We start from the raw sequence: 57,671 nt of genomic DNA on the forward strand, positions 1-57,671 counted from the left end.
ATTTAAGTTTCCTTGAACAGTTTCCGAATTTGATCCATCTGGATATAAGGGGCTGTGTGTGGATGAATGAAATTACGGTACCTAATCATTTTTATTTGATGTATCTGGATATGGGTCCTTGAGCGTTGCCCGCATTTGACTCATTTGAATCTGTCGGTGTGCGAGAATGTTACCAGTTCAAGTCTGCTTGCGGGTTGTCCGAATTTAAGTCATATGAAACTAACGAGGTGTATAAAGATTGTCGATTTAAGTTTCCTTGAACAGTTTCCGAATTTGATCCATCTGGATATAAGGGGTTGTGTGTGGATGAATGAAATTACGGTACCTAATCATTTTTATTTGATGTATCTGGATATGGGTGTTGACTACGATCAGTTCTATGAAATAGAACCACAATATGTGAAACGCCGTGTAAGGAATGGTCATTATGTGGGGGTGAGAATTCAATAACATTGGCTAATAAGCTCTCATAAAGCTGTTCGCGAACTCAAATCCATCGATTGCAGTTTGTGGGCGGTCTCCACAGAGGGCGTTTGTTTTCCGAGCCTCTTCAAGGCTTGGACAAGCGGACGCTCTTATTGTTCTTCCAACGTCTCTTCTGAGTGTTTACGAAAGTGTTTTAAATTGGGTGCTTCGCAGAAACAGGTTGGCTCACGCAGGTTTCATTTACACTCCACACTTCCTGCAAGAATTTACGCTGTAAAGCCCAGATAAATCAATAACTAGTTTTTTTGTTTTCGGTGTAAATCTAATCATTGTTTGCTTACAGTTGCATTTAAATTTAATGATTTAAAAGGTTTTTATGCAATTCAATGCGATAGCTCCTGTTTTTCAAGCAATGATAGAATATCCATATGAAGAAGCTGGAGTTTGTCGAAGCCCCTCGCATACTTTTAATTTTGGCCAAGATGCTTATCAGATTGAATATCTCAGCGATATGTCAAACTTGTTGCCTGAAAGTCCAACAGATGATGAAACCTCCTGGACTGGGGGTGCTCTAAAGGCAGCGGCTCTTTCCACCGTAGCAATTTCCTTGTTTAAGGTAACAAAGGCTCTGAGCAATCGCTATTTTGAATCTAAAGGATCTATGAGCCCCGAATTGCCTCGGGATATTCACGTACTGACTGCAAAATATTTGAGCACAAAAGACCTGCTCGCGATGCGTCTAGTTTCTGCAGAGTTAAAAGCAGTCGCTGACATGGAACTAATCGATCGATTGAATAACGGAAGCCTATTTCTTAACCATTTGCGACTTTATTCGCTGTCTTCTCTTATCGACTTTTTTGGCGACCGGGCAAAATTTATCACTCGAATTCGTGTTCAGTACCCTCAGCACGTCGATCCAGCATTTGATATAACACGGCTTGGCCAAGTTTCGTTGCCTTCTCTTATCGACTTTTGTGGCGGTGTGGCTAAACGCATCGTCGGAAATCATAACCCTGAGTGCGTAGATCAACAATTTGATACAACATTGCTTGACCGATTTCCAAAGTTGACGCACTTGAGTCTTGAGGATTTCAAGTTGAATACCGACTTGAGGTCTCTTAAGCATTGCCCGCATTTGACTCATCTGAGTCTGGAAGATCGCAATCTGATTGCCGACTTAAGCTTCCTTCAGTACTGTCCGAATTTAACCCGTCTGGATCTTAGGGGTTGCTACCGGATTGTTGATTTAGGCTTCTTTGAGTTTTGTAAGAATTTGACTTATTTGAATCTTGGGGGAAGCTACCAGCTCACTGACTTTAGCTTCCTTGAGCACTTTCCGAATTTGACTCATTTGGATCTGACCGATTGTGAGCGGATTAGCGACTTAAGCTTTCTTCAGTCCTAGGCTTCTTTGAGTTTTGTAAGAATTTGACTTATTTGAATCTTGGGGGAAGCTACCAGCTCACTGACTTTAGCTTCCTTGAGCATTGTCCCCATTTGACTCATTTGAGTCTGAATGACTGCAATCAAATTACCGACGTTAGCTTCCTGGCGAGTTGTCCTGAATTGACTCATTTGGAGGTGAGATCGTGTAGACAGATTACTGACTTGAGCTTCCTTGGGCGTTGCTCTAAGGTAACTTATCTGGATCTCGGATCCTGCAGGCGGATTACCGACTTGAGTTTCCTTCAACACTGTCCGAATCTGAAAAGCTACAAGGATTGTGACGGCAGAATGGTGCAAATTCGATAATGTCCTCTTCCTACAAAACCATCCCTCAATTCCAGTTTGGGGATGGTTTTTAAAGAGGGCGTTTCCTTTGAGAGCTGTATCATCTCGTGCGTAGATGGACGTTCTCATTATTCTTTGAATTACTTCTCAACTAGTTTTTTTGTTTTCGTTGTAAATCTAATTGTTGTTTGTTTATAGTTGCATTTAAATTAAATGGTTTAAAAGGTTTTTATGCAATTCAATGCGATAGCTCCTGTTTTTCAAGCAATGATAGAATATCCATATGAAGAAGCTGGAGTTTGTCGAAGCCCCTCGCATACTTTTAATTTTGGCCAAGGTGCGTGTCAGATTGATTATCTCGGCGGTACGTTAAACCCGGTGCCTGAAAGTGCAACTGATCATGATCCTTCCTGGATTGGGGTTGCTCTTGGGGTAGCGGCTCTTTTCACCCTGGTAATTCCTTTGTTTGAGGTAGGAAAGACTTTGATGCGCCCCTCTCCTGATGATTTTGAATTCAAGGGATCATTGTGCTCTGAGTTGCCGCGAGATATTCACGTATTGACCGTAAAATATCTGGGTACAAGAGACCTTCTTGCGATGCGTTTAGTCTCCTTAGAGTTAAAAGCTGTCGCTGAAATGGAGTTAATCGATCGATTGAATAGCGGCACTATGTCTCCGAAGGATTTGCAAATCCATTCACTGCCCGCCCTTGCTGAGTATTTTGGCACCCAGGCAAAACGGATCACCCGAATCCGATATGAGGATGTCAAGCAAGAGTTTAAAGTAGAGCTGCTAAGCCTATTTCCAAAGTTGAAAGAGTTGGATTTGACAGGCTGTGATTGTGTCGATACCTTAAGCTTTCTTGAGGATTATCCGCATTTGACTCATCTGAATCTGGGTAAATGCAAGCAGATCACCGACTTTAGCTTCTTAGAGCGTTGCCTGCATTTGACTTATTTAGGTCTGGGGAGTTGTAACCAGATTACCCACTTAAGTTTCCTTAAGTATTGCCCTAATTTGACTCATTTGCATCTGCATAACTGCAGGGAGATTACCGACTTTAGCTCCCTTGAGCATTGTCCGCATTTGACGCATCTGGATTTGGGGTGGTGCCATCAGATTGCCGATTTTAGTTTCTTAGAGCGCTGTCCGCATTTGATTTATCTGGATCTGACCGCCTGCAGGCAGATCACCGATTTTAGCTTTCTTGATCTTTGCCCTAATTTGACCTATTTGGATCTGGGAAGGTGCGAGCAGATCACCGATTTTAGCTTCTTGGAGCGTTGTCTGCATTTGACGCATTTGGTTCTGGCGGGTTGCTATCAGATTAGCAACTTGAGCTTCCTGAAGTATTGCCCTCATTTGACGCTTTTGGATCTGGGGAACTGTGACAAGATTACCGACTCTAGCTTTTTAAAGCGTTGCCCTAATCTAATTCATCTGAATCTATGGAATTGCTGGGGGATTACCGACTTTAGCTTCCTTCAGCATTGTGCGCAATTGACGCATCTCGGCCTGTGGGGGTGCAGGCAGATTACCGACTTAAGCTTCCTTGAGTATTGTCCGCACTTGACCCATCTGGATTTGGGGAGGTGCTATCAGGTTACCTACTTTAGCCTCCTTGGCTATTGTCCCCAGTTGACGCACCTCGGCCTCGAGGGGTTAAGCCAGATTACTGACTCAAATGCCTACAGGTATATGATGGGGTTCGGCCAGACCAGTAACTTTAGCTTACTTGAGTATTGTCCCGATTTGACCCATCTGGATCTGGGGGATTGCAGCCAGATTACCAACTTTAGCTTCCTTCAACATTGTCCGAATCTGAAAAGCTACTCAAGCGGCGGTTATCGTGAGTGGCTAAAAATATGATTTGTTTGTCGAAATTTGCCTCCTCTCAGGAACAGACTGTCTCACGTTGTTCATCTTTACAATCGGGGATCGTCCTCTCACTTCCTGAGACGGTGTTCATCTAGTACCCCTCAAAAACACATTCAGCTGGATATAGCGATACAGGGGACGTGTTTTTTAATTGTAGCATTAAACATTTCTTATATATAACTTTACCTAAAAAATTAATTTCTTTTGGGTTTCCTCTATGCAATTTAATGCGATCACGCCGATTTATCAAGGGGAGACGACGCACCCGTACGAGAAAGCCGGATTTTTACGAGGCGCCACGCATTTTTTCAATTTTGGCCAGGACGCGTATCAGATAGAATATCTCGATGGTAAATCTAACCTGGCACTTAAGAGTTCAACAGATCACAAACCCTCCTGGATTGGAATTGCTCTAAGGGTAGCGGCTCTTTTTACCTTGATCATCCCCCTTTGTGCACTGGCAGCGGCTTTGATTTACCGCACTCTCAATGATTTTGAATCTGCATGCCCAAAATTGCCTCGGGATATTCACATATTAACTGCAAAATATTTGAATACAAAAGAGCTGCTTACGATGCGGTTAGTTTCAACGGAGTTAAAAGCAGTCGCTGAAATGGAGTTAATCGACCGATTGAATAGCGGGACTATATCTCCAAACGAATTAAAACTTCATTCGCTGCCTTCGCTCATCGAATATTTTGGTGACCTAGCAAAACGGATCACCCGAATTCGGTATCAGGACGTAGAGCAACAGTTTGATATAACGCTGCTCAGTCAATTTCCGAGGCTAACTCACTTGGATTTGTACGGTTGCACGCAGATTACCGATTTAAGCTCCCTTGAGCATTGTCCCGATTTAATCGAATTGGATCTGAATTCGTGTGAGCAGATTACCGACTTAAGCTTCCTTGCATATTGTCCCAATTTAACTCATTTGGACCTGATATGGTGCGAACAGATTACTGACTTGAGTTTCCTTGAGAGCTGTCCGAAGTTGACCTATCTGGATTTGGGAGGATGCTGGGAAGTTACCGACCTAAGCTTTCTTGAGTATTGCCCTCATTTGACTTTTCTCGGTCTTATGGGGTGCAGCCGGATTGTTGACTTTAGTTTCCTTCTGCGCTGCTTGAATCTAACTGATTTGGATCTGAGCAATTGCAAGCAGCTTACCGACGCAAGCTTTCTTGCACGGTTTTCAAATTTGACCCATCTCTATCTGATGGGGTGTAGGCGGATTGCTGACTTTAGCTTCCTTGAACACTGTCCGCATTTGACTGAGTTAGATCTGGGCAATTGCAGGCAGATTACTGACTTAAGCTTCCTTACACATTGTCCGCATTTGACTTATTTGAATTTGGGGGAGTGTGGGCAACTTACCGACTTGAGCTTACTGGCGAGTTGTCCGGAATTGAATGAGTTAAATCTGGCGCACTGCACGCAGACGACTGACTTTAGTTTTCTTGAACATTGTCCGCATTTGACTGACTTGAATCTGGAGGGTTGCAGCCAGATTGCCGACTGGAGCTTTCTTGAGCGCTGCCCCTCTTTGACTCAGTTGAATCTGGAGGGGTGCGCCCAGATTATGAATCTGAGCTTCCTTGAGCGTTTTCCGCATTTGACGTATTTGAATTTGAGGGGATGCCGGCAGCTTACCGACTTGAGTGTCCTTGCCGATTGCCCGAAGTTGATGTGGTTGAGTGTGGGGTACTGTGACCAGATTATCGATTTTAACTTCCTTCAGCATTGTACGCAGTTGACTTATTTGGGTCTGGATCGCTGCCGTCAGATTATGGACTTCAGCTTCCTTGAGAGTTTTCCTCATTTGACAGACTTGAACCTGCAGGACTGTAGGCAGATTACCGATTTTAGTTTCCTTGCGAGCTGTCCAAATTTGATTCATTTGAACCTGCAGGACTGTCGGCAGCTTACCGATTGGAGCTTCCTTGAGCGACTTCCGAATCTGAAGAGCTACAGGTCTTGTGAGGGCGAATTGGTGAAAATTCGATCACGCTAGGCGACAGCTCCCTACGCGAGTGTTCAGCAACTTAAGTCATGCGATTTCAGCTCATGGGGGTTCCCATGGCTTGGCAAATGGTCGCCTTAGAAGTCTCAAGCGGGCATTTGGTTCTTCGCAAAATCAGACTATCTTATGCAGGTTTCTCGACGCCTTCCGATCGCCCTCTCACTTCCTGAGAAGGCGTTTATTTGATACCCCAAAAAAACTCTCCCTGCAGCAGGTCTCTGTCGCAAGTCATCTGATTGTCAGGAAGCCAAACGTGTAACTTCCGGATAGTCTGGTCGAATTGACGCCCTTTCCCAAGTCTTAATTGTCCTTGTCAATACAGCGCGCGATTACATCTTCAATAATGTGGGCGCTGTTTATTTAATGAGGATGAACAGGTGAAAACAAGAGAATAGATTTATTTGGTAAAACCGGAGGTGAATTTTTATTTGGCAAGTTTTTTTATTGTTCTTCATTGTTATATTTAATATTATTGAATGCTAAAATAACAAAAAGAATTTTTATGCAATTCAATCTGATATCCCCGATTTATCAGGGGGAGACAAAGCACCCTTACGAGAAAGTTGGATTTTTAAGAGGGGCCACTCATTTTTTTAATTTTGGCCAAGATGCTTATCAGATTGAATATCTCGATGGTAAGTCAACTCTGGCTCTTAAGAGTTCCACAGATCATAAACCCACTTGGATCGGAATCGCCCTAAGGGTAGCGGCTCTTTGTACGGTCATAATTCCTTTGGTTGCTCTGGCGGCGACTCTGATTTACCGTGCTCTCAATCATTTTGAACCTGTAGGATCTTTATATCCCGAGATTCCTGGGGATATTCACGTTATCATTGCAAAATATCGGAATATAAAAGACTTGCTTGCGATGCGCTTAGTCTCACGAGAGTTAAAAACAGTCGCGGAGCTGGAGTTAATCGACCGATTGAATAGAGGGACCGTATCCCCTGGTGATTTGCAACTCAACTCTTTGTCTTCCCTTATCGATTACTTTGGCGAGCGGGCAACATTGATCACCAGACTTCGGTATGAGGAATTTAGGGAAGAATTTGATGTAACTTTGCTAAGTCAATTTTCAAGGCTGAGAGAGCTGGGTTTGAAAGGCTATCAAGGTAATAACTTAGGTTTCCTAGCGAGTTGCCCGCATTTGACTCATTTGGATCTGACGGCTTGCAGGCAAATTACCGACTTTAGCTTCCTTGAGCTCTGTCCCCATCTAAGAAGCTACAGAGATTGTGAGGGCGGCTTGGTGCAACTACGGTAGTGCTTTCTGAGACTCCTTCTAGAAAACCGTTTGCAAGCGCAAATCATGCGATTGCTTTTTCCTCTCTAGAGTCCATGGCTTAAATGAGCGTGCGCAAACGCGATTTTCAGAGAATGAATTAAGGGCCATTTTTCGGGTTTTAATTGGTCTCGTCAAAAGAGAGGGCGATCACATCGTCGATCTTGTGGATGTCGTGCCTCAGCATCATCAGCCGGTCAAAGCCTACTGCAACACCGCAGCAGTCGGGAAGGCCCTGTTCCAGGGCACTTAAGAAGTGCTCATCGATAGGCAGTGTTTTTTTTCCGCGCTCTAAGCGGAGCCTGTTGCTTTCGATGAGGCGCGCTCTTTGCTCTTTGGGGTCGGACAGTTCGTGGTAGCCGTTGGCGAGCTCAAGGCCCTTGTGATAGACCTCAAAGCGTTCTGCGACATCGTATTTACCATCTTTCACTTTTTTGGCAAGGGCAGCTTGGCTGCCGGGGTAGTGGGTGAGCACGAAGAGCTCGTCGTGAGGCAGTCTCGGCTCGATGTGGAGGGCGACTATCAGGTTCAGGAGAGAGTCCTTGTCATCTTTGACGTCATCAGGGAAGTCGATCGAATGCTTTTGAAGAAACTGGGTAAGACCCTTCTCGTCGGTTTCAAAGGGGTCTAAGCCAGTCATCTCTTGGAATAGGTCTCGGTAGGTTTGGTAGACAGCGGGTGTGGGGCCGATAAAGAGGCGGATAAAGTCCAGCGTCTCTTCTATCATTTCACTGAAGGTGAAGCCAAGGCGGTACCACTCGGCCATCATGAATTCCGGCTGATGTTTTTTTCCGACTTCTCCGGCTCTATAAACGTGGCTAAGCTGAAAGATGTCGCCGCTGCCGCTGGCGAGAAGACGCTTCATGCCGTATTCTGGCGAGGAGAACAGATGTCTTCCATCATCGGTGGCGATTAAATCGATATGTTCGTCGACAGAGGTGCCTCGGGAGAGGGCAGGGCAGTCCACTTCCAGGAGATTGCGCTCATAAAAAAAAGACCGCGCCCTTTTAAGCATCAGGGAGCGGTCTTTTAATACATTGATTTTGTGTGCGAGACTAGCTTGCGACACGGGAGACATATTCGGCGGTTCGGGTGTCGACTTTAATCTTCTCGCCCTGGTCGACGAAAATGGGCACCTGCACTTTCGCGCCGGTTTCCAGTTTGGCTGGCTTCAATACTCTGCCTGAAGCTGTGTCGCCGCGAACGCCCGGATCGCACTCAACGATGAGCAGTTCCATGAACGTGGGAGGATCGATGTTGACAGGTGCGCCTTTGTAGATCAGCACGCTGTATACAACGTCGTCTTTCAGCCACTGCCAGTTGTCGCCGATGTTTTCGTGGCGGATGGAGATCTGCTCGAAGGAGGCGTCGTCCATGAAGATGGCGGCATCGGCCTCTGTGTAGAGGAGGCGCATGTTGGCTTCGACTACGTCGGCCACTTCTGCTTTGTCGCCCGATTTGAATGTTCTTTCAATGACGCGGCCTGTCAGCAGGTTTTTCAGCTTGACGCGGTTGAACGCTTGGCCTTTACCAGGCTTTACGAACTCGTTGACGACGACTAGGTATGGCTGGTTATCGATTTCAAGCTTCACACCCGGCTTGAATTCGTTGGTGGAAATTTGTGGCATGGTAAGACCTCTAAATATCAAAGTTCAGAGGAGTACTTTATCAAATGATCATTTTTCTCCCAAGTAAAACCCGGATAGGGGAGAGGGGATGGGGGGTTGACAGTCCGTATTTCAATTTGATGTTTACAGACAAGAGGGAATAGTTAATCTTTTGATTATCAGCTCTTAAGAGATGGCGGGGTTGAGGATGACCTTTCCAGCCGTCATGTCATGATGATAGGCAAGGAGCGCCTCTTTCCACTCTTCAAATCCGACAGCGCTCTGAATTTTGGTTTTAAATTCCCCCTTTTCGATCAGATTTTGCACTGTGCGGAAAGAACGCACGGTCTTCAAGATACCGCTTTTTTGAATCCAATCGGTCAGCCAGAATCCCTCCACTTTTTTCATTTCGAAGATAAGACCCAAAGGAGCGATCTTTTCGCAGTGTTTTTCAGATAGCGAGCCGTAGACTAAAATACGCGACTGCGGGGGCATGGCGCTTAAAATCTGACCGGTCATCTCGCCGGCGACGGCATCAAAGGCGATTGTCGCTTTGAGGGAGCGTGCCATTTCTTTGAGTTTGGAAAAAAACTGCTCGTCGGTAGAGCTTAAGACCCATTTCTCGCCCGCTTCTTTAAGTTCAGCGATCTGTTCGGGCTTTCTGACGATATTGATGAGGGGAAGATGGTGCATTTTGGCAAGCACCTGCACCATGCGGCCGACCTGGCTTAGGGCTGCGGTTTGGATGATCGCTTTGTGGCCGCCTTGAAGCGCTTTTTCCATCATGCCGATAGCTGTCAGGGGGTTGATGATTAGCGCAGAGCCCTGCTCGCTCGACACTCCTCTTTTGAGGGGTATGCAGGTTCTTGCATCGGCGATGTAGTACTCTGCCCAAGTGCCGTCCCTTTCCGACTGGCCTCCGCAGGCGACTCTCCTGCCTTTCAGCCACCAGCCGAGGGCTCCGCCCCCGTTTTCGACGACAGTGCCGGCGCCTTCCCATCCCGGCACTGCGGGAAGCATCTTGCGGATGCCGTACTTGCCTTGTAAGAAGAGGAGGTCGGAGGGATTGCAGGGAGCGGCTGGGGATTGCGGGGAGCGGCTTCGATGCGGATCAGTACCTGGCCGGACTTGGGCTTCGGTATCGGTTTTTCTACGACTTTCAAGCTTCGGATAGCCTCTTCGATATTTTGCTTGGTCTCGTCGATCTGTATCGCTTTCATCTTACCGGGATCTCCTCTTCATGTTGGAGAAATCCATACCACATAGAGGATTTTTCAAGGATTACTTTACTTTCTTCTGTGCAGTTACCTGGTCTTTCGATTGTTTTGAGCATTGAAACTTTGAGTTAGGCTCTCTCCCCATAAATACTCAAGCGCCACGCTCTCTCCATTGGCTGCTTTGGTCGCCCGAACGTGACCTTTGCCTCCTGTTTGTCCCAGAGTGTCGTGGTTCAGGATGGTATAAAAAGTTCCCTGTGAAGAAGCTACGAAATCCTCGGAGAAGTCTTTGTTTCCCATTTTAAATGACAAGGTGACGATTTCCCCCGGTTTAAATTGACTCCCGTAGAGGTAGAAGATTTTCAAATCGTGCGTCAACATCGCCATGTATATTTTGCTGCCATCACTCCACTTGGCCTCGAGAGGATCGATTGCGCAGCTGGTCGCTAGGCAGCGGCTTTTGTCTTTCGAGAGAAGGGCATAGGACATCTCTTCGCCTTTCATCTGGAATCCAAGGGTAATGTTGACCTTCGATAGAGGGGACTTGTTCCGATCTGTTGTGACGAGCTCGCCTTCGGCATTGGCGATGAGGTTTGCTACGAACATAGTTTTTTGATCGATCCGAAACGCGTAGAGATCAAACTCCTCTCCTGGTTTCATCTTAGGAGCATTCAAAATCATCATTTTGCTTCCCTGCCTGGAGAGGTTATCAAAGCCCTCTTCACTGCCGCCGAAATGTTTCAGGAAATCTTCTTTGGTAAGAAAGGAATAGGTCATTTGATTACTGGGGTTTTCCCTCATCAGTTTACTTTTGACAATAGCATTTTCAATCGTTGCGAAATCCTCAATATCACAAGAATCATTGAATTTCTTCTGAGCCGTGTGACTTAGGTCTGGGCATGTGAGTGCTAGAGTGAGTATTAGAGCTAAATATCTCATGAGTATCTTGTAATTTCCTTTGGGAGAATGGTTCTTAGTTGATGAAGTTGCTGTAAGCTTTTGGCCTTGAGCTATATTCTAAGCTGGGCAGGAGATTGATTCCCCATGGAAACCCAATGGTAAGTTTTTCACCATTGCTTCGTTGAACGGTGAAAATTTCCATTCCTCCATTTTTTCCTTCTACAGCAGGCATTAGGTAGGTAGCGGCTCCCGGCATGATTTTGGTAGAGCCTCTGATCTCTTCTCCTTCCGAGAACGAGATCGTACGCACCTCTTCACCCTCTTTAAAACCATCGAATGAGACTTTATAGATACCACCCCTCAAATCGACCAGTTCAACTCTGATAACCGCAGAATCTTCCTTGCTGCTTTTCTCTATAGGGTAGGGGATGCATTTGAAGGAGTGCTTGAACGTCTCATCGTAGTTTTTCACTTCGACGACAACGGACTCGCCGGGTAAGTATCCACGGCTTGAGAGGATGTAGAAGGGAGCCTTCATGCCATCGAGTTGATGCAGACCCGCCCCGATATACAACCAGTGCATTACTTTCACTCCGGGGATTTTCAGCTCTTTCAGGGCTGTTCTGTCGATCGTGATGGAGTAAGGCTCTCCTTCTTTCGCCTCTTCGAAAAAGATCAATGTCTTGTAGTGGCCGGGAGAAGTAGCAGCCAGGTGCTTGTATTTCTTAGTTGAGAGTGCTTCCTTGGGGCTGATCTGAGTCGTCGTAATGCGCAGGGGCTCTCCGAAAACTTGTGCAGAACAGACGAGCAGGAGACATGCGAATATCTTGTAAATTGCTTTATTCATGTGGATTCGTTTGCTTTGTGTTAAGGTGATTTTCTTTTTTGAGATCTTCAATCTGGATAATCTTTAGAGCGTCTTGATAGGTTTCGGTCCGTATCTTTCTTAATGACCCTAATTTGCCCTTATCATCTAATCTGTAGTGAATTAGGTCGTTAGATGTTCTGACATGTGCTATGGTCTTCATCAAGCATCGGTGTTTTTGCATGGAATGGTTCCTGCGTTCTTCGGAGAAACAGACTACCTCATGCACTTTTTTATTTACATCATCAGACTTCTTTCACCTCTCCTGCAGAAATATTTACTCAACAAAGCATACGATTTCAGTTTGTGGACAGTCTCTAAGTTCTAATGAAAATTAGATGATTAACTATTGAAAATTTCAGACGAGAGGCGTTTGATAAAGGCATGCAAAAGACATCAGTGAGCCGCCTTTCTTTCGTCGATCGTTATCTAACTCTTTGGATATTTCTAGCCATGCTGGCTGGGATCGGCTGTGGATATTTATATCCAAACATTCAGGCAGTTTTTAATAAATTTCAATTCGGCACGACCAATGTTCCAATAGCAATTGGTCTTATTCTTATGATGTATCCACCCCTTGCCAAGGTTAAATACGAGCAGATCGGAACTGTCTTTCGCAACTTTAGAGTTCTACTTTTGTCGTTAGTCCAAAACTGGCTTATTGGGCCAGTTCTGATGTTTATTCTGGCGATCATGTTCTTACCTCACCATCCCGATTATATGGCGGGTCTTATTCTTATTGGATTGGCCAGATGTATCGCCATGGTTATCGTATGGAATGATTTAGCCAAGGGAGATAGGGAATATTGCGCCGGCCTTGTGGCGTTTAACTCAATTTTTCAAATTCTCTTTTTCCCACTATACGCCTACGTTTTCATTACAATACTCCCTACGTTTTTTGGCCTAGATGGAAGTGTGGTGGATGTTTCCATCGGAGAAATAGCCTTTAGTGTTTTTATCTATTTAGGAATTCCATTTTTAGCTGGAATTCTCACGAGAATTATCGGAATTAAACTCAAAGGAATAGAGTGGTACGAGAAGGTGCTGATCCCATTCATTTCTCCACTAACCCTTACTGCTCTTTTATTTACCATTCTGGTGATGTTTTCCCTGAAAGGTGAATTCATTGTGCAGCTTCCATTTGATGTTTTGATAGTAGCCTTGCCTTTGGCAATCTACTTCCTAATCATGTTCTTGCTATCGTTTTATTTGTCCTACAAGGCTGGAGCTAGTTATAAGCAGTCTGCAACCCTAAGTTTCACTGCAGCATCTAACAACTTCGAGTTGGCCATAGCTGTTGCAATAGCGGTTTTTGGTATCAATTCAGGACAAGCTTTTGTGGCGGTTATCGGACCGTTAGTCGAAGTACCTGTGTTGATAAGCCTCGTTCAGGTTTCTTTGTGGATTGAGAAAAAAGTCTATAGGGTTCGGAATGAATAGAGATGTTGGCAAACTATCTCATCCATTAATCAAAAAGATTCTTTTTGTCTGCACGGGAAATTCCTGTCGCAGCCAGATGGCGGAAGGGTGGGTGAGGAAACTTAAATGTGACATTTTAGAGTCTTTTTCTGCTGGAATAGAAAAGCATGGAATCGATCCTGTGGCTGTCAGAGTAATGTCTGAAGCTGGAGTGGATATATCTACGCAGCGATCTAAGTTGATAAATGAGCTAGGCGAAAAAAATTTCGATTACGTCGTCACGATTTGTAATGATGCTAATGAAAAATGCCCGGTATTTCCAGGTGAATTCAAGCGTCTTCATCATAGTTTTGATAATCCACCTGTGTTATCGCGAAATACAAAGTCTGAGGAAGAGTCCTTAGCTATTTATCGACGTGTGCGAGATGAGATTAGAAGTTTTGTTGAAAATATGCCCAACAACTTGTAGTGAGTGGTCCTGCACAGGACTTGATTGGAGAATTACAACCTATCCGACAACACTCGTCAGTGCCGGTAAAGCTTTCCTCAACATCTTTCCTAAGAGCAGTGTTGCCTCTGAGATTTTCTATAGGAAATTGAGCCTAAATTGGGGGCAAGGTCACACTTTTTTATTCATGCTACTCTCTTTCGCTCGGTTGCGGTGCAAGATTAGGGCTTTGATTTTGGACAATTCTTAGCGCGTCTTGATAGTCTTCAAACAGTATTCCTCTATAAGGATTTAATCCTCCGTAGTCATCAACCATGTATTTGATTCGCCCATTAAAGCACGTAACATAAGCTATTTGATCTTCATCCTTTTTTGTAACATCTTTTCGACAGCAGATTCCTTTTGAATCAACAAATCGAATCGAGAATTCAATGTTTTTTTCGGTGAAGGGATAATTCAGTAGATACGGTCTGATGGATGGGTTGGTATTGTAACGGTTGAGAAGCTCTTGAAATAGAAAAACCATTAGGGTTCTTGCCTGATCTATTGAACCAGGGCCATTTGTGGCAACTCCTAAATGTATCATTTTAATTCCTTTCTGAGAGCTTCCTCCAACCGCCGTAATTGTTAACCCCCTTGGGCATAGAATCTCTGTTTGATAATCTTTTTGAATTTTGTTTGAGATTTTTTCGTATATTGGCTCACTAGAAAATAATCCAAAAAAACCAAGGAATAGGGTGATAATCATAATTGCTTTCTTGAGTTTGATGTTTATATCTTAGGTTTTTTGTTTCATTTTGATCTAAAGCTGATATCCTTCAAGAAGACTTTTCATTCGGATCATTTGTTTGGTCGAGGCGGTAGAGATTATCAAATTTCAATATTTTCCTTGAGTTATTCGTTCACTAATATCCTTTATAGCCTGTTGATACCCTTCTGACGTAACGAAGTGATCTGTAATCATCCCAAAGAAATTATCGGATTCCCAGCCGGTGCTAACTACTTCAGCGCCATTGCCAGCACAGAAAGGAGATGTGATTTTGGGCACAATATCTCTGGGATTCACATAGTTGACCGCCGATCTGAGGTCTCCTTTTGGGACTGCGTAAGCTGAGCCGATAGTGTACACAGAAACGCAAGCTCGTATCTCTGCTGGAAGAAGCTTAAGAGCTCTGTAAGTTTCCAACCCTCCTCGACTGTGACAAAGTATCTCAATGACCGGAGAAGAATAGCCAGCCTGCTTCATAGCAGTATATTTTTCCATAAGGTAGTTGGCAAATTCCTTTACTGCAGTAGTCTCTATACCAACCATTTCATGAACAGCCACCAGACCATCGCTTAAAAATCCTTTAGATCGTGAACAGAACCATTCCCATTTGGCACCATCCATAGCTTGCGAGGCTGAGTGAGCAAGGATTTGAGCATTTGGATCATTAGCGTTCATTCCAGTTGTGGCAACACGTACCTTTCCCGGTATCTCTCGGGTTCCGACCGTTCCGTGTCCGATCGGGTCGGAGCGGACGTATTCATGATGGAACTCCTTTCCCTGCAGGACGCGTCCGGCGCCTTCAAAAGCATATTGGAAGGGGCTCGCGGGAAGGCAGTGCGTTGCGAAGCTCTCGATGCATTCACCGGCAAAAGAGAAGCAGTCGCGGACAAAGTCCATCCCTCGATCCAGCCAGGATCTTCCTTCCCGGTCGCCGGAGCATGTGCGGTCGTGGCGTGTGCTGAACAGCCCCCACAAGTCCACATACATCAGCGGGTTGTTCGCCACGTAGGCGTAGAGGTTGGGTCCGTCGCGGTCACCTAAGGGATCTTTAGAGATAAAGCGGCCGCTTTCAGGGTCGTAGTAGCGTCTACCAAAGAAAATCAGGCCGCTCTCCGCGTCTTTCCGCTTGCTGGAAAAACCCCAGGAGATGGACGTGCCCTCTGCATGGATAGGCTCTCCGAAAGCCGAGTAACGATATGTAGCGGCAGTGGATCCGGTCTCGGCGTCGATCAAGCAGCAGATATTTCCGTTGTGGTCATGGACAGGGCAAAGTACCTTGCCCTCCTTTTCAATAGCGATGGAAGATCCTATCTCGGCACCCTGAGCAGTTCCTCCAAGGATGCGGATTTCACCCTCCTCGTCGTGTGTGCCCAGTTCATTTTGCCCTTGGTAGATGAAACGTATCTCTTTTTTGCCTTCAGTCTGTTTGGATATCCGGCGGTTCGTCTCGTCGTATCGATAGTGCGTTGTATTCTCCCCGTCGGAAAATTCGATCAGCCTGCCCGCTCCGTCATAGCGGAAGCGCAGTGTCTTTTCGGGTTTGATAACCTCGATTAAGTTGCCATCGGCATCATAGACGTAGTTGCGGTCCTTTCTCTCCAGGGTCTGGTTGAGGTCGTTAACGGTGTTGTTGTTGCCATCTTCGACGATACGGTTATTGAGAGAGTCGTAGGCATACAGGTGGCTGGAAGCTCCCGATTCAGAGGTCAGCTGGTTGAGGTCGTCATAGCGGAAGTCCTCCTGCAGCAAGCCGAAGCTATCCTCTATAATTCTTCCGAGCATATTGCCGGCTTCGTCATAAGAGGCAGAGTTCTCCTTCCATTCGTTAGAGAGGATGTTTGTCACCCTTCCCATAACGTCGTATGTGCACGTGATCTCACCACCGTTCAGTGGGAGGCGGCCTTTTGTCAGCTTGCCGCGCCAATCATGGGATAGCGCTTCAAATCGGTAGTTAGTGCGCTTGACCTCCTTCAGCCGGGAACCTTCATAGCCATAGGCAACAGAAGAGCCGTCGGGGTAGGTGAATTCTGTTACCCGGTCTGCCAGGTCATAGGCGTAGCGGACGGTATAGCCGTTGCCAAGGGTCTCTTCGATCAGGCGGCTTTTGATATCGTAGCTTTTGCGGGTGGCTGTTTCAAAGATCCTGTCCTCAACAAAGACAGGATTATCCATCGCGTCGTAGCTATAGCAGTAGTCAAAAGAGGAGTCAGAAGACCACCAGCGCCTCAACTTTCCGAGCTCATCATAATCGAAAAGGATCTTCACTCCGCTGGGCTTGCTGATACAGTCTCGCTGCCCTAGCGCGTTATAGGTTACCGATGTGGTCTTTTCATCGGGTGAGCCAAAGGCCTCTATAACGTGTTCCAGTCGCCCAAGAGAGTCGTAGCGCCACGCCGTGATGACAGTGCGAAGCGCACGGTTTTCCGAAAAGACCGTATCGACTCTCTTTTCCCTGCCGCCTTTAGCGTTATAAAAAATCTTGGCAAGCTGGATAGTCTCACCAAGCGAATTTTTCTTTTCGATGCGGCTATCGAGGCCAAGGGAATTTTTCTCTACAACCGTGATGATCCCTTTGGGATCGATCGAGGTGACGCAGGTGCCTCTTTCGCCTTGTTCATTGACGTGGTTGAATTGATATTCGATCCTGGTCGATAGCCCGAGCGGGTTGATTGTTTCGATAAGGTCGCCGCGGCCATTATAGGCGTAGCGGGTGATAGTTTCCTCGCCGCCTGAGAGGTGGGCTTCTAAGGTTTTTTTGCCAAGAGCGTTATATTCAAAGCGCACCCGGCTTTCAATGTGCCCGGAAAGAGACTTCACGCACTCTTCGGTGACTCGGCCGGCTACATCATAGGACAATTCTTTAACGATTGCATCCTGCGCGCTACTCCAGGTGACTTCTCTTGCCAGGCGTGAAAGGGAGTCATAGCTATATTCGGAAACTGAGGGGCCTACGCATTTTCTGATTAGGCGGCCGGCCCAGTCGTAATCATAGGTTTTTTTGCATCCCAGAGGATCCGTCTCTTCGATAAGGTGGGTGGCGCTATATTTGTAAGAAGAGGTTTTGAGGAGCTCTCCTTGTGCGTTGTACAGCTCTTTTTTGACGACTCTTCCCTGATAGTCGGTGGAGAAAACAGTGTGGTTGCCATATTTGTCCGTACTCTCTTTTAGTATGCCATCCAGTTCATAGAGGAACTTTTCTGTCGTACCGTCAGGGTGTTCGATATGGTAGGGCTTTTTTCTTCCCGTGAACTTAGTTTTTGTCGCATTGCCAAATACATCTGTCTTGATGATGGGATTGTCGAGTACATCGTATTCAACTGAGATAATAGGACGGCAAAGGACTCCGTCGGTAAAGAGCGCAGGAAGTGTCGCTTGAACTTCCCTTCCCATTTCATCAAAAGCATATTCGGTGACGTTGCCGGCGAAATCGGTCTCTTCGTATCGCTCACCTTTCTTGTTATAGCGGTAGCTTTTGACTAAGCTGATGCCGTCTGCTGCCAGCACCTCAACTTCCTTGATGAGGCGGTTCATGAAATCATAGGTGTACAATTTACTGTACCCGGCAAGAGGCCCTCTCTCTTCGATCAGGTTAGTATTCTTGTCGTAGGACCTTTCGATGATGATTCCACCGGGCAGCTCTTCATAAATAATTTTTCCGTATTTGTTGTAACGGTACTTTTTCGAAGCTACATAGTTGTCTTCGGCATCATAGATTTCAGACTCAAGAAGCCATCCCTCGGGTGAGTGGCTGTTTTTTAATCTCTTCAGCTGCTTTTCAGTGCCTGTAGACGGATCGTAAGCTTTATAGATGACCTCTTCATGGAGTCCAAAGGGAAAGCTCGTTCTTGGCTTATATTCCGTGATGAGCCTTTCACTCACTCCTGTGAGAACCTCCGGGTTTTCGCTCCCGCCGTCGTCAGAGATGTTTTTGAGTTTGACGCCGTTGTCATCGTAGAAGAAAAACTCTCGCTTGCGGATCTTTTCTCCATCGGAGAGAAGCCTGGCGGAGACGAGATTTTTCCCGGGGACGTATCTGTAGATGATTTTCTTTCGGCTGTCCCACTCTTCTAAAAGTAGATTGGAGCCGTCTTGCGTATAGGACATTTTTTTGGAGTAGCAATCTGTCAGGTTGGATCCGGTATAGAGCCTCACACCCGACAAAAAGACTTTTTTCTCCGACTCTCCGGTCAGTGTGCCGGCTAAAGTCTCTTGAATCACATTGCCAAAAGAGTCGTATTCGACGAATCGACCAAGCAGGGGAGTTCCGGACAGGATAATTTTTTCAGGCTCTAGCTCCGGGTTCTTGGTCGATGTGCAGTCGACAAAGAGCGTGCCGGAGTAGTAGCCTTCGTGAAGGTCGCTCCCTTTGCTCCCGAAAAGATACCGCTCCGCTTTGTACGGCGCGTACACTGTGCCTTTGCCGTCTCTGTCTTGGCGTCCCTTATAGCTTAGGATTCCTTCCAAGCGGTTCGAGGCATAGCAGTAGGTGCGCTTTCCGCCAAGAGCATCGATCACATCCGTCGATCCGGAGAGCAGGTTTTTTTCCGAATCCACATCGCGCACATTGTAGATGAATTTGTACTCGGGCTCGGGCGCTGCAGTCTCTCCCAAAGGTTTGAAGATTTTTTTGACGCGATTGAAGGCGGTTTTTTTCGAGCTGGAGCTGACTTTGATTTTATTTCCATGAACGCTGTTGCTCCCGATATCGTAGTAAGCGGGCTGGACATATCTTTCCTCGGGATATCTCTTTTTTATCAGCCTCAGTCTTTCTTGTTTTTTCTCTGAATAGGTCGCGTATTCGTAGCTGACGGTGGGGGCGTAGGGGCGTTTGACCTTGTGGAGGATATACTTCGACGTCGGTTCTTTTTGAATACGGTCGAGTTCATAGTGGATGGGATGTGTCGAAGTCGTCACTTCGATTGAGTTGCGCTGGTGGTCTTTGACAGGGTAGTTAAACGTACAACGGGAAAATTCGATCTCTTCATTGCCGAGAAGACGGATCTCTGTAATCTTTTTGTCGTTATTGAAGGAGTATGTCTCTTTTAATCCGTTCTGCTGGCTTTTCCAGATGGGCAAAAAACCGATGTAATGGCCAGTGGGGTCCACAGGGCGATATTTTATCACATCGCCATTGCTGAGCTTGATGGATCCTCCGCTGCGGTTGATCCAGGCTTCATTATTATTGACATTGCTTCTGCCCGAGAGCCCTTTAGGGGAAAGGTTGGTGATCCCCGACGCTGCCCACGTTTTTTCTTCGGTGCGATACTTCCCATCGCAGCGGGAGTCTTGGTGCTCCCCAAGATGGATCAGGTAGCTCCCTCGTCCGTCAGAGACAAAAAGGTTGTGTCTTCCGTCGCATCGTTCTTCTTTGATATGACTTCCCGGGGGCCTTGGAATAGGTTTTCTGTAGTACGCCTTATAGTTGTGATTGAGATTCCAGCCCCATCCGATCGCTTCGTCTTTGGCAGCAGAGCTGGAATAGACGCGGTCAATCACAAAAGGTTCGGGACCCGGAAGCGACGCATCCACTTCGTAGTCAATAAAGTCTCCGGTGAGCACGTTGACATGATTGCCGACGATGCCGGATGGCATGCCCTGAAAATTCGCTAAGTCGAAGTCGTCGGAACCCTCGTCCGCTGAAGTATATCCGCAGCACAGCACGAAGAGAGAAATGAAGATAGGGAGCATCGATTATTTTCCGTAAATTGAAATTTTAGTTTGCGACTATAGGACATAACTGGTTGAAGGACAAGTAATTTTTGATTTTTTTTGATGAGATAGAAAACAATTGGTTTCGTTTTGACGAAGTGGTTGAAAATATGGGGTGGTTTTAGACAGAATGAGGGCTTGTTGTCAGGAGGAAAATATGTGGCCCAAAGCATATAAAGACTATCCCAAGGACTCTCCACTGAAGAAGGAGCAGGTCTCTGCCGGAAAAGGCATCGTCGGCTGCGAAATGCACGACGTGATGGGCTGGGGCGAGGATTTCCATGTGGAAAAAAAGAAGAAAAGCCTCCTGCTCGACCTGTTAAACAAATGGTTCGGGAAGGGCAAGTGATGGGCTCAAGAGGCGATCACACATTTCCGATCGAAGTCTCCTACGAGCAGTGTCCGCAGTGCGGCAAAGTGTTCGAGTCGAGAAACCACTATGAGTATGAGATGGGCCTTCATGTCAAACGTGAAGAGTGTCCCTATTGCCGCAATGAATTCAAACAAGAAAAAAAAGTCAGTACGATAGGGCCTCTTTTCGGAGAGGCGCCGAAGCCTGAAATGGAATGGGGAGATCGCTAATGGAAGATTTTAAGGCGTATGAGCCGACTAAAGAAGAAGAAAAAATAGCCCAGGATACGCTAGAGAGGTATTCAGGCTCTCCCTGCCAGGACTATCAGCCCTATCTTTTGCTCACCAACTTTCCCAAGTACGTCAACTACTTCTCCGAAAGCCGCGGTGTGCCCGTCATCGAGGGAAGCATGTTCTCTGTCGCCCACTCGCCCGAAGAGAAAGTGTCCATCCTCGACTTCAAAATCGGCTCGCCGGCAGCGGCCCTTGTCGTAGACTTGGTCTCTTTCCTCCCGGTCAAAGCTGCTCTGATGCTCGGCATGTGCGGCGGCCTAAGGCGCCAGTATCAGGTCGGCGACTACTTCCTTCCCGTCGCCTCCATCCGCGCCGAAGGAACAAGCGACTTCTATTTCCATCCCGAAGTGCCGGCGCTCGCCAACTTCTTAGTGCAAAAGGCGGTCACCAACGTCTTGGAAAGAAAGAAAATCCACTACCACATCGGTATCACGCACACCACCAACAAGCGTTTCTGGGAGTTTAACAACGAATTTAAGCAAAAGCTCAAAATCACAAGGCCCCAGGCAATCGAAATGGAGTGCGCTACTTTATTCACGGCAAGCTACTACCACAAGCTTCCCTTGGGCGCCCTGCTTTTGATATCCGACCTGCCGCTTGCCAGAGATGGCATCAAAACCAAGGCCTCCTCAGAGAACCTCTTCGCCCGCTACACCCCCGAACATGTGGAGACGGGTGTCGAAGTGGCGAAAGAACTGGATGAGGCATTTAAGCACCAGGCCAAAGGAGTCTATCGAGGATTCCGTCGTCGTTTTGAAAAGGAAGAGCATCACAATTAATGACAAATAATAAATCTTTATTTTGTCTTAATAAGGAAAAGTTATACTAGTACAAGTTTTATTATGTGGATTGTATGACGACACAAAAAATTGACGTAGCTCACACCTTTAAGACGTCTCCTGCGGTGAAGAAGAAAGAGCCGCAGAAGGAAAAAGCTCCCGCTTCCGGCCGCTGGCAGGAAGTGGAGGAGCGTCGCTCTGCCCCAAAATCCCCGCTTGTCAAAGAAGAGAAACCCGCCGCAAAGAAGAAGGAGAGGCTGATGGCTTCCGAGAAAAGGGAACGTGCTTTCCAGGAAATGAAAGAACAATCCCCCTTTGATCTCTTCACCAGTATGCAGTCCAAGACGATCCAGTCCATGAAAGCGGAAGTGGCTGTTGACGAACCGGAATATTCCGAAGAGACCGATAGCGTAGAGTTGGAGTCTGCCGAAGGACTTTTTGCCTCTGATGAAACGAAAGAGGAAGAAGAGACAAAGGCAGCGACCCCCCTCGTCAACTTAATTCCCGTCGGGCAAGAGGCCCTCTATCAGCCCACGCAATCCCTCAACAACCATGTTTCCTCCACGGCAAGCCCCGTTGCGAATGCCTCCTTCCAAAACATGAAGCTTCTTCAGTTTGCCGAGAAATTGGTCAAGAAAATCACCGCCATGAAGCAAGGCGGCAGAACCGAAATCACCCTCACCCTGAAAAACATGTCTCTCTTCAACGGCGGCATTCTTAAAGTGGTGGAGCATGATTCGGCACGAGGCCAGTATAACCTCACTTTTACAAATCTTAATCCCAAAGCCCACGCTCTCGTGCTCGGCACCGATGCCACCCGGATCCTCAGAGAGTCGATGGAAGCTAAAGGATTGACCTTCCACATCATCACCGCCTCGACCGAGATCGAGCCCCTCTCCACCTACTCCTCTTCCTTCAAAGAAGAAAAGGAACGACGGGACGAGAAATCGGAAGATGCCGATCAGGAGACAGCGTAAATCTTCCGTAAAAGGAAGGTTTATTCCCTTTTTTCATAATTAATCTCGCAGTTTGTTATAATAAAGAGAGATGCCTTTGTATTAATCTCTTTGATGCGAGGTAAGCTATGCCTGTTGAAGGAGTATCATCCAACCACTCGATGCCAGAACCCATGGCCATGCCGGCAGAATCTGCCAAGGTGGAGACAAAATCCATCGGCGGGATGCCCGTTGCCACTTCACTGAATGGAGTGAAATCGGCTCCCCATCCTGTAGCGACGGCCGACATGGGGCAGCAGATTGCCGGAGAAAAGGTAATCAACCAAATGCTGGTGAGTGTTAGCCAAGTGAATATGGAAGCGCTGCAAGCTGTCGCTTCGGACCAAATCAAAAATACCGAGATTAAAGGCGATGCCAAACTCAACGCTTTGGCAAATGAAGAAACCGCCAAAGACCGCAGAGCCGATCGAAACGCGCTGAAAGAAGAGCTTAACGACAGAAAAGACACCGACCGGGTCAATGCCGAGGAAAACCGCTCTAAGATGGGCTCTTAAAATTGGGCGCCTTTTCCCATCGGGAAAAGGCGCCATCTCTTAATGCTCGCTTTTAATTACCGGCAAAAGTGAGTAGTTCGTTGGAGGTGATGTAGACCTCCCTTCCGGTTCTTCTGTCTAAGTGATCAAGCGCTTCAAACATGAGATCCAAGTCTCCAAGTTCGACACCTTGCTGTTTGACGAGCCGCATGAAGTGGTGCATGTAGGCGACTCCCCACTTCTTGGCCATCTGCTTGGCTTCGTTAAGCGGCAGAGCGTTCGCCACATCTTGCGGCAAGCTGGTTAACGCGTCGACGATGAGGCCGAACTGCTTGAGCGTTTGAGCGGGAATCCTTTCTTTGGCCATTTCAGGCAGGTCATCGCTTCCCGGTTTGAACTTCTTGTTGAACTGCGCTGCGCAAAGCTCAATGCCGTGCATCGCAAAATCGTAGCCATACCCCGTTGTTGCATAAGGGCTGAAGCTCTCCAGCTTCAGGAACAGAACCTGCACCGGCGGCTGGCTGTTTCCTATGAGAAACTGAGGGGAGTCTACCTTTCCAAAAAGAATGTGCCTCTTATGTGTGGGAAGAAGGCCATTTAAGATATCGATTCCCTGGTGAGCTGAAGAGGCCATCACCACTTTTGCCACCCCGTTCCATTTAGGGCTTCTGCCGATAAAGTGGCTGGAAGGCCTATCTCCGACAGCCTTGGCATTCATAAGGAAACTGTAGAGAAGGTCGCCCTCGTCTTCGATTACGAAAGCCCCCTCTTCGTGCCCCTGTCCCTTTTTCAGTGCAATGTGCATCAAAAACCAGGTGAGAGCCGTGATCGCCTGTTCGGCGCCCTCTTGATACTCTTCAGGGGAGGTGATATCACCTGTCAGGATGTTCTTGAGGAGAATCTGTCCTTCTAAAATCAGCTTTCTTGCTTCCTCAAGGGAGGGTTGCCCCTCAAAACAGGTGACGTAGGCATCGAGTCTTTTGCGCGCTTCCTCCGTAGTGAATTGAGCGCTAGATTTTGGGGCGCACACTGACTCGGAGAGGTCAAAGCTGACCTCGCCCCGAAGCTTCATCGACCTGCACAGATCGACAATCTCTAAAAAGGTGTCGCCGGCATTCTCCATTTTCATTTTGAATCCATCGATTGTGCAGGCAAGTTTTTGAAAGAGATCGGCATTTTCACTGCCATATCTTCTTAAAAGATCCTGCTCGATCCCTTCGAGTCCATCCAAAAGAGTCAAGTTCAGCTGCATGCAGTCCTTCAAGAGGACCAAGTTATTTAACGCCGGCTCGTCGCTGGTAACTTGAGCTGCCCGCTCTGTCTCGCGCATCTGGCAGTCAAGTGTCCAGCCGATGGCCTGGATCAGTCGGTCGAGCTCATCTTGCGGCTCGCCCCAGGTACGCACCCATTCAGCAGGGACTATCTTCGTTTCATACACTTCCAGCAACGTGAGGTTGCAGTCTGCTTGAAGAAGCGGCTTAAGGCCTTCGGCGAAGCCGCAGATCACATTGCAGTTGCGCAAGAAGGTCTCTTTCCAGTTGAAGTTATTGGCGCTGATTTCTTTTTCCTCAATATGCTCGACTGCTGTCGGAAACTTGCTGATGCAGCGGCGGAAGACCTTGTCTAGCATCAAAGACTCTTTGATAATGAGGCGGTTGATCTTTTTGATGCGCAGGCTGAGGTCTGTTTCCTCGGTAACTTTTTTAGCTAAAGTGTTTTGCCAATTGTGAAAACCGATGCGCGACTTGCTCATGCAGATGAAGGCCTCTTTTGCCGCCAGCATCAGACCCTGCCTTAAGTCCTCTCCGTCTTTGTGCTCCAGCAGCAAGATGTATTGATCAAGAGCCCGGGTGAAGACTCCCTCGGCCTTTAAGATCTCTCCCTTATAGTGCGTAGTGACCGCTCTGAAAGAGTTTTCGGAGTAGGCATCCGATACATAGGCGTAGACGCCAATGCCGATGTCAACCGTCTTTTGAATGGGATTGTCTTTATAGCCGGTCGCGTAGCGCATAAAAGATCTGCCTGTCGTGGTCGGCTGCAGGTTCTCGCCGGGCTTCAGCTCGGCGACAAAGAGAAAATTATCTCGGATGGCATCTAGTTCCTGAATTGTGATTTTAGCTTGTAAGATAATATTATTTGAATCTAGAACGTTCATTATGTTTCTCTTTTTAGTTATTATTCTTCAGTGATGATATTTGATTTTACGTTATTTGTGAATAATTAGTTTTTGCGAATTATTTTTATTTAGTTATGTTTAAATTTGTTTTTTATTCTATTTAAAACGATGTTGTTGGTTAGTTAATAATTTCTGTTTTTTAAGGGTTTTAGTGAGATGGATTCATGGAGTAAAAATCCCCTTTTTATCCATAAATTGGCAACTCCCATTCTTGGGCAGGAGATTGGAGAATTTGCCGCAAGATAGGTAGATAAGGCGTTTTTGACAGGTGTCAAATACGGGGGAATCGCCACTCGCGGTAGATGATCACTATGAATGTGAGCAGTGTCAATGGCATGAGAAACCAAAGGGCGACAAAACTCAGGAGCGGAAGGGAGTGATGCGCTTTCGCAGATAAAATCAGGTAGCTGATATAGGCCACGTAGTAGATCAAAAAGATAATGCCCTCCCAGCGCGATATTCTGTGCCCGGTAAAGAAAATGGGCAGGCAGGATATGCTGCAAGCGATTGCCACCGGCAAGTCAAAAAGCAGTGCGGATTCGGCAACCGCGATTCCTTGAGGGGAGATCACCCCGGAGACTCCGATGATTCCTAAAATGTTAAAAATGCAGCTCCCGATGATGTTGCCAATCCCGATTTCGCCCTGGCCGCGGATGCTTGCCAGCAGGGAGGTAACCAGCTCAGGTAGCGATGTTCCAAACGCGACAATCGTCAGGCCGATCATAAGCTCGCTGACTCCCAAGTCCCGCGCCAGCGCTACAGCACCGTTCGTCATCCATTCGGCGCCGAGCAGGCAGAACAGAAGTCCGGCGGAAAAATACCCCAACTGTTTTGAAACTTCCACAGGCAGGCGGATTTTTTTGCTGGAGTAGCGCATCAGCTCCTCATCTCTCGGCTCTCTTTCACTCCATCCTCGTACAATGACAAAAAGGATGTAGCAAAGGCAGCAAATGACCAAAAACAGGGAGTTCAATCTTGTGATCACTCCATTGAGGGATAGCGCTAAAACCAGGATGTGCGCCCCGACCATGATCGGTACCTCTGTCCACACCACCTCTCTTGTCACGATGAGCGGTTTGATAATGGCCGCTATCCCCAGGATAAGGAGTATGTTGCATATATTGCTGCCGAGGCAGTTGCCGATCACTAAATCCGGATGGTTGGTTAAGGAGGCTTTGATGCTGATCGCAAGCTCCGGGGAGCTTGTGCCAATCGCAACGATTGTCAGTCCGATGATCAATGGCGGCACCCCCAAAAGGGCTGCCAGACGAGAGGCTGCCCTTACCAGAAGTTCGGCGCCGCCGATCAAAGCGATCAGTCCCAGTAAAAGGGTCATATGCTCATGCCCTTTCCTTAATGAGCTCCTGGACACCGATGATGAACAGGCCCGTCAACACTAAGTTAAGCGCCAGAGATAACACGGCTACTATCAAAGCGGTACCACCGAGCCCATATCCCATGGAAGCGACGAGGACCCCCGCCCCGACTTCACCACGGGGGAACATGCTTATCGACAACGCCAGTCTTTCCTTCAACGGCGCCTCGTCTCGATAGCAAAACATGGGGAACATTTTACCAAGATTTGATACCAGAGTAATTAACAGCACATGAATCAGGAGAGTGTTCCAAGACATTCCATCTGTATTGATCACAGGCATCGACAGGCCGACGAAGACCATAAATGTTCCGGTGATAATTCCAGCCACCCGTTGTTCTTCCGATTCATGAGAGTGGCCCTCTTCATGACCACCCGGTTCATCCGAGTGCGCCTCCGATCGTTTCATCATGCAGCCGAGGACAAAGGCCGGCAGAAGAACTTCCAGGTGGATAGGCATCACATCTTCAAAAATCGAGGTTGTGTAATAGACAAGCTCGCATACACCGGCGATGACCCCAGCGTAAAGCAGTACCCAGGGATAACTTGTCGGCCATTCCAGTTTGTGCATGTAGCGCCAGGCAAGGAAAAGCAGCACTACAATCACCACCAAGTTGACCATAAGCTCCCATCGCATTCCCACCATCAGCATTTTCAGCGGTATCATCAGAAGAATGGTGTCTAAGTCGTCAAAGATGGCTAAAACCCGTGCCTTGCGAAATACCCATGTGGCGGAAAGTCCTGCCGCTGCCAGCATGGAGAATAAGACGCCGGCAGAGGTGGGCGATGAAAAACGGGCGAGGACGAGAGCGTCTTTCCAGGAGTCGGTATTGAGTACCCACACGAAGTAGGCTGCGCAAAAAATCCAGGGGAAGGCGGCTGCCGTTCCGGCAACCAGGTAATCCCATGCGTACTGTCTTGGATTGTTCTTGTCGATATCGAATTCGTTACCGACATGAATCATGATGAATGACAGACACCAAAGGGTGATCAGGTCTATAACGTCTTTTCCTTTGCCACCAAGAACCTGAGAGCCTATCAGTCCCAAGATCAGCAATACGGAATAGATCAGCACTTTTTTCATAAAATCTCCTAAAACAGCGATGCACCAAGCAAAGAACCCAAAACGTAAGCTTGGAGACTTTTTGCCAGTGAGTAGCGATTTTCTTCAGATTAGTGATTAAAGGAATTATTTAAAACAAAAGCGGGAGGTTTTCTCTTTGGCGAAAGCTCCCATGAGGTAGTTTTGGGATCAACAGGAGGGATCTAGTTTGATGTGATCTGCTCTTTGTCGAAGGAGCGTGGGCCGCCGCAGTTTCGTCGTCGTTTGGTTCATGACGCCAAGACACTGCCGAACCGAAGCGATCTAGAGATTTTTCAAAATTTTAACTTCCAGATCTTCAATGGAAGGTTTGCTGCCTACCAACAGCCTTCTTGACTCTATTATTTCGCGCCCTTTGGTTTTCTCGGCAAGCAACGAGACGTTGTCGAGTTTGAGGTGTGTATACCCCTTTTTGGCGGCGTGCAGGCGGATGCGGCTTAGGTGGTAGAGGGTTTTCACTGGACGGGGCTGAGGGCCAAACCGGTCGCGCAGCTCGCTCCAAAGAGCCTCCAGCGCCTCAAAATGTTCCGCTTCCCCGATCCTTTGGTAGATCTCCATGCGCAGCGAAGAGGTGTCTACATAGCTTTCCGGGATAAACGCTTCGTAGGGCAGATCGATTTTGGTTTCGACAAGGAGCGGCACCTTTTCACCTTGCAGCGCCCTGATTGTCCTCTTGAGCAGTTTGCAGTAAAAGTGGAATCCGATGCTGGCGACATGTCCCGACTGCTCGGTTCCCAAAATATCGCCCGCTCCGCGGATTTCCAAGTCGCGCATGGCAAGTTTCATCCCCCCGCCAAAGCCCACCGATTCGGCGAGAGCCGTCAACCTTTTGCGGGTCAGTTCAGGCAACGACTGGATGCGGTTCACCAAAAAGTAGGCATAGGCACGTCTGTTCCAGCGTCCAACCCGTCCCCTTAGCTGGTAGAGTTCCGCCAGGCCAAAGCGATCCGCGCGGTCGATTAAAATGGTGTTGGCGTTCGGGATGTCGATGCCGCTTTCTATAATCGAGGTGGCCACTAAGATATCGATCTTACCGCTTTTGAAGGCGTGGAACATCGTATCGATTTCGTCCGAGTGCATCTGTCCGTGGACGGAAGCGATGCGCGCTTTAGGCAGCAGCTTCTGCAGGCGTATCTCCATATCGGGCAGGGTCTCGACACGGTTGTGGATAAAGAACGCCTGACCATCCCTGGCAAGTTCCCTCATCAGTGCCGTTTTGATCACCTGATCAGCAGGCTCCGTGATCGCCGTTTTGATCGGCAGGCGATCTTGCGGGGGAGTGTTGATGACGGACATGTCCCGGGCACCCGAAAGGGAGAGGTATAGAGTCCTTGGAATAGGAGTTGCCGAAAGGGTCAGGCAGTCGACTCCCACCTTGATACGCTTTAAGTGCTCTTTAGCCTTCACGCCGAAGCGCTGTTCTTCATCGATGATGACAAGGCCTAAGTCTTTAAAGAGGATATCGCCGCTGACGATGCGGTGGGTTCCGATCAGAATGTCGACGCTGCCGTCGAACACTCCTTCGATCGTCCTTTTTTGCTCCTTCGGAGTCTGAAATCGGGAGAGGATTCCTATGCGCACAGGGAAGTTCCTCATCCTTTCGACGAAGTTTTCGTAGTGCTGCATGGCAAGCACGGTCGTGGGAACGAGCATGGCGACTTGCTTGCCGCCGTCGACCACAGCCTTAAAGGAGGCGCGCATCGCCACTTCCGTTTTTCCGTAGCCGACATCCCCGCAGATCAGACGGTCCATCGCCTTTTTGGAACGCATGTCCTCTTTCACTCTTGCAATCGCATCCAGCTGGTCTTCGGTCTCTTCATAGGGAAACTCCTCTTCGAAGGCCTGCATGTCGGCGCTGTCTTCGTTAAAGCTGAAGCCACCCTTGAATTCCCGTTTGGCATAGAGTTCAAGCAGGTCTTTGGCATAACCGACAATGGCTTTTTCCGTCTTCTCCCTTGTCTTGGCCCACCTGGTTCCCCCAATCTCGTGCAGCTTCGGAATATCGTCCGTAGCGCCGATATATTTGGTGACAAGGTGCATCTGGTGCATCGGCACAAAAAGGCGTGAATTGTCGGCATATTCGATCAGCAGATGCTCTTTTTCGTGGCCGTGCACATCCTTTTGCTTCTCCTGGCCTAGGTATCGTCCGATGCCGTGCTGCAAGTGGACGACAAGTTCGCCCTTGGCTAGGTCGAAGAATTCGGAGGGGGTGAAGTGGTAGGTGCTGCGCATCTTCTGACGACGGATGCGGTGGCGGTGCGTGATCTCTGTCGTCGGAATCACCAAGAAAGCAGGGTCGTGAACGCCAAAACCCGAAGAGAGGTAGCCAAGGGAAACATCGGTTTCCTCAGGCAGGGAGATGGCCCCGTCGGCCAGGCGCTTGGCAAGTGTGCTTTTATCGGATTCGCTGGTGTTGAGCAAAAACAGCGCGCTCTCTTGGGGAAGCCTGCCAAGAGAGAGTAGGATTTCTTCACCCTGAAGGCCCTCGCCGACCTCTTCATCGGCCAGGAAAGCATCGATTCTCTTGAAAGGGTGGTTGAAGCGCGTCGCCTTAAAGGAACGCTGGAACATTTCGAAGGAAATCGAGTGAAGTGAGGAGTCGGCGTAATAACCGGAGCGTTTTGTCCCCGAAGCTTTCACTTCGGTTAGCTCTTCGAGCTCTCCCTTTGTCAGGAAAAGGCATGATAGCCGTTCTACGGCAGTGAAGAGCTCTTCGATGGTGGAGAAAGAGGGGGGCGGCGTTTCCAGCATCGCGGCAAGAGAGCTCAAACGGTCTTCGATGGCCAGAAGGTCGTCCAACACAACTAGTGTTTCTTTGCCCAGATAATCAAAGAGAGTGCCCTGGTATTGAACTTTTTCGAGCAGTTCCATCTCCCGGGCAGGTGTGATGGATATCTTGCTCACCTTTTCAACGGATTTTTGGCCGATGGGATCGAAACGTCTCAGGGACTCGATGTCATCGCCGAAAAATTCGATGCGGTAGGGATCAGGGTAGGAGACGGGAAATATGTCGATGATGCATCCGCGAACGGCGAACTCGCCCTTGTCGCTGGCAACAGCTTTCCTTTCGTATCCCATTTCAATCAGCTTATCGATCAAATCCTGGAAGGGATAAGTCGCCCTCTCTTCAAGCGAGATCGTCAGCTTATCGAACACAGGTTTTTGCACGATCTTTTGCAGGAGGGCCTGAGGACTTGTCAGAATGATGAGCGGTTCTTTCAAATCTTTGATTTTTTCAAGGACGGAGTAGCGGGCGCCAACGATGTCGGGGCTGGGCGGGATATTTTCGTTGGGGAGCGTCTCCCAGGCAGGAAACTCCAAAATCGGGCGAGGACTGAAAAATTCAAGATCCTGAAAAAGAGACCCCAGATCCTGGGTTTCGCCGGAAATGATCAGGAGGTGCTTTCCTGTCATCTTCTCGGCAAGATGGAGAAAAAGGGCTTTCGGTGCATTGAAAAGCCCCTCCATCAGGAGGTGTTCCTTTCTTGCGAGGGCTGAAAGAGCTTCTTTCAAACCCTCGTTTCGTAAAGCAAATTCGGTGATCTTAGAGGCAGCGTCCGTCATGCTTTCTCAAGAATACCCGCCACTTCATTCAAAGCTTCGACGATTTTAGACGCATCCTTTCCACCGCAGGTGGCAAGCTGTTCCCTGCCGCCGCCGCTGCCGCCGACAATCGGTGCGATTTTTTGGATGATATCCGAGGCTTTGATTCCCTTTTTAACAATATCATCGCTCACTTTAGCGATGAGCTGGCATTTTCCCTCGCCCGCATCCACACCGAGAACGACCACGCCGCTTCTCATTTTTTCGAGGAGCGCGTCGGCAAAGGGACGGAGGTCGGCAGAGGTTACCGGAGCTTTTTCTGCCACGAAGGCGATGCCTTTGACGGTCTCGGCTTTGGCGGCAAAATCTTTTGCGGCAAGGTCCAGCTTCTCTCTTTTCAGTTCCTTGAGCTCCTTGGAAAGGCCGGCATTCTCTTCGAGAAGGCCCAGCACTCGTGTCAGAAGTTTTTGAGGTTGCGACTTTAGCTTTTCGGCAACTGTTTCCAGAAGGTCTTCACTCTCTCTTCCAAAGTTCTCGGCAGCAGAACCGGTAACGGCTTCGATTCTGCGGATGCCGCTTGCGATACTGCTCTCTTTGCTGATGCGGAAAGCGCCTATGTTACCCGATCTCGAGGTGTGGGTGCCTCCGCAAAGTTCTTTCGAGAAATCGATATCGATGACGCGCACTTCAGCGTCATATTTGTCGCCGAAAAACTGCTTGATGTCCCCGCGTTTTTGAACAGCCTCATAGGAGAGCTCATATGATTTAACGGGGTTGTTTTCCCGGATTTTGTCGTTGACTAAGTCCTCGATTGTTCGGATCTCTTCTTTGGTAAGAGCCTTGTGATGGGTGAAGTCAAACCTCAACCGTTCATCGTCTACGACAGAGCCGGCTTGCTTGATATGCTTGCCAAGCACATTTTCAAGGGCCCAGTGGAGAAGGTGGGTCGCGGTGTGGTTGTTTTGGATTTTAACCCTTCTTCCGGCATCGACGGAGGCTGTCACCTCCATACCGATTGAGACAGTTCCCGACTGGAGTTTTCCTAAATGGCTGATGACCCCTTTGTAAGGCGCTTTGCAGTCCGTTACCTGGAAGCTTAAGCTTTCTGAGGCGATGGAACCTCTGTCACCTACCTGTCCTCCCATCTCAGCGTAGAAGGGGGTTTTATCCAGGATGATTTCTCCTTCCTCTTCTGGGGAGAGGGAGGGGACAAAGGATCCGTCTTTAAAGATGCCGATCACTTTTGCCGGGGATGTGAGCTCCTGATAGCCTGTAAATTGGGTTGGACCCTTTTCATGAAGGAACTTTTCAAAGGGGTTTTCACCCGCTATCTGCTGGTGGGTTTTCTTTTGCCCGCGTGAGCGCTCTTTGGCTTCCTCTTCGAGCTCTTCAAAGCGCAGAGAGTCGACCTGAAGATTTTGGTCCTTGGCAAGCAGCAAAATCTCATCGAACGGCAGACCATAGGTGTCTTTTAGCTTGAAGGCGTCTTCGCCGGAGATGGTTTTTGTACTCTCGGACGCTCTTTCGATGACCTCTTTTAAAATCGATCCACCGCGACGCAATGTTCTGAAGAAGGATTCTTCTTCCACCGTCAGGATTTCGGCGATGCGTCCGGCGTTGGCCTGAAGCTCGGGATAGTCCTGCCCCATCTCCTCGACCAAAGCAGGAAGCACGGAAGCTAAAAAGGGTTTTTCAAAACCGAGCATTTTTCCGTAGCGGACAGCGCGTCTTAGCACTTTCCTGAGTACATAACCTCGATCGGTATTTCCCGGCGCCACGCCATCGGCGATGGCAAATGCCAGACAGCGCATATGGTCGGAGATGACTCGGAACGCTGGCGCCAGCGTGTGGTCTTCCTCTTTGTAGCGGACCCCCGAAACCTCTTCCGTTTTTCGGATGAGCGCCCTTAAAACATCTGTTTCAAAGACGCTGTCGACGCCCTGCTTGAGGAGCGCCACCCTCTCCAAGCCAGAACCTGTATCGACGGAGGGTTTGGGCAGATTTTCAAGGGTTTTGGCGTCAAGGCGGTTGTACTGCATAAAGACTAAGTTCCAAAACTCTAAAAAGCGCTCGCCGCTCGCGTCTTCGTAGGGATTGCTCGCTGTCGAATAGCTGCTGCCTCTGTCATAGAGAAGCTCAGAGCATGGACCGCAAGGGCCGGTGTCGCCCATGGCCCAGAAGTTGTCTTTCTCCCCAAGCCTTACGATGCGTTTTTCGGGGACGTAGCGTTTCCAGATCTCGAAGGCCTCATCATCTTTTTCAAAGACGGAGGGCCAGATACGGTCTCCGTCAAACTCAAAGACCTTAAGAGCCACTTCCCAGGCAAATTTGATGGCCTCTTCCTTGAAATAGTCCCCAAAAGAGAAGTTGCCCAGCATCTCAAAAAAGGTTAAGTGGCGCCGAGTATGGCCGACGTTGTCCAGATCGTTATGTTTGCCGCCCACGCGGATGCATTTTTGGCTGGAGCAGGCCCTGACATAGCTGCGCTTGCTTTTTCCCAAAAAAACATCTTTAAATTGATTCATCCCGGCGTTTGTGAAGAGGAGTGTGGGGTCATCATGAGGCAGCACGGGGGAAGAGGGGACGATGGTGTGCCCGTTTGTTTGGAAATAGGTGAGATAATTTTTTCTGATGACAGCAGATTTCATAATCGTGATTTTCCTTGAAAAGAACCTTAAGTGAAAGACTAGTGCTCCAGAAAGCCCAAAAGGAGAGGGTGCTTACTGAATGTGTCTTAAAAATTTGGCTTTAGCAAAGCCAAAATCCGAAACAGTGAGACACTTTCGCTATAACGCCTGTTTTCCGGGTATTTTAGCTGATGGAGCAATTATACCGAAACAACTTGAAATTTTCCATTGGGATAGCGTGCTCCGGTAAACAGGGATCGATTTTCCGCTCTTAATAGATTTTTTTGGAAGGTTTTTCCTGAAAATGTATTTGGCTGACTCTCTTTTTTAATTTATAGATGCTCAATGAGATAGCCTCGACCCTCATCAAAGGGGGATCGATCATGTCCAGAACTTGCATGCACCTTGCGGGGTGGGTGAAAGATAATGCCTCGGCTACTTCGGCGAGCAATGGGAATTTCAACGAGTCGGGCAGCGTTGCCGCGGCCTCGATTGCCCGCTCGGCACTCTCTATCCCTTTCATGGGATCTTTTAAAATATAGACTTTAGTAATCAAAATTTCAAATTTAGCGCGCCATTGTCTTTGAATCGTCTTGGCCAAGGCTTCTGCCTCGATGATTAGCGCTTTTCCCTTTACCTGATCGATTAACCGGCTAAGCTTGATAAACGCTCTTGCTTTTTGGAAATCGCTGAGAAAAGTTTGGGCTGCAGCGACCGTTCTCTCAAGAATGTCACCACCTTCCTTTTTCCCCAAAAGTGCAGCTGTTTTTGCAATATTGATAACCAAGGTATCGGTGATAAGTTTCTTGTGTTCAAACACAAGGTCAAGGGAGGATTGCAAACACGTTTGGGCAATTGCAGGGTGCAATGACGCAACCTCCATTGCCATGTCGACCAATCCCACGATTTTGGCGCCCGGCAGGCATTGGTTGGTTGCTTTCACCGCTTGTTTGAGGAGAGCTACGCTTTTGTCAGGTTCTTGCTCAGCGGCGATCACTGCTATCATAGTCAGAAGCCTGGTGCGGGTCTGGTTGCTTTTGAGAGCGGTGATTTCATTCTGGAAGCTGAAAGCAAGCTCTATTGCGTCTTTTGGGAAAAGACTTGCCAACTTTTTGACGAGCGGCAAAAGAGCCATGAGGTGGCCGGCGCTTCTTTTTTTCTCTCTGAGCACGGTAAAGACATGAGTCTTAAGCATCAGGGCTGCCTCGGGATAAAATGGAAGGCAGGGGATAATCAGGGACGTTTTTGCGTGCAGGCTGCGGATGGAGTCGTCTGTAGTCTGACAAGCCATCAGCCCTTGCTGCACCATGACGCATCTTCTTTCTGTTGTGAGGCCCTCGTGCGAGGAGAGCAGCCAAGCAAGGGCGCTGACTTTTTCGACGGAATTTTCCATTTGTAGTGCCACGCGTTCAGCAGAGAGGCGATCTATCTGGGCAAGGGCTTTGATACATTTCAGCTCTACCGCCAAGTTGCTGCACTCAGTGGGGTCACGAGGCTCTGCATGTTTTGATGTTTTGCGATCCAAATAGCAGGAATTGAGTTTTTTATAAAATGAGGTGAGGTTCTTTAGGGCGGTGTTTTCCTTAAATATCTGGTGGAAGGTTGTACAGGTTAGCATCAGGCTTTGGCTGTTGCATATGACTTGAAAAAAAATCAGTGTGAGAAGTTCTTTCGGGAGCTCTGTCAAAGGGGGGGGAGATAAAGCAGCGACCGAAGTGGAAACAGGATGACGGCTGACTGAGAAAGGTGACATAAAAATCTAATCTTCAAGCATTAAAGCGATTTATACTAAAAGCGTCTGCCAATGTGGAATTTCAGCACATCTGGAGACGCTTTCTTTAAGAGACGGTTAACGGATCGGCCTCTTGTGGATTTGGGGATGAATATCAGCTCTCGCATCTCGACCCCTAAAAAAGGATCTAAAAGCCGGCAAAACAACCTCAAAAATCGAAAAAAACCGAATCCATTAACAGTCTCCAGGGGAACTTTCTACAGGGTTTTTACGATGAATGGGGCGATTATAGCATTTTTTAATATCAAACGTCTTTAAACAAAAAATAATATATCGATAAATAATTGATTAAGTCGTTGTTTAATAGTATTTTAAGTTTGGTTTCGCTCCCTTTCGATCACAGGAGCAAGATATCGTCTTGCTGATCAGAAGAGGCTATGTCATAATAAAAACGGGGGTGATTCATATGGACTTAACAGAAAAAACGGTGGCGGATTTGGAGTGCGCTTTGGAAAAACAGATCCGCTCGCTCAGAGGGTTGCTCAGCAGCTTAACAGAGGAAGAAGAGGGGTTACGGGATGGCAATGAGGAGCGCGTTGAGGAAATATTGGAAAGACGACTTTCCCTTTTTGAACTCTTTGAAGAGGCAGAAGAGGAAGCGCGTCCGTTAATCGAGCAGTATACCATCGATTTGAAAATTCCAAATGTCCAGTTTCAATCCATCAAGTTGGAAGAACTCCTTTACCTTAAAGAGGCCCTGTCTTATGAAGATGTTCGCCTAATGGCTTTGGTCGACCAGCTCATTACGCTGGTGGAGAAAATCCATGAGAAGAGCCATTCCCTTTTGGTCTTCGATTACTGCGCATTCAAAAAAGAGAACTATTTCCTGCGCCAGCAGCAGACTCAGCCCAAAAAACCCAAGACACAGGTGGGTCTCATCGAGTCGAGACGTTCCTATACAGATTGATCCGACTTCTTTTTTCCATTCAGGCAAGTTTTTGAGACTGTTGCCGGATTTGGGGATCATTGTGCCTATTTTTGGGGGGGCCATATCACAGCCCCCGCATGTTGACCAATGATGAATCAAAAGTTGGCGAAAACTCGAAGAAATCCGAACCCGTTAACAATCTCTTACCGAACGTGTTTCAAAATATTTGGATGGTGCTTCCGGTATAAACCCCAAATTCGACGCACGTACGGTACCGGTCAAAAGCTCTAGGGTTGAATTATTTGAATGGAGTTTGTAAGAATGCCCTTCTTTGTGTAACACCTATGCATAGTTTAACCAACGGGGCTTTGACACTGCCCAACCCCTCAAAATCAAGAAGTTTTAGCACTTGATTTGATGGATAGAAGAGATAGGAGCATTTTTCAATGGACGCCGCCACCTTTTTACTGCAGCTGGTACTCATTCTCTTCTCCGCCAGAGTCGTCGGGGAGATTGCCGCTTTCTACAAAGTGCCCTCCGTCATCGGCGAACTCATCGCCGGAATCATCATCGGTCCGAGCCTTTTAGGGATCGTCACATTGAGCGAACCGCTACAGCTTCTCGCCGAAATAGGAGTCATCCTGCTTCTTTTTGAGGTAGGTCTGGAGACAGATGTCGGCAGGCTTGCTTCCAGCGGACTGCAGGCGATGGTTGTGGCGATCGGAGGAGTGGCAGTACCCTTCGGTTTGGCCTTCTTGCTTAGCTATTATCTATTTCACTTCTCCCTCATCGCCTCTCTTTTTATCGGCTGTACGCTGACTGCCACCAGCATCGGAATCACGCTGCGGGTGCTTGCCGATTTAAAGAAACAAAACAGTAAAGAGGCGCAGGTGATTATCGGAGCGGCTGTTTTGGACGATATCATCGGCATCGTCTTACTTGCGATGCTCTATGAATTTACCACCAGCGGCGATGTGAACATCTGGAATGCCGGAAGGGTACTGATCTTCATTGTCGTCTTCTTCCTTCTCTCGCCGATTGCAGCGAAAGCTATCGGACAGACGATAAAAAAATGGGACGAACTCAGTGAAATTCCCGGTCTTTTGCCCACCACGATTGTTTCACTCATCCTCCTCTTCGCCTGGATCGCCCATGAACTTGGCGCTCCGGAGCTTTTAGGAGGTTTTGCTGCTGGGCTTGCCCTTTCGCGTCGTTTCTTTTTCCCCTTTGCCGCCTTCCTTCACGAAACACCTCACTTCAGCCATCGTGTCGAAGAGCAGATGCGGCCGATCGTGCACCTTTTCTCGCCTATCTTTTTCGTCTCCATCGGGTTATCGCTGAACTTAAAAGAAGTTGCCTGGGATTCCGCGAACGTCTGGGTGTTGACCAGCGCGTTACTGATTGCAGGGGTCGTTGGAAAGATGGCAGCAGGCTTCTTTCTTAGGGGAGAAAACACCTTTTCCAAGCTGGTTATCGGGACGGCGATGGTGCCTAGGGGAGAGGTCGGCCTCATTTTTGCCAACGTGGGACTCAGTTCCGGGGTTTTGCATGATGAGACATACGCCTCGATCATCTTAGTGATTACCATCACAACCCTTTTAGCGCCCTTCGGTCTGAGGGCACTCTACAGCAGGGAACACTCTTCGTCGAATGTTCCCAGCCCGTGACTTTAATGAGAGGAGGCGGATCGGGATTTGAGCGCTTCATTCACAAGGAAGGCGAAGACAATTAGCATCATGGTGATCAACACAGCTTTCTTCTGCTCACCTGACATACCCGGTGCATGGGTCGTCACTTTCCTATCGATGACAGGATCAAAAGAGGCTGCGGACTTTATCGCGTTGTAGTTGTGCTGAAAGGCTGCTCTTGCAATATCTTGCATTCTTTGTCTCAGATCCGATTCATCGTCCATCTTGTCAATTTGCTTGAGCATTGACGCACTTTTGGCCTGCAACTCAATTGATGTGGGAAGACCATCGAAGTCCCAATAAGAGAGGCCTTTCTTGCCATCGGGGCACTCTTCCCAGGCGGTGATATGTGCGGCAAGCCATTTGGCTGTGGCTCCACACACTGCCCTTCCAAGGAAAAGACCTGCGTATTGCACATATAAGATCGGTAAAAGCAACTTAGGATTGTCCTCAGCAACTTGATCGATGAAACGCAGAAAATCCTTAACTTCTTCCGTGGCATCCGGCCTTTTCAGATGGAAGCGCTCTATAAAAAAGCGGATATCTTCCTCTGCTTTGGGGGCTCTAAAAATATTGTCTGTAAAAACAGATCTGAATGCCTCATGAAGGCGAATCAAAGATTCCAGTTTGGTAAAGATGGCGCTGTTGTTGACAAAGTGCTGCAGAAGCTCTTTATCTGTAATGTCACTTGTTCGCAGCAGCTTTGCGTAGAAAGGAAGGTTGATAGTCTGCTGATGCAAGCTTTTACCGCTGCTTTCAAGCGGGGTCATGAAAGAAGATTGCATATGGGAAACTAAAGAAAATGCGGTCTCTTCATTTTCTTTAGTCGCTAGCGAAGTTGTTGTTGAATCGGCAGATTGTACTTGAGAGAGGCCTTGTAGTGGTTGCATAAAATACCTTAATTTTAAAGGGTCATGAGTAAGATGAGTCAGACAATACAACGAAAGAGTCTCAACTCTTGTTTTTTGACAAAGAGAAGGCTCCCAAGATTGAAAGATCGCAAGTCACATAATATTAAAAAATATGAGGTGGCTTACGATCTTTCAATTCCTATAGTCTCTCAAAGCCAAAATCTAGAAATCTTGAGACTCTTTCGGTATCTATTTTAGCAACGTTTACTCGATGCTCTACTATTGGACGCCCTTTGCAGGCTTTTCATCTTCCATGGCGGCGAAGTCAATCACGCTCTCAGAAACTCCTGTCGGCACCGCCAGCTTGATCCCGGTAAATCCCTGGAAAGCCATGGACATAAGCCCCGTCATAATAAAAGTTATTGCCATTCCTCTTAAGGAGGGAACGACATCGGAGACAACCAGTTTTTCCCTGATCGCAGCAATGAGGGCAATCGCCAGCCACCACCCCGCTCCGGAGCCGAAGACATAGACAAGGTTGGGTACGAAGGGATAGTCTCTTGTCACCGCAAAAAGGCAAGCTCCCAAAATGGCGCAGTTAACAGCAATCAGCGGCAGGTAAATACCGAGTGTCAGATAGAGCGCGGGCGACACCTTTTCGAGCACGATTTCAAGCATCTGAACAAAGGCAGCTATGACCGAGATGAAGAGAAGAAACTCAAGAAAATTCAAGTTAATGGCACTGGCATCAAGGCCAATAAAATCAAGCCATGCCAGACCCCCAGCTTTCGTGATGAACTGGTGCACGAACCAATTCAAAACCCCGGAACAGGTTAAAACGAATACGACCGCCACTCCCAGTCCGTTGGCTGTCTTCAGCTTGGTCGAGCAGGCAAGATAGGTACACATTCCCAAGAAGTTTGCGAGCAGAAAGTTCTCGATCAGAACCGATTGGATCAGCAGCCCCAGTAGATTGATTGGCTCATAGCTTCCCATCCACATGTCAGCCTCCTTTCTTGTTGATGATATTGTAGATCCAGATCATGCATCCAATCAGAAAAAATGCAGCCGGCGGGCTAACCATCATGGCAAAGTTTTCATAGCCATTGGGACTTTCAGGCCCAGCATACCACGAGAGGGGAATGACCTGATAGTTGAGCAGCTGGCCAAAACCAAATAGCTCACGAATGCCTCCAACGATAAAGAGAACCCAGGCATACCCGAGTCCGGCTCCCATGCCATCATAAAAGGCGGAAAGCGGCGGTACCGAAAGCGCCATGCCTTCAGCTCTTCCCATCACAATGCAGTTGGTGATGATCAGTCCCACGAAAACGCTGAGAACTTTCGAGATAGAGAAGAAATACGCCTGGAGGAACTGGTCGATGATGATCACAAAGACGGAGATGATCGCCAGCTCGGTGATCATGCGGACACTGTCTGGAGTGATTTTACGCAGAAGAGAAACAAAAAAGGATGAACACGCCGTGACGAAGGTAACTGAAAGTCCCATAGTGATCGCCACAGAAAGGCGATTCGTGACTCCCAAGGCAGAGCAAATGCCTAGAACGGCAACTATTACCTGGTTGCTATTCCATATCTGATCGGTCAGGTAGGTGATCGGCTTGGATTTTTGAGGTGCCATAAGCTCTCTTAAGATTGAGTAGTTTGTTCGTGGGTCTTGTCGCTGCCGCTGTTTTCGGCGCCATTCTTTGTATCGCTGTCATGGAGCTTGATAAAGAATGGGCGATAAGGGGCCAGCACATCTTTATAACCTTGAGTGACACCATTGCCAGTCAGCGTCGCTCCTGCCATACCGTCAACAGCGCTTTTTGCCCTGGGAGAGTCGCCATAAACTTCAGCGACAAGCCCCTTCACGACAGTGATGCCAAGGGGGGCGGATTTAAAATCGGTTTGTCCTGAAGATCCTGGAGTGAAGATCTTTTTGTCATAAAATTGATTCTGCCAGTAAGGCTCGGCGATGTTAGCTCCGAGGCCTGGGGTCTCTTTTTGATCATACCAGGTGATGCCGATGACTGTGTCTCCGTCCGGCTTCAGGGCTAGATAGCCGTATATGGCGTCCCAGAGTCCAAAGCCGTTGACAGGGATGACCCATCCGATAGCTTCGTTTTTCATGGGGTCTTGCTTCTCCCCTTCTTGGGGGTTGGGAAGCAGCTTGTAGATGAGCATCAAGGGCAACTTGTAATAGCCGATGGAGCGGTATTTCGAGACGTAGCCATCTAGATCAATCTTGGCTTCTTGGAAGGTCTTTAGGTTTCCTTCTTTGTCGACAAGAAGGGGAATCAGCCGCGATTCGTATATTTTAATGATGTCTGCCTTCGTGGCGAGGTTTTCAGCCGAGCCTTTGACGAGCCTTCCATTTTCAAATTGGGCAGGGATGTATTCACCTTTATCGTCCCGGACAAGAAAGTAGCCATCGTGGCTTAGCACTTTGGCGGCGATCAGCATCTGCTTGCTGCGGTCCAAATCTTTGGCGATCTCCTTGGGCTCCTGAAGGGCGCTTGCGATGACCGACAAGATGAGTGCAGCGATCAAACTTAGTGTGGCCATGAAGGCAACAGTACCCAGCGGACTTGAAATCTTCGTGTTAGACTGCTCTTCGGGCACGGGCAAGCCTCCTGTTCACATAAATTTTGGCGGCGTAGTAATCGATTAGCGGGGCGGCACAATTCGCTGTGAGGATGGCCAGCATTACCCCTTCGGGATAGGCTGGGTTGATCACGCGGATCGTGATGGCGATCGCTCCGGCAAAGAAGCCGAAAATCCACTTTCCAAGCCGGATGTCCGGCGAGGATACAGGATCTGTCGCCATGAAAACAATGCCGAAGGCAAGCCCGCCAAGCAGAAGGTGTTTGTAGGCCGGAATGCCGAATTGAGCAGGCAGCCAGGCGCCATGGGCTTCTGCCAGGTAGGTTGAGCCCAGTTGGAAAAAAAGCGCGGTGATGAAAGCACCTAAGGTCATCGCCGCCATGGTTCTCCAGGAGCCGACACGAGTGACGATCAGGATAAAGGCGCCGATCAGGCAGGCAAGAACCGACGTTTCGCCGATGCAGCCTAGTTTGTTGCCCAGGAAAAATCCCCAGTTGCTGTTGGCGCCAAGGCCGTAGTTGACTGAAGCGAAATTATAGGCGTCCTCGTAAAATCCAGTGGAGAGGCCAAGGCCTCCTTCCGCAAGAGGCGATGTGACAAATTGTCTGAGTTGATCTTGCGTCAGCTCGCCCAAGTTTGCCTCTTGTCCCGTATGGCTTACCCATTTTTGGAAGTATTCTTTAATGGTATCGAAGGTGCCGACATCGCTGCCCACGTTATTGGACGCGATCGCGTCGACATGGATGCGCTTGATATCGGTCGATACTTTAAGCTGGCTTAGTTTGGTTGCCTGCGTAAACCCGTCAAGGGGGCCTTTGGTTCCCGTCTGGTTCATCTTAACCAGACTATCTCGCACTGCTTGGGCGCTGTCGCCTACCCAGACGTTACCCGACATTCTTCCGGGAAAGCCAAAGAACAGAAAGCAGCGGCAGGCAAGCGCCGGGTTGACGATGTTCATACCCGAACCACCAAACACCTCTTTTGCAAACACAACGCCCAAGCTGACGCCGACAGCGACCATCCAGAGAGGGATTGTCGGGGGAAGAATCAGCGCATAGAGCATGCCGGTCACTAAAAAGCCTTCGGAGATTTCATGACCGCGGACAACAGCGAAAAAACCTTCCCAAAGGCCGCCAACGGCGTAGGAGACAAAAACTATGGGCAGCACGATGTAGAGGCCCTCGGAGATGATGTGCATCCAACGGTTGTCTTTGGAAGCGAACTCCATATACTTTTGGAAGGACGTTGAACTTAGTATAAACTCATCCATCAGGCGGAAATCGCCACTGGAGTAGACAAAGCTTTGAAGGCCCGCATTCCAGATGCCGAAAAGAAAACAGGGGAGGAGGGCTAAAACGACAATTACCATCCAGCGCTTGATATCGATGGCATCCCGGATGTGGGGGCCTGTCTTTGTTTTACAGGGAGCTTCATAGAGAAAAGTGTCCATTGCATCGATAAGCGGTTTCAGCTTGTGCAATGGTTTTCCCTCTTCCACTAATGAAAGCTGGTAGTCGAGAAGCTTTCGGAGCATATATACCTTTTTCCGCTCTAGTCGTCTTAAAGACCATCTACAAACTGAAATCGGATGATTTGAGTTTGCGTACAGCCTCTTACGAGATTTACTTTTTATACCGAAAGGTTCTCAAATTTTGAGACACTTTTGGTATATCTTGAGCCAATAACATTGTCAAACCCATTACCCACCCATCAAAACTCATAAGGCTGGGTACCGGAGACAGCTTCGGATGCGCGGCTGTCTATTTTTGATCCTTTCCGGGAGCCAATATCCGCTACGGCGTATGAACCCCAAAAAATGAATCAAAATTGGCAGGTATAATCGCCAAATTGACGAACCCGAATCCGCCACAGTCTCGTAGGTGCTATCCTCAAATGATGAATAAGGCCATGGCCTCAACTTTTTCTCAGGGATCTTTGTTCTCCAAAGAACCAAGAAACCCATAAAGTATCAAATTTTAATGAAATGTCAAACGAAAAGGTATGTTGAAAGTATTTCAAAAACGGAGGAGGCGGTTTTCTGAAAGTCCTGTAATGGAGCGACGGGGACCGTCTCATGTTTCTAATGGTAGGTTACTTGTGACTTTCAATCTCCAGTGGATTCTCTTGGTTAACCAAAAAATGGAGACGCTTTTGGCCTAAAGATTCGTTCATTCCTTAGGGTTCTAAAAGATCGCTTCGCTCACCCGCTGCCTGAAAGTCCGAAGACTCTAAATTGCCCCAATTGCATGATTGCGTTATGCTGGCAAATTCTTAAATCGGTCATTATATTGACACTTTCTGTATAGACCGAAAGTATCTCAAAATTTGGGATGTAGTTTTAGAAAATGATAAAAAAATGGATCTTTGGACTTTTAGCGCTGGTTCTCGTGGCGGGTGTCGTCATGATCGCTTACGCATCTGATTTCAAAGTCGCTTTGCTTCGCTCCTACGCCTCCTCCGTCATGTCCAGCTCGAGCGGTGGAGAGTTCACCTATCAAAAGGCGCACTTCGCAGACGATGGCGCTCTTGAAGTCGAAGGGCTTACCCTTGGCTTCAAATCGATTGAGGAAGACAGCGGTCTGACCCTCACTATTGCCAAAACACGGGTCGAAATGGGTTTTTCCCTCTGGCCTCTTTCTGTTACCTTGCAAGCCCATTTGGACAGTCCTCAGGTATCCATCGGTACCGGATCTTCTCTTGGCAGGCTGACAGAACACTTTAAAACCAGCGCTTCGCTGCTGACAGTCAAGGCTGAGATTGATATTCAAAAAGGAATCATCCGTTTTGACGATCGAGGTGGTACCGTCGAATATGGAGTGGAGGGTTCGCTTAAGATTCACGACCCTTTAAGAAGCACGTTGCATATTCAGTCTGCTGCGGACAGCTCTAGTCTCTTGGTTCGCTTTAACGGAACCGATCCCCTGGAAGAGAGCCTCGCCATTCACTGCCGTAAAGCAGAGGTTTGCCCCCTTTTTAATTTCCTGGCATCTTCGCTTCCTTTTATCGACCGCATTCGGCTTAGCAGCGGAACATTGGACGGTAATGTATTGGTCGCAAGAGGCAAAAATGGCGTCGCTGCAGTTCAGGGGGGGCTGTCTTTCAACGAGGTCTCTTTTGCCGATACCGAAGGCAAGTTCAAAGGAAGGATACCTCATTTTGTTTTTGATGCCGATTTTCAGAGAAAAATTCCCCGCATCGTGATCGGAAAAGGCTCTTTGAAAGAAGAAGCGAAAATTGAAGTGATTCCGGAGGGAAGAGAACCCTATTTCATTACTTTCCAGGAAGGGTCTGTCTATGTCGAGGCAGTGAAAACCATCCATGTGCAATTTACCGGTTTTGGCTTACATGGAAACCGCTCCTTGCCTTTTGAGGGAAAAGGCCACTTCAATGTTTTGCATGCCGGGAGCGAAACAGCTTCTGTCAGTTTGCAGCTGGCCTATCATGAACACGCAAGAGCCGCGCTGGAGGCGCGCCTGACCGAGATGGGCAGAGGATGGCGCAGCCTGAACATGACACTGTCGGATTTTACCGAAAGGGAATTTAACTTTCTCGAAGATGCCTTCTCCAGTTTTTCCCCCGTTTTGCCAGCTTTCAACTTCGAGAAAGGGACTTTTTCGGGTAAAGCTTACGCACATCTTCTGGGCAAAGTGCTCAAAGAAGTGCAGGTCGACAGCATCGCTTTTCAAAACAGTTCGATTAAATTTCCAGAACACAATCTGATCATCCAATCCGATGAACTTCTCTTAAAAGTCGGCTTAAATCTTGCCGCCAAAGACCCGAAGGGTAGTCTAAAAGCGGATATGCGGATAAAAAATGGCAGGGTGGAAGGGAAGGATCCTGTGGACTACCTGGCGACCCAGTGTGATGCAGATATACTTGTTGAAAATGGCGCCTTGAAGCACTTGAAAGCAGAAGGAATTATCCAGGGCGTCTTTGGGAGAATCGATTTCGATCCCGCCAACCCTAAAGGAGCGGCTTTGGCGTTTGCGTCGCCTCTCGTCAACTTGTCAGAGCATTTTCCGGAAAAGTTTGCGAGCGCTATACGCCGCAACTATTCCGATGAAACGGTCTATCTGGAAGCTTTCGCACGCCAGGGGGATGAAAATGTCGAGTTTAGAGGAGTGCTCTCTGTTTCCGGGAAAAATCATGAAGCGATAGCCAGTGGTAATTTTGGATTTAAGGCTCTTAAATCTAAGGAGCGGCCGAAAGAAGAGATGGAAGAGGTTAAAAGAGAGAGCGTTTCCTCATCATCTAAGTTTGATACAGTGGTAAGAGAGGCTGCCTCAAAACCTTTTAGGGAACGCCTGCGGATCGAAGATGGCTGGTTCTTTTTTGATAAAATGGATCTAAGCAAGGGGATTGCTCCTTTCCTTTTCATCGACGCGGAGGGCGACCCAGCCCCCCTGGAATTGTCTGGAAAGGCAATCATCAAAGGCGAGTTCGACAGCCAAGGGATGCAAATTCATTACGATGCGGAAAACATCCGGTTCGAAGGAGAAGATTTTGCAATCGACATTGACCGAATTTATCGCCAAGACTCTCATAAAGACAACCTGACGCCGGCAAACCACGTCTTCAACTTTGAAGAGGGCACTCATTTCGGTGTGATCCCCGTGATGCAGGGAACTTATACAGACAAGGGGTCAGGCATCGTTTTCGAGGATGTCTCCTGCCAGATCTGTCCGAGAGACGAAAAGGTGGAAGTACAAAAGATTGAGGCTCTTTCCTCGGGGATTTTGTTCAAAGGCAACGCGCTTGTGGATTATTCCCTGCCGGGAAAGGGAGTGCTGGATATTTTCGTCGGCACAAGTGCGATCACTGGGCGGGCAATGGATCTAAAAAACTTTCTCTCCCACCTGCAGAGCGGTTCCTATATCGCCTACGTGCCGATCGATGGGGAAATATCTTCGCGAGAGGGGGATTGTCAATTTTATTTTAAGGTGAGACCTTCAGGTACTGTTGTCGACTCAAAGATCAATGGGTCGCTCTATGAAGGTTCTATCTCTCTGGGAACTTCGGACGCTGTTTTTCGTGAAATTGGATTTTCGGTCTCGTATGAGACGGGTGGAGCTTTAAGCGTTCGGGGGCTTCAGGGGACTCTCTTAGTGGGAGATCCGAAAAAACCCAAAGAGTACTTTCTTTCCTCAGACGGGATCGAGATTGATGATGTCAGGAATGGAAATGGAAAGTTTAATGTGTGGATGGAAGGGGCCGGCAAAGAGGTGATGCGCCTGATCGGCACCATGCAGGGTGAGAAGAGGGGCGAGAGCCTGATCATCAACATCTTGCCGGACAAAGAAAAATCCCATGTTCTGCAAATCGCACCCAAGCGGTTTTCTCTGGCTTTTCTTGATTGGGATGAGGTCGCTCGTTTTGACCTTGGCCTCAGCATCGATCTTTTCAATTCCGATAAATCTCTGCGGGAGACGGTGGCAAAATTTGTTGCCTCTCTCCCAGCGGGGGCGTTAAAGGAGAAAAGCGAAGTTTCCGGCATCCTGGAAGTGAATTTAAATTACGAGCTTGAACTGGCCCGATTTAACTATGAGATGCTTTTTCATGGCCTTCAGGTGGGTGGACGTTCTTTTAAGGAAGCGGAAATCAGCGGTTCGTACAGGGCTAGGACGCTGCATTTGCACAACTTTATCTTTGATGATCTTTCGATAGCAGCTGAAATAGCAAGAGAGGATGTGTGGAAGATACGCTTTTTAGGAGGCGGAATCAAGGACGTGGTGGCCATAGGACTGGAAGGTGCTTTTGATCCGCAAAAGGGATTGGCAGGGAAGGTGCGTCTCTTTGAAGCCACCCCCAAGTTCATGAGCTTGATTAGCAATTTGCCGGAGTCCTTTCTTGCAGATTTAAGCGGTAAAGTCAAGGGAAGCGGGGATTTTTACATCGGAAAAGACAGCGAAGGTCAGCCCGATTTTACCGTGAAGCTCAACTTGCAGGGGGGGCTGCAGATGGGAGGAACCAGGGCTGAGCTGCAAAAGCCCCTCGAGTTGACCTATTTAAGCCGCGAGGGACTGCTGGTGCAAGGCATCGAAGCGCAGCTGGTTTCCTCCACGAATAGCAGACCTCAGGGGGCAGCTTTTTCAGGAAAGGATCCGATCCGCATGACGAAAGAGGGCCTGAAAATTCCCAAGCTCAGTTTTACTATCGTGCCCGATGCTTTCAAAGGAGTCGTCGCAACTATCGGACAGGCTTTTCCTGAGCTAAATCCGTCGATTTTGCCCGATTTCAGGGGAAGCACTTCTCTCCATGGCGATCTTTTTGTCTTCAATAACGATGAAAGGCGTGAAATGAGCTTTTCGTTGGAAGAGGGCGTCATGTTATTCATGGGTGGCGAAAGACCATTTAAACAGTTTATGGTGGAAAGAAGCGACAATCTGCTTAGATTGTCGTCCGAGTTTCTTGTGGGATCCAAATGGATCGGCGTTAAAGCTCAGACGAACGATCCACTCCGGCGCAAAGGCACCGTTGAGCTGATGGAGTCAGTCAGGGCCGCCGGAAAGGATGAAAGGCTGTCATTGCAGTGGAGGCAAGATCTTCAGGGTAAATTTGAAATCGTCAAAGCGTACGGTTCTCTTTCGGGGCTTGATGTCGATCTTGCGGCCGATGAAAAAGAAAGAGGAGTCCTTCACGGATCGGTAGATATCGATGTGGCCGAGGCGCTGACTCTTTTTTCCAAGCCCGGGGAGAAAGAACCGGATCCGCTTTTTCAACATGGAAGGGGGAAATTTTCGGGAACGATTGTTCTTTCCGACGAGCAAGGACAAGCCGCTATTGCCAGGGGAAAGATCGCTCTTTCATCTCTTTCGGTAAAAAAAATTCTGATCAGCGATATCCATGCGGATGTTCAGGCCGGGCTGGATGGAGCTTTATTTTCTGATTTGGTCATCGAAGATCCTGCCGGTAAAGCGGAGATTAAACAGCTCACCGCCTCCTTTGCGGAAGGGGGAACATGGCATACACCCCACATTACTGTCCGCGGCCTTCGTCCCGCGGCTATCCGTACGCTGAACGGCGAGCCGATGGTGAAAAATAAAGCACTGAAAATCAATGAACTGGATGTGAGCGATGTCGCTTTGTGCCCAGGATTGCCCGAACTTTGCCAGGCATCGGGTTGGCTGCGCTTTTCGAATATTTCAAAGAGCCTGTTCCAAAATACCCTGTTCCAGATTCCTCTTGAGCTTGTGACAAGGCTTGGTCTGAATCCTGCGTCGCTCACGCCCGTCAAAGGAGAAATCTTCTTTACTGTGGCCGATAAAAAAATTCAGATCACCAAGTTAAAAGATGTTTTCAGCGAAGGCAAGGGATCGAAGTTTTTTCTTGCCGGGGAGAGCGGTTCTTATGTCGATTTTGACGGGAATGTGAGGATGCAGATCCGGATGAAACAATATAATATTCTCCTTAAATTCGCCGAGCTCTTCACAGTGACGGTTAAGGGAACCTATAGCAAGCCTGTCTATTCGCTCCAAAAGCAAGATGGCGCCAAGAAGAAAGAGACCGCATCGCGGTAATAGCCCTGGACATTATTAGGAAAGTACAGATAGATTGTTTCTTTGAACTTAGGGCGTGCCCTCAAAATATAAATCAGCCTGATTCGATTTCTTTTCCTTCGGGATCACCATTGGAGTCAGGGGTCATAGCGGTTAAATATTACCCCTGACTCCAGCGGCGGCGCCCTGGAGGAAAACTCATTTGAATCAGATATTTCTATGCTGAGGGCGCTCCTTGCTCCCAAAAGATCATCGGTGCTGCGGTCTTATGTTGTTCTAAAGTCAAGCCGCCGCTCGCTCGCTCCTTTGTGGAAGGTGTTCATTTGCCCCGGCCGGAGAGATTCTTTTCCGGCCAGGGACTCCAGTCCGATTTTTTCGCATACGAGACATTCCTTGAGGTGATTCAATATGTCTGTTTTCAAAAAGTGTAAGCTTCTTGCGCTAGTATATTTTCTCTCGTTCGGCGCGCCCGGACTTCAGGCGTCTTGGACGCCCACGCAATTCTTTACTGTAGGGGATACAGGAGCGAGTCCTGATGTGGGAGTTGACCCAGGTGGCAACGCGATTGCTGTCTTTGTCAACACCGGCCTCGGTGGCGTCATAGAGGCTTCGCAATTTGACCCAGAAACAAATACATGGGGGACACCGTTTCAAATATCAATCCCTCAGGAAACAGGAAAAGATGCCCCCGCGATTGGGATGAGTGAGCAAAATCTGGCCTATGTTATCCAACGTGATCAGACCAAGCCCGCGATCGAATTCAGCCAGCTAAATCAGTCAGGATGGAACTCGGGAATTGCTTATTCCGATTCAGGTACATTGTCCAAGCCCTCGATTGCCGCATCCGGCACGGGGCAGTTTGCCGCGGCCTGGATCTCTTCTGTCAATGGGGTGCAAGCGTTGGCGATCAACGGCGTGTCTTTGTCGGCTCTGCAAGTTTTAGACAGCTCAGCTACTTCGACAACAGATCTCGTGTCCGTCGCCGTCAACAATAGCGGAACGGCAGTTGCCGCCTGGCTTGGATCGAATGGGAATATCCGTTACAGCCTCTATAGCGGAGGAGTCTGGAGTCCGGCCCTCGATGTGACAAGTGAAAAACCCAATCAATATCCTTCAGTCGGAATCGACGACTCCGGCAACGTTGTCTTTGTCTGGAAAAGAGAGAGTGTTATTTGGGCAAATCAACTCTATAAAGGCCAATTGTTCCACTCTCAAAAGATCAGCAATAAGAAGATAGCAGCCGTTTCAGGTCCTCTTTGTGCAGTCGATAAAACCGGTATTGCGCTCTCGATCTGGCTGGATGAAGACAACAATGTCGCCTTTTCCTATTTTGACGGGAAAGAATGGTCTCATGGCGTTGCCGGGATCGCAGAACCCACATCCGTTTTATCCCTCACCAAAGACGACAATAAAAATTTCTTTGCCGAGTGGTCTTACAATGCAGGCTCCGTTCATGAAATTCGAAGCGCCTACTTCAACCCGGGCCTTGGATGGTCTCAGACAGAAACTGCGGCGACTTCCTCCTTAGCACTGCGAAACCCCAGAGGGGCTCTCTCTTCGTTGAACCACACGGCGTTTGCCGTTTTTGAATCAGGGGGCAATACCGATGCCGCCGGTACTTTCTCGCTGCTTGCCGTGCCGCCCTCGCCGCCCGCTGAAATTCAGGGAAGGGTCAAAAAAGACCGTTTCCCCTGCCAGACAGACAGAATTCATATTGTTTCCTGGAGCGCAACCGACGATCCGACAGCTGTAGCTTACCGCTTCAGGGAAGGTACAAAGCTGGTAGGGCAATTTCCCCTGACAGGACCCTTCCGTCTCGACTTCCACAACCGCGACAGGAAAAAGGAAGTGACATACAAAGTCTCCACCGTCAATTCCCTAGGCGTAGAAGGTGCGCCTATTACTATCGAACTCAGATGAGGTCTTTCATGCGAAGAGTGTTATTATCCCTATGTCTTTTTCTACCCTTCGTAGCATTTGGCTTCGATTTTGATATTGAAGCGCGCACGGCTCTCTTTATCCCTAAGAATTCGACGATGCGCGACCTGTATGGAACTGGATTTACCGAATATGAGATCGAAATGGGCATTCCGCTCAACAAATGCTTCACCTTGTTTAGCAACCTGAGCTATCTCGAAGCGGATGGCAGATCAAGTGAAAGCCACTACCGATCCGAGATGGAGAATTGGGCGCTTAACTTTGGCGGGAAATACTATTTCGAACCCTGGTGGTGTTTAAGACCGTATGTGGGTGCTGGCGCCGGCGTGGCCCACGTGGAATTTCGCGATCACTCTCCCTATGTCAACAACCACACCGGTAAATTCGGGTGGTCGGCTCTCTTTAAACTGGGCACGGAGTGGTGCTTTTCCCGTTATTTTTATGTCGACGTGTTTGCTGACTATGGTATTAACTCCTACGAATTTAAGAGCAAAAACAAGACTTCCGGCCACAACATCAACACCGGGGGCGTCAAGGTGGGCGGAGGACTTGGTCTTCGCTTTTAAACAAATTTTGAGACGCTTTCGTTATGGTACAGGCTCTTAAAAACGTGTCTACCGGAGCGAACTTAGCTTTGGCAAAGTAAAAAAGTTATAGTTAGAAGCTCGCTTCGGTGAATAAATCAAAAAAAGATTAGAGCTTAAACCCGCAGATTAAAGCCTTGCTTCTTCGGGAATTTTCATTTACAATGCTTACCAAAGATTTTTTTTATCCACGGTTTGCGCTATGAATCGTTCTGTACGAAAACGATTAATTTTTTCTCTCGTCCTCCTGGCCTTGATTGCAGGTTCGATCAAGACCTTCTTGCGTGTTACCGACGATTTCCGTCTCTCTAGCATTACCCATGAAATGCCACACAAAAAAGAGTGGGAAATCTCGCTGAACGACTCCCAAAAAAAGGAGTTGGAAACTATTTTCAACCAGCGCTTTACCTATCTCGGCAAGGGAGCGCAAGCCTACGCTTTTGTCAGCCAGGATGGAAAGTATGTTTTGAAATTTTTTAAATTCAAGCATCTAAGACCTAACTTCCTCCTCCTTTCGGTCCCCGCTATCGGTCCGCTCGCGGAGTGGAAGAGAGAGAGAATCTTACGCAAGGAAGAAAAGCTGAACAGCGTCTTTGGGGCGTATCGCCTAGCCTGGCGAGTTCACCGGCAAGAGGCCGGGCTTTTGTTTATCCACCTGAATAGAACAGACGACCTGAAGAAGGCGGTTGAGATCGAAGATAAAATAGGTCTTAAATGGACCGTCAATCTTGATGATGTTACGTTTGTTGTGCAAAGAAGAGTAGAAACCTCACGAAAGATCATCTACGGGCTGCTCAAGGAAGGACGTGTTGCCGAAGCAAAGGACAAGATCCACAAAATTTTCGACCTCTATGTTGCCGAATATCAAAAAGGCTTATTCGATCACGATCATGGCGTGATGCACAATACCGGTTTTGTGGGTGAAGAGCCTATTCACCTGGATGTGGGCAAGCTATACGAAGAACCCTCCATGAAAATTCGCGAAAACGCCCTCCTCGATATCGCCAAAATCGGCTGGAAGATAGATCAGGCCATTAAGGCCAATTACCCTCAATTTGCCGACGAGATTCGTAAAGACATTGAAGCGTATATCAGCAACGCGTACGGGAGTGATTTTACCTTTGCGGCATTCAACCTTGAGGCTATTTGGCAGCCTAAAAGATGGGATTAAGGATCTATTATTCCCTCCGTTCTGTCTCTCATGCGCCTGCCCGTTGGAGGAGCAGGAAAAAAATCTCTGTTCACCCTGCCTCTCGCTGTTTACCTGTCTTGATCCGAACGATCTCTGCCCCTTTTGCTATCAAGAAAGAGAGCGCCACGAAAAAAGAGGCGGAAAGTGTCTTGTCAAATCCAGTGCCTTAAAGCAACTTGTCACAGTTTTTGAAAGCCGAGGCCCCCAGCGGATGATCGCAAGGCACTATGCTGGCGGCAGATCTTATCTCTCCAAATCCATCGCTGCGTATATGTCCGCTTACTGGATCGATCAAGGGAAGCCTCTGCCCGATTGCGTGGTGCCTCTCTCGCTTCCGTGGTATGAGAAACGAAGGTTATCCGGCAACCCTCATAGCGCTCTGGCAGAAAACTGCTCCTTTTTTTTTGCATGTCCCTGCGTCCCTATTTTAAAACATAGAATTTTTAAAACAGAACAAACGGGGGGCAGATGCCATTTCAGCTACCGCCCGACTACCTCTTCCTACTCGTATCATGAATGGTTTAAGTGGGTTAAAAAGAATAGGCAATCAGTTGAGGATCAAAATGTTTTGCTGATCGCTCTGGACCAAGGGGACCTGACGGCTCTGATCGAAGCGGCAGAGTGTCTTCAAGAGGAGTATCCAAAATCGGTGAGCGCTCTTACCTTCATCTGAGAGCTTGTCCTAAAACTCAAATTCAGTGTGTGGACTGGCTCTCTCAGTTACGAAAATTTTTCGGTATATACCGAAAGTATCTCAAAATTTGGGATTTTGGCTTCGAGAAAGCCTCGGGATTGAATGATCGCAAGTCACCTAATATTAGAAATATGAGGTGACTTGCGATCATTCAATCGCGAGAGCTTTCTTTTTGCCAAAAACCAAATTTTGAGATACTTTCGGTATAATTGACACTCATTTCCTAAGGGGCTATGGTTCGTTTTGTTTAAAACCGTGCTCTAAAGATGACAGAATGTAGCGGCCAAAAATTTAAAGCGTTCAAAAGCTCCCTTCTGAGAGGAGCGTCGTTCATCATTTTCCTTTGTTTTTGCGGATGCCATAGAACCTTTCAACCTCAGGGCACTTATGTAGAACAGGCTCTTTTGGAAAGGGCAGGGGCAGCAGTCGCTGTCACGGAGACACTTGCTCTTAAAGCGGGGGAGAGTCAAGTGCCCGTTTCTCTTTTGAATAGTCGGCTTGATGCTGAATCGGCAGCTCAGATTGCTCTCCTGAATAATCCAGCCCTTAAAATGGAGATGATGGGAATCGGCATCAAGGCGGCTGACTTGGAAGCAACCATGCTTCTCCCGAATCCTTCCCTCGCTTTCAGCCTGTTTTTTCCTAGCAGAAGCAGTCTTGATAAGGGTGTTGAAGCTGGCATCAGTTATAAAATTGTCGATCTCTTTCTGATGCCTTATCGCAGACAGGCAGCTAGAGAGGCGTATTTCAGCGAACAAATGCGTGTATTGAAAGAAGCCCTGAAGTTAATTAATCAAGTGAAAGAGGTTTTTTACTCTTTGCAAGAGGCTCGATCAATAGTTAAAACCACTGAACTGATCAAGTTGGCGGCAGAAGTAAAATTTATGCTGGCTGAAAAACTCCACGCTCAGGGAAATATTGGCGATGCGATTTTTTTTGAGGCGGAGATGGAGCTGTGGGAGGCTAAGCAGGATGAGGCTGAGGCAAAGATTAATTTCGAAAGCTCTCTCTCAAAGCTGGCAGTTCTCCTGGGAGTAGACCACGGCACCATCAGCATTAAGGAAGAGGCCGAGGAGAGCGCTCCCCCTTTGGTTTTAAATGAGATCGATAGGGTAGCATGCGATCGGATTGATCTTGCGATTTTAAACTACGATCTTAGGCGTCTTTACTCCATGAGGCCTCTCTACTCCCCCTTGTCTTACACGTTCTCCTCACTCGGAATCGACTTTAAGCATGATCCTGAAAAGTATGACGCTTTAGGGCCTTCAGGGGTGCTGGATATCCCTCTTTTCAACTCAGGACAGAGTGACAGGCAGCGTCTCGATTATGAAATTGGGGCTCTTTGTTTTCAGCGTCAGATGGCTTGGATGACGGCTAAGGAAGAAATTTCCGCTTCCATCAAAAAATATGCGGCTGCAAAGGATAAATTATCTTTTGCAAAAGAGAGGGCGGATTCGGCCAAAAGCAGCTTTACAAGCGAATTGAACCTTTACAATGTCATGAATGTCACTCCGCTGGAGCTCTTGGATGCCAAGAGAAGGGAGCTAGAAGCCTCTAAAAGGTACCACCAGGTGCGAGGAGAGGCTATGCGTGAGGCTGTCCGACTGAAAAGAGCGATGCAGATATCTTTAAATGATTAGGTGCCCTGTGGAACTATTGAAAAAAATCTTTAATCTGATGTTGCTGGCGTCCCTATTTTTAGTCATCAATCTTGAAGCGGGGCAATGGCAGATACCTGATAGTATCACCACCATGCCGGGAGGCTCCAAGCTTCCTTACAGGGAAAAGGACGGAGTTAAGGAGTTTCACCTGATCGCCGAACCGGTGAAAAAGGAGATGGGTCCCGGCTTTTTTGTCGATGCCTGGGGATATAATGGCTCGACTCCAGGCCCTGTCATCGAAGCGACAGAGGGAGACACTGTTCGGATCTTCGTTACCAATAAGCTTCCGGAACCCACCACCATTCATTGGCATGGAATTAAAGTGCCGAGCGGGATGGATGGTGTCACCGGTCTTAGTCAAAAACCCATTATGCCGGGGGAAACCTACAAGTATGAGTTTACCCTGGATCAGTGGGGGACCTATATGTATCATCCCCATTATGACGAGATGACGCAGATAGCTCTTGGCATGGCAGGCTTTTTTGTGATCCATCCAAAAAGTTTCAGAGGGTCGCAGCCCGATCGTGACTTTCTGATCATGCTGGGGGAGTGGGCAATCCCGCCGGGAAGCAGCAAACCTATTCCCTCCGAAATGGTCAATTTCAACTATTTCACCTTCAATAGCACTGTATGGCCGACAACCCCCTCTTTATCGATCAAAACGGGTGAGAAGGTCCGTATTCGTTTTGGCAACCTGTCCATGAACAGCCACCCCATTCATGTCCACGGAACGGTATTTAGGGAGACGTCCAATGGTGTCGAGAGATTTAACTTTGATGCCCAGTTTGAAGATGTGACGGTTAACGTCCCGGTCGGTTCCGTTCGGGAGATCGAGTTTACAATGGATCAGGCCGGCGACTGGGCGATACACTGCCATAAGTCGCATCACATCATGAACGGCATGGGTCATCAAACCTATAGCTTGATAGATTTGAAATTGGACTCAGCAGAAATGGATAAGGCGAGAAAACTGATTCCAGGTTTTATGCTGATGGGGTCCAAAGGCATGGGAGAGATGTTTTCTCATGAAATGCACTCGATGCCCCGGCCTAAAAATTTTATGCACTACGGCACACCGGGTCCCTTTGGAACCATTGAGATGAGCGGAATGTTCACCGTCATGAAAGTGCGGGATAATCCGGAGGATGACAAAGGAGGGTGGTATCAAAACCCGCCGGGCACTGTGGCATCTCCCGCATCCAAAGAGGAAATCGAAGGGCTGCTGGAAGAGTAGGCCTCAGAGTCTGCACTACACCGAAAGACTTTCAAAATTTTGCATTAGAGCTTTTTAAAGGCTCCCATGCCAAATTCTGAAACACTTTCGGCATATCCAAGGCAAAGCTTGTATAGTGGAGTTTGAACAAAGACTCCGGGGAGATTTAGGCATGGCAAAGAAGACAAATTCTTTTGACGTTTTAGCGATCGGCGCGCATCCCGATGACGTCGATTTCTGTATGGGCGGCATTCTCGCTAAAATGGCGGCGGAAGGAAGCGCAGTAGCAATACTGGATTTAACCTCCGGGGAGAAGGGGACGCACGGAACCCCTGTTTTGAGAAGAAAGGAAGGAGAGAAGGCTGCCCAAGTGATTGGCGCCAAGCGTTTTTTCTTAGACTTCAAAGATGGCTCGATAGTGGACTCTCCGGAGGGCAGGAAGAAAATTGCCGGCGTCATTCGGGATCTGAAACCGAAGCTTGTATTTGCTCCCGTCTGGAAGGGGGTGATGAGCCATCCCGATCACTTTGCCTGCGGCCAGATGGCAAGAAATGCGGTCCGTTATGCCCGCCTTGAAAAGATGGTGCCGAATAAGCGAAAGCATCAGGTCGACGGTATCTTGCATTATCTTTTTCCCTACCAGGAAAATCCCGACTTCCTGATCGATGTCACTCCCTACAAAGATCTTTGGCAAGAGATGATGCTATGCCACGCCAGCCAGATGAAGACTTTTGATTATGTGGGATGGAACATGCGGTCGGCGCGCAAGTTTGGAGATATGGCAGGAGTTGAATACGCTCAAGGGTTGATTAAGGGAAACCCCGTCATTGTCGACACCCCTCTGATCATATCAAGAGGGACGAGGGAGGTCTGATTGATCTCGAGAGGGGTGCTAAAAAAAAATTGAGACGTTTTTTGTATAGGTAAGGGTGGGTACTAGACCCAACCTTTTCTTTTGAAAAATCTCCACATAGCTAGCGATATGAATAGCATGATGAAGAGGAGCGAATAATATCCCCACTCCCAGTCCAGTTCAGGCATATGTTTAAAATTCATCCCATAAAGGCTGGTGATAAA

The 57,671-nt window shown here is 48.1% G+C and carries 42 protein-coding genes (1 of these 42 running past the window's edge); 22 read left to right on the top strand and 20 right to left on the bottom strand.

Annotation, left to right across the window (positions count from 1 at the left end):
- The first annotated feature begins 802 nt into the window (after window positions 1-802).
- From ELAC_RS01685 to ELAC_RS01705, 5 genes are all read left to right on the top strand, one after another.
- Entirely contained in the window at window positions 803-1,831 is a 1,029-nt protein-coding gene (locus ELAC_RS01685; protein WP_098037552.1) for an F-box/LRR-repeat protein, read from the top strand.
- Window positions 1,832-1,854: 23 nt separating this feature from the next.
- Entirely contained in the window at window positions 1,855-2,178 is a 324-nt protein-coding gene (locus ELAC_RS12030; RefSeq protein WP_098037553.1) for a leucine-rich repeat domain-containing protein, read from the top strand.
- 210 nt (window positions 2,179-2,388) lie between these two features.
- A complete protein-coding gene (locus ELAC_RS01695) occupies window positions 2,389-4,026 on the top strand; it encodes a leucine-rich repeat domain-containing protein (protein ID WP_098037554.1) in 1,638 nt (545 codons plus the stop codon).
- A 226-nt stretch (window positions 4,027-4,252) separates the two neighbouring features.
- On the top strand, window positions 4,253-6,049 hold the full coding sequence (locus ELAC_RS01700) for a leucine-rich repeat domain-containing protein (RefSeq protein WP_098037555.1): 1,797 nt from the start codon (window positions 4,253-4,255) through the stop codon (window positions 6,047-6,049).
- A 511-nt stretch (window positions 6,050-6,560) separates the two neighbouring features.
- The gene (locus tag ELAC_RS01705; RefSeq protein ID WP_098037556.1) at window positions 6,561-7,322 is read left to right on the top strand and encodes an F-box/LRR-repeat protein; all 762 of its coding nucleotides are present in this window, start codon (window positions 6,561-6,563) and stop codon (window positions 7,320-7,322) included.
- A 139-nt stretch (window positions 7,323-7,461) separates the two neighbouring features.
- Here ELAC_RS01705 and epmA read toward each other — a convergent pair whose 3' ends face one another.
- The 6 genes from epmA to ELAC_RS01730 form a co-directional block, all read right to left on the bottom strand.
- A complete protein-coding gene (gene epmA, locus ELAC_RS01710; RefSeq protein ID WP_239414303.1) occupies window positions 7,462-8,409 on the bottom strand; it encodes an EF-P lysine aminoacylase EpmA in 948 nt (315 codons plus the stop codon).
- On the bottom strand, window positions 8,396-8,968 hold the full coding sequence (efp, locus tag ELAC_RS01715; protein WP_098037558.1) for an elongation factor P: 573 nt from the start codon (window positions 8,966-8,968) through the stop codon (window positions 8,396-8,398). The genes epmA and efp overlap by 14 nt, the downstream gene beginning before the upstream one ends.
- Before the next feature lie 165 nt (window positions 8,969-9,133).
- Complete coding sequence (locus tag ELAC_RS01720) at window positions 9,134-9,967, bottom strand: zinc-binding dehydrogenase (protein WP_098037559.1); 834 nt, start codon at window positions 9,965-9,967, stop codon at window positions 9,134-9,136.
- Entirely contained in the window at window positions 9,889-10,167 is a 279-nt protein-coding gene (locus tag ELAC_RS11590; RefSeq protein WP_143406407.1) for a hypothetical protein, read from the bottom strand. Before ELAC_RS11590 ends, ELAC_RS01720 begins: the two co-directional genes overlap by 79 nt.
- 84 nt (window positions 10,168-10,251) lie before the next feature.
- Window positions 10,252-11,103, bottom strand: a complete 852-nt coding sequence (locus tag ELAC_RS01725) for a hypothetical protein (RefSeq protein WP_098037560.1) — start codon at window positions 11,101-11,103, stop codon at window positions 10,252-10,254.
- Window positions 11,104-11,137: 34 nt separating this feature from the next.
- Window positions 11,138-11,911, bottom strand: a complete 774-nt coding sequence (locus tag ELAC_RS01730; RefSeq protein WP_098037561.1) for a hypothetical protein — start codon at window positions 11,909-11,911, stop codon at window positions 11,138-11,140.
- 402 nt (window positions 11,912-12,313) lie between these two features.
- Here ELAC_RS01730 and arsB point away from each other — a divergent pair, with 402 nt between their 5' ends.
- Window positions 12,314-13,369, top strand: a complete 1,056-nt coding sequence (arsB, locus tag ELAC_RS01740) for an ACR3 family arsenite efflux transporter (RefSeq protein WP_098037563.1) — start codon at window positions 12,314-12,316, stop codon at window positions 13,367-13,369.
- The gene (locus ELAC_RS01745; protein WP_098037564.1) at window positions 13,362-13,817 is read left to right on the top strand and encodes an arsenate reductase ArsC; all 456 of its coding nucleotides are present in this window, start codon (window positions 13,362-13,364) and stop codon (window positions 13,815-13,817) included. The genes arsB and ELAC_RS01745 overlap by 8 nt, the downstream gene beginning before the upstream one ends.
- Before the next feature lie 169 nt (window positions 13,818-13,986).
- Here ELAC_RS01745 and ELAC_RS01750 read toward each other — a convergent pair whose 3' ends face one another.
- Window positions 13,987-14,544, bottom strand: a complete 558-nt coding sequence (locus ELAC_RS01750; RefSeq protein WP_098037565.1) for a hypothetical protein — start codon at window positions 14,542-14,544, stop codon at window positions 13,987-13,989.
- Window positions 14,545-14,673: 129 nt separating this feature from the next.
- Window positions 14,674-20,253 (bottom strand): RHS repeat-associated core domain-containing protein, encoded by a 5,580-nt coding sequence (locus tag ELAC_RS01755; protein WP_098037566.1) that lies wholly within the window; start codon window positions 20,251-20,253, stop codon window positions 14,674-14,676.
- A gap of 178 nt (window positions 20,254-20,431) precedes the next feature.
- On the opposite strand from ELAC_RS01755, the gene ELAC_RS01760 reads away from it, so the two are divergent.
- From ELAC_RS01760 to ELAC_RS01780, 5 genes are all read left to right on the top strand, one after another.
- Complete coding sequence (locus ELAC_RS01760; RefSeq protein WP_098037567.1) at window positions 20,432-20,623, top strand: hypothetical protein; 192 nt, start codon at window positions 20,432-20,434, stop codon at window positions 20,621-20,623.
- Window positions 20,623-20,856 (top strand): hypothetical protein, encoded by a 234-nt coding sequence (locus ELAC_RS01765; RefSeq protein WP_098037568.1) that lies wholly within the window; start codon window positions 20,623-20,625, stop codon window positions 20,854-20,856. Before ELAC_RS01760 ends, ELAC_RS01765 begins: the two co-directional genes overlap by 1 nt.
- Complete coding sequence (locus ELAC_RS01770; protein ID WP_098037569.1) at window positions 20,856-21,698, top strand: AMP nucleosidase; 843 nt, start codon at window positions 20,856-20,858, stop codon at window positions 21,696-21,698. The genes ELAC_RS01765 and ELAC_RS01770 overlap by 1 nt, the downstream gene beginning before the upstream one ends.
- A 74-nt stretch (window positions 21,699-21,772) precedes the next feature.
- Window positions 21,773-22,675 (top strand): hypothetical protein, encoded by a 903-nt coding sequence (locus ELAC_RS01775; protein ID WP_098037570.1) that lies wholly within the window; start codon window positions 21,773-21,775, stop codon window positions 22,673-22,675.
- 107 nt (window positions 22,676-22,782) lie between these two features.
- Window positions 22,783-23,208, top strand: a complete 426-nt coding sequence (locus ELAC_RS01780; protein WP_143406409.1) for a hypothetical protein — start codon at window positions 22,783-22,785, stop codon at window positions 23,206-23,208.
- Window positions 23,209-23,260: 52 nt separating this feature from the next.
- Here ELAC_RS01780 and ELAC_RS01785 read toward each other — a convergent pair whose 3' ends face one another.
- The 6 genes from ELAC_RS01785 to ELAC_RS01810 all read right to left on the bottom strand — a co-directional run bounded on the left by ELAC_RS01785 (window position 23,261) and on the right by ELAC_RS01810 (window position 35,763).
- Window positions 23,261-25,342, bottom strand: a complete 2,082-nt coding sequence (locus ELAC_RS01785) for a hypothetical protein (protein WP_098037572.1) — start codon at window positions 25,340-25,342, stop codon at window positions 23,261-23,263.
- Between the two features lie 292 nt (window positions 25,343-25,634).
- Window positions 25,635-26,699: a calcium/sodium antiporter gene (locus tag ELAC_RS01790; RefSeq protein WP_098037573.1), complete on the bottom strand. Its 1,065-nt coding sequence runs from the start codon at window positions 26,697-26,699 to the stop codon at window positions 25,635-25,637.
- 4 nt (window positions 26,700-26,703) lie between these two features.
- Window positions 26,704-27,822 (bottom strand): sodium:proton antiporter, encoded by a 1,119-nt coding sequence (locus tag ELAC_RS01795; RefSeq protein ID WP_098037574.1) that lies wholly within the window; start codon window positions 27,820-27,822, stop codon window positions 26,704-26,706.
- Window positions 27,823-28,104: 282 nt separating this feature from the next.
- Window positions 28,105-31,404, bottom strand: coding sequence for a transcription-repair coupling factor (gene mfd / locus ELAC_RS01800; RefSeq protein WP_098037575.1), 3,300 nt, complete (start codon window positions 31,402-31,404; stop codon window positions 28,105-28,107).
- Window positions 31,401-34,031 (bottom strand): alanine--tRNA ligase, encoded by a 2,631-nt coding sequence (alaS, locus tag ELAC_RS01805; RefSeq protein WP_098037576.1) that lies wholly within the window; start codon window positions 34,029-34,031, stop codon window positions 31,401-31,403. The genes mfd and alaS overlap by 4 nt, the downstream gene beginning before the upstream one ends.
- Window positions 34,032-34,281: 250 nt before the next feature.
- Window positions 34,282-35,763 (bottom strand): hypothetical protein, encoded by a 1,482-nt coding sequence (locus tag ELAC_RS01810; RefSeq protein ID WP_098037577.1) that lies wholly within the window; start codon window positions 35,761-35,763, stop codon window positions 34,282-34,284.
- Between the two features lie 445 nt (window positions 35,764-36,208).
- Between ELAC_RS01810 and ELAC_RS01820 the strand changes: the two genes are divergently transcribed.
- Window positions 36,209-36,709, top strand: a complete 501-nt coding sequence (locus tag ELAC_RS01820; RefSeq protein ID WP_143406410.1) for a hypothetical protein — start codon at window positions 36,209-36,211, stop codon at window positions 36,707-36,709.
- Window positions 36,710-37,116: 407 nt separating this feature from the next.
- Window positions 37,117-38,337, top strand: coding sequence for a cation:proton antiporter (locus ELAC_RS01825; RefSeq protein WP_098037580.1), 1,221 nt, complete (start codon window positions 37,117-37,119; stop codon window positions 38,335-38,337).
- A gap of 2 nt (window positions 38,338-38,339) precedes the next feature.
- Here ELAC_RS01825 and ELAC_RS01830 read toward each other — a convergent pair whose 3' ends face one another.
- From ELAC_RS01830 to nqrB, 5 genes are all read right to left on the bottom strand, one after another.
- Entirely contained in the window at window positions 38,340-39,248 is a 909-nt protein-coding gene (locus ELAC_RS01830; RefSeq protein WP_098037581.1) for a biliverdin-producing heme oxygenase, read from the bottom strand.
- 240 nt (window positions 39,249-39,488) lie between these two features.
- On the bottom strand, window positions 39,489-40,211 hold the full coding sequence (gene nqrE / locus ELAC_RS01835; RefSeq protein ID WP_239414306.1) for an NADH:ubiquinone reductase (Na(+)-transporting) subunit E: 723 nt from the start codon (window positions 40,209-40,211) through the stop codon (window positions 39,489-39,491).
- A gap of 1 nt (window position 40,212) precedes the next feature.
- Window positions 40,213-40,851 carry an NADH:ubiquinone reductase (Na(+)-transporting) subunit D gene (gene nqrD / locus ELAC_RS01840; RefSeq protein ID WP_098037582.1) on the bottom strand — a complete coding sequence of 213 codons (639 nt, stop codon included), beginning with the start codon at window positions 40,849-40,851 and terminating at the stop codon, window positions 40,213-40,215.
- A gap of 8 nt (window positions 40,852-40,859) precedes the next feature.
- The gene (gene nqrC, locus ELAC_RS01845; RefSeq protein ID WP_239414308.1) at window positions 40,860-41,834 is read right to left on the bottom strand and encodes an NADH:ubiquinone reductase (Na(+)-transporting) subunit C; all 975 of its coding nucleotides are present in this window, start codon (window positions 41,832-41,834) and stop codon (window positions 40,860-40,862) included.
- The gene (gene nqrB / locus ELAC_RS01850; RefSeq protein ID WP_098037583.1) at window positions 41,815-43,350 is read right to left on the bottom strand and encodes an NADH:ubiquinone reductase (Na(+)-transporting) subunit B; all 1,536 of its coding nucleotides are present in this window, start codon (window positions 43,348-43,350) and stop codon (window positions 41,815-41,817) included. Before nqrB ends, nqrC begins: the two co-directional genes overlap by 20 nt.
- 811 nt (window positions 43,351-44,161) lie before the next feature.
- Here nqrB and ELAC_RS01855 point away from each other — a divergent pair.
- From ELAC_RS01855 to ELAC_RS01890, 8 genes are all read left to right on the top strand, one after another.
- Window positions 44,162-49,333, top strand: coding sequence for a hypothetical protein (locus tag ELAC_RS01855; protein WP_098037584.1), 5,172 nt, complete (start codon window positions 44,162-44,164; stop codon window positions 49,331-49,333).
- Window positions 49,334-49,720: 387 nt separating this feature from the next.
- Window positions 49,721-51,232 carry a hypothetical protein gene (locus tag ELAC_RS01860; RefSeq protein WP_098037585.1) on the top strand — a complete coding sequence of 504 codons (1,512 nt, stop codon included), beginning with the start codon at window positions 49,721-49,723 and terminating at the stop codon, window positions 51,230-51,232.
- Between the two features lie 8 nt (window positions 51,233-51,240).
- Window positions 51,241-51,816 (top strand): outer membrane protein, encoded by a 576-nt coding sequence (locus tag ELAC_RS01865; protein WP_143406411.1) that lies wholly within the window; start codon window positions 51,241-51,243, stop codon window positions 51,814-51,816.
- A 220-nt stretch (window positions 51,817-52,036) separates the two neighbouring features.
- Complete coding sequence (locus tag ELAC_RS01870; RefSeq protein ID WP_098037587.1) at window positions 52,037-53,005, top strand: hypothetical protein; 969 nt, start codon at window positions 52,037-52,039, stop codon at window positions 53,003-53,005.
- Between the two features lie 43 nt (window positions 53,006-53,048).
- Window positions 53,049-53,699, top strand: coding sequence for a hypothetical protein (locus ELAC_RS01875; RefSeq protein ID WP_098037588.1), 651 nt, complete (start codon window positions 53,049-53,051; stop codon window positions 53,697-53,699).
- 287 nt (window positions 53,700-53,986) lie between these two features.
- Entirely contained in the window at window positions 53,987-55,360 is a 1,374-nt protein-coding gene (locus tag ELAC_RS01880; RefSeq protein ID WP_098037589.1) for a TolC family protein, read from the top strand.
- A gap of 7 nt (window positions 55,361-55,367) precedes the next feature.
- Window positions 55,368-56,615, top strand: coding sequence for a multicopper oxidase family protein (locus ELAC_RS01885; protein ID WP_239414310.1), 1,248 nt, complete (start codon window positions 55,368-55,370; stop codon window positions 56,613-56,615).
- A gap of 151 nt (window positions 56,616-56,766) precedes the next feature.
- Window positions 56,767-57,468: a PIG-L family deacetylase gene (locus ELAC_RS01890; protein WP_098037590.1), complete on the top strand. Its 702-nt coding sequence runs from the start codon at window positions 56,767-56,769 to the stop codon at window positions 57,466-57,468.
- A 62-nt stretch (window positions 57,469-57,530) separates the two neighbouring features.
- Here ELAC_RS01890 and corA read toward each other — a convergent pair whose 3' ends face one another.
- Window positions 57,531-57,671 carry the final stretch of a magnesium/cobalt transporter CorA gene (corA, locus tag ELAC_RS01895; protein WP_098037591.1) on the bottom strand. Its footprint extends 924 nt past the window's final position, so the window shows 141 of its 1,065 coding nt (coding positions 925-1,065); the start codon falls outside the window, past its right edge; it ends in the stop codon at window positions 57,531-57,533.

This window comes from Estrella lausannensis, assembly GCF_900000175.1.
In the GTDB taxonomy this organism is placed as follows: Bacteria; Chlamydiota; Chlamydiia; order Chlamydiales; family Criblamydiaceae; genus Estrella; species Estrella lausannensis.

What these genes read in the sequence shown, in the direction of transcription:
- ELAC_RS01765 (WP_098037568.1), top strand. Translation starts at nt 20,623, where the DNA reads ATGGGCTCAAGAGGCGATCACACATTTCCGATCGAAGTCTCCTACGAG.
- ELAC_RS01720 (WP_098037559.1), bottom strand. Translation starts at nt 9,967, where the DNA reads ATGCTTCCCGCAGTGCCGGGATGGGAAGGCGCCGGCACTGTCGTCGAA.
- ELAC_RS11590 (WP_143406407.1), bottom strand. Translation starts at nt 10,167, where the DNA reads ATGAAAGCGATACAGATCGACGAGACCAAGCAAAATATCGAAGAGGCT.
- ELAC_RS01755 (WP_098037566.1), bottom strand. Translation starts at nt 20,253, where the DNA reads ATGCTCCCTATCTTCATTTCTCTCTTCGTGCTGTGCTGCGGATATACT.
- ELAC_RS01785 (WP_098037572.1), bottom strand. Translation starts at nt 25,342, where the DNA reads ATGAACGTTCTAGATTCAAATAATATTATCTTACAAGCTAAAATCACA.
- ELAC_RS01760 (WP_098037567.1), top strand. Translation starts at nt 20,432, where the DNA reads ATGTGGCCCAAAGCATATAAAGACTATCCCAAGGACTCTCCACTGAAG.
- ELAC_RS01870 (WP_098037587.1), top strand. Translation starts at nt 52,037, where the DNA reads ATGAATCGTTCTGTACGAAAACGATTAATTTTTTCTCTCGTCCTCCTG.
- mfd (WP_098037575.1), bottom strand. Translation starts at nt 31,404, where the DNA reads ATGACGGACGCTGCCTCTAAGATCACCGAATTTGCTTTACGAAACGAG.
- ELAC_RS01750 (WP_098037565.1), bottom strand. Translation starts at nt 14,544, where the DNA reads ATGATTATCACCCTATTCCTTGGTTTTTTTGGATTATTTTCTAGTGAG.
- ELAC_RS01780 (WP_143406409.1), top strand. Translation starts at nt 22,783, where the DNA reads ATGCCTGTTGAAGGAGTATCATCCAACCACTCGATGCCAGAACCCATG.
- ELAC_RS01880 (WP_098037589.1), top strand. Translation starts at nt 53,987, where the DNA reads ATGACAGAATGTAGCGGCCAAAAATTTAAAGCGTTCAAAAGCTCCCTT.
- nqrE (WP_239414306.1), bottom strand. Translation starts at nt 40,211, where the DNA reads ATGTGGATGGGAAGCTATGAGCCAATCAATCTACTGGGGCTGCTGATC.
- ELAC_RS01890 (WP_098037590.1), top strand. Translation starts at nt 56,767, where the DNA reads ATGGCAAAGAAGACAAATTCTTTTGACGTTTTAGCGATCGGCGCGCAT.
- ELAC_RS01685 (WP_098037552.1), top strand. Translation starts at nt 803, where the DNA reads ATGCAATTCAATGCGATAGCTCCTGTTTTTCAAGCAATGATAGAATAT.
- ELAC_RS01775 (WP_098037570.1), top strand. Translation starts at nt 21,773, where the DNA reads ATGACGACACAAAAAATTGACGTAGCTCACACCTTTAAGACGTCTCCT.
- nqrB (WP_098037583.1), bottom strand. Translation starts at nt 43,350, where the DNA reads ATGCTCCGAAAGCTTCTCGACTACCAGCTTTCATTAGTGGAAGAGGGA.
- ELAC_RS01705 (WP_098037556.1), top strand. Translation starts at nt 6,561, where the DNA reads ATGCAATTCAATCTGATATCCCCGATTTATCAGGGGGAGACAAAGCAC.
- ELAC_RS01770 (WP_098037569.1), top strand. Translation starts at nt 20,856, where the DNA reads ATGGAAGATTTTAAGGCGTATGAGCCGACTAAAGAAGAAGAAAAAATA.
- ELAC_RS01730 (WP_098037561.1), bottom strand. Translation starts at nt 11,911, where the DNA reads ATGAATAAAGCAATTTACAAGATATTCGCATGTCTCCTGCTCGTCTGT.
- ELAC_RS01830 (WP_098037581.1), bottom strand. Translation starts at nt 39,248, where the DNA reads ATGCAACCACTACAAGGCCTCTCTCAAGTACAATCTGCCGATTCAACA.
- ELAC_RS01725 (WP_098037560.1), bottom strand. Translation starts at nt 11,103, where the DNA reads ATGAGATATTTAGCTCTAATACTCACTCTAGCACTCACATGCCCAGAC.
- ELAC_RS01795 (WP_098037574.1), bottom strand. Translation starts at nt 27,822, where the DNA reads ATGAAAAAAGTGCTGATCTATTCCGTATTGCTGATCTTGGGACTGATA.
- ELAC_RS01810 (WP_098037577.1), bottom strand. Translation starts at nt 35,763, where the DNA reads ATGTCACCTTTCTCAGTCAGCCGTCATCCTGTTTCCACTTCGGTCGCT.
- ELAC_RS01855 (WP_098037584.1), top strand. Translation starts at nt 44,162, where the DNA reads ATGATAAAAAAATGGATCTTTGGACTTTTAGCGCTGGTTCTCGTGGCG.
- efp (WP_098037558.1), bottom strand. Translation starts at nt 8,968, where the DNA reads ATGCCACAAATTTCCACCAACGAATTCAAGCCGGGTGTGAAGCTTGAA.
- alaS (WP_098037576.1), bottom strand. Translation starts at nt 34,031, where the DNA reads ATGAAATCTGCTGTCATCAGAAAAAATTATCTCACCTATTTCCAAACA.
- ELAC_RS01790 (WP_098037573.1), bottom strand. Translation starts at nt 26,699, where the DNA reads ATGACCCTTTTACTGGGACTGATCGCTTTGATCGGCGGCGCCGAACTT.
- ELAC_RS01825 (WP_098037580.1), top strand. Translation starts at nt 37,117, where the DNA reads ATGGACGCCGCCACCTTTTTACTGCAGCTGGTACTCATTCTCTTCTCC.
- ELAC_RS01695 (WP_098037554.1), top strand. Translation starts at nt 2,389, where the DNA reads ATGCAATTCAATGCGATAGCTCCTGTTTTTCAAGCAATGATAGAATAT.
- nqrD (WP_098037582.1), bottom strand. Translation starts at nt 40,851, where the DNA reads ATGGCACCTCAAAAATCCAAGCCGATCACCTACCTGACCGATCAGATA.
- ELAC_RS01820 (WP_143406410.1), top strand. Translation starts at nt 36,209, where the DNA reads ATGGACTTAACAGAAAAAACGGTGGCGGATTTGGAGTGCGCTTTGGAA.
- ELAC_RS01700 (WP_098037555.1), top strand. Translation starts at nt 4,253, where the DNA reads ATGCAATTTAATGCGATCACGCCGATTTATCAAGGGGAGACGACGCAC.
- ELAC_RS01745 (WP_098037564.1), top strand. Translation starts at nt 13,362, where the DNA reads ATGAATAGAGATGTTGGCAAACTATCTCATCCATTAATCAAAAAGATT.
- arsB (WP_098037563.1), top strand. Translation starts at nt 12,314, where the DNA reads ATGCAAAAGACATCAGTGAGCCGCCTTTCTTTCGTCGATCGTTATCTA.
- ELAC_RS01865 (WP_143406411.1), top strand. Translation starts at nt 51,241, where the DNA reads ATGCGAAGAGTGTTATTATCCCTATGTCTTTTTCTACCCTTCGTAGCA.
- ELAC_RS01860 (WP_098037585.1), top strand. Translation starts at nt 49,721, where the DNA reads ATGTCTGTTTTCAAAAAGTGTAAGCTTCTTGCGCTAGTATATTTTCTC.